The organism is Phaeobacter sp. SYSU ZJ3003, assembly GCF_041300735.1.
Classification (GTDB): Bacteria; Pseudomonadota; Alphaproteobacteria; order Rhodobacterales; family Rhodobacteraceae; genus Phycobacter; species Phycobacter gallaeciensis_A.
The window spans coordinates 224,780-282,098 of record NZ_PXNU01000001.1 but is presented as its reverse complement, the minus strand read 5'-3'; the positions used below and the strand labels follow the sequence as shown (position 1 = coordinate 282,098).

The 57,319-nt window shown below is 61.5% G+C and carries 53 protein-coding genes (2 of these 53 cut by a window edge); 40 read left to right on the top strand and 13 right to left on the bottom strand.

Going from position 1 to position 57,319, the window contains the following annotated elements; all coding sequences use genetic code 11:
- Together kynU and C6W91_RS01330 are read right to left on the bottom strand one after the other, a co-directional pair.
- Positions 1-149, bottom strand: the 5' portion of a protein-coding gene (gene kynU, locus C6W91_RS01335; protein ID WP_370570402.1) for a kynureninase. The gene continues 1,045 nt to the left of window position 1, outside the view; 149 of the gene's 1,194 nt are visible here — the first part of the coding sequence; the start codon lies at positions 147-149; its stop codon lies beyond the left edge, outside the window.
- Between the two features lie 175 nt (positions 150-324).
- A complete protein-coding gene (locus C6W91_RS01330; RefSeq protein WP_274831802.1) occupies positions 325-1,095 on the bottom strand; it encodes an SDR family NAD(P)-dependent oxidoreductase in 771 nt (256 codons plus the stop codon).
- Positions 1,096-1,268: 173 nt separating this feature from the next.
- Here C6W91_RS01330 and C6W91_RS01325 point away from each other — a divergent pair, with 173 nt between their 5' ends.
- The 5 genes from C6W91_RS01325 to C6W91_RS01305 all read left to right on the top strand — a co-directional run bounded on the left by C6W91_RS01325 (position 1,269) and on the right by C6W91_RS01305 (position 7,540).
- Entirely contained in the window at positions 1,269-2,222 is a 954-nt protein-coding gene (locus C6W91_RS01325; protein ID WP_274868105.1) for an MBL fold metallo-hydrolase, read from the top strand.
- Positions 2,223-2,447: 225 nt separating this feature from the next.
- A complete protein-coding gene (locus C6W91_RS01320; protein ID WP_274833516.1) occupies positions 2,448-2,897 on the top strand; it encodes an isoprenylcysteine carboxylmethyltransferase family protein in 450 nt (149 codons plus the stop codon).
- A 139-nt stretch (positions 2,898-3,036) separates the two neighbouring features.
- The gene (locus C6W91_RS01315; protein WP_065273088.1) at positions 3,037-4,611 is read left to right on the top strand and encodes a Re/Si-specific NAD(P)(+) transhydrogenase subunit alpha; all 1,575 of its coding nucleotides are present in this window, start codon (positions 3,037-3,039) and stop codon (positions 4,609-4,611) included.
- 16 nt (positions 4,612-4,627) lie between these two features.
- A complete protein-coding gene (locus C6W91_RS01310; protein WP_274868103.1) occupies positions 4,628-6,061 on the top strand; it encodes an NAD(P)(+) transhydrogenase (Re/Si-specific) subunit beta in 1,434 nt (477 codons plus the stop codon).
- Between the two features lie 198 nt (positions 6,062-6,259).
- Complete coding sequence (locus C6W91_RS01305) at positions 6,260-7,540, top strand: DUF3422 family protein (protein WP_370570401.1); 1,281 nt, start codon at positions 6,260-6,262, stop codon at positions 7,538-7,540.
- Here the strand turns inward: C6W91_RS01305 and C6W91_RS01300 are convergent.
- From C6W91_RS01300 to C6W91_RS01285, 4 genes are all read right to left on the bottom strand, one after another.
- A complete protein-coding gene (locus C6W91_RS01300; protein WP_370570400.1) occupies positions 7,476-8,549 on the bottom strand; it encodes a YeeE/YedE family protein in 1,074 nt (357 codons plus the stop codon). The two genes, C6W91_RS01305 and C6W91_RS01300, sit on opposite strands and share 65 nt — an antisense overlap.
- Positions 8,550-8,793: 244 nt before the next feature.
- Positions 8,794-9,705 (bottom strand): ABC transporter permease, encoded by a 912-nt coding sequence (locus C6W91_RS01295; RefSeq protein ID WP_274828842.1) that lies wholly within the window; start codon positions 9,703-9,705, stop codon positions 8,794-8,796.
- Entirely contained in the window at positions 9,698-10,705 is a 1,008-nt protein-coding gene (locus C6W91_RS01290) for an ABC transporter permease (RefSeq protein WP_274868099.1), read from the bottom strand. The genes C6W91_RS01295 and C6W91_RS01290 overlap by 8 nt, the downstream gene beginning before the upstream one ends.
- Positions 10,706-10,854: 149 nt before the next feature.
- Positions 10,855-12,555 carry a peptide ABC transporter substrate-binding protein gene (locus tag C6W91_RS01285; protein WP_065273094.1) on the bottom strand — a complete coding sequence of 567 codons (1,701 nt, stop codon included), beginning with the start codon at positions 12,553-12,555 and terminating at the stop codon, positions 10,855-10,857.
- A gap of 361 nt (positions 12,556-12,916) precedes the next feature.
- On the opposite strand from C6W91_RS01285, the gene C6W91_RS01280 reads away from it, so the two are divergent.
- The 5 genes from C6W91_RS01280 to C6W91_RS01260 all read left to right on the top strand — a co-directional run bounded on the left by C6W91_RS01280 (position 12,917) and on the right by C6W91_RS01260 (position 19,848).
- Entirely contained in the window at positions 12,917-14,737 is a 1,821-nt protein-coding gene (locus tag C6W91_RS01280; RefSeq protein ID WP_065273095.1) for an ABC transporter ATP-binding protein, read from the top strand.
- Between the two features lie 4 nt (positions 14,738-14,741).
- Positions 14,742-15,908, top strand: coding sequence for an acetylornithine deacetylase (argE, locus tag C6W91_RS01275; RefSeq protein ID WP_274868097.1), 1,167 nt, complete (start codon positions 14,742-14,744; stop codon positions 15,906-15,908).
- A gap of 341 nt (positions 15,909-16,249) precedes the next feature.
- Positions 16,250-17,416 carry a M20 aminoacylase family protein gene (locus tag C6W91_RS01270; RefSeq protein ID WP_274868096.1) on the top strand — a complete coding sequence of 389 codons (1,167 nt, stop codon included), beginning with the start codon at positions 16,250-16,252 and terminating at the stop codon, positions 17,414-17,416.
- 11 nt (positions 17,417-17,427) lie between these two features.
- Positions 17,428-18,588 (top strand): M20 aminoacylase family protein, encoded by a 1,161-nt coding sequence (locus tag C6W91_RS01265; RefSeq protein WP_274868094.1) that lies wholly within the window; start codon positions 17,428-17,430, stop codon positions 18,586-18,588.
- Positions 18,589-18,684: 96 nt separating this feature from the next.
- Positions 18,685-19,848: a M20 aminoacylase family protein gene (locus C6W91_RS01260; RefSeq protein WP_065273099.1), complete on the top strand. Its 1,164-nt coding sequence runs from the start codon at positions 18,685-18,687 to the stop codon at positions 19,846-19,848.
- A 58-nt stretch (positions 19,849-19,906) separates the two neighbouring features.
- Here C6W91_RS01260 and C6W91_RS01255 read toward each other — a convergent pair whose 3' ends face one another.
- From C6W91_RS01255 to moaA, 3 genes are read right to left on the bottom strand one after another with little or no spacing between them, the layout of a single operon-like run.
- Positions 19,907-20,950, bottom strand: coding sequence for a glycosyltransferase family 4 protein (locus tag C6W91_RS01255; RefSeq protein WP_274868093.1), 1,044 nt, complete (start codon positions 20,948-20,950; stop codon positions 19,907-19,909).
- The gene (locus C6W91_RS01250) at positions 20,943-22,283 is read right to left on the bottom strand and encodes a 3-deoxy-D-manno-octulosonic acid transferase (protein ID WP_274868091.1); all 1,341 of its coding nucleotides are present in this window, start codon (positions 22,281-22,283) and stop codon (positions 20,943-20,945) included. The genes C6W91_RS01255 and C6W91_RS01250 overlap by 8 nt, the downstream gene beginning before the upstream one ends.
- A 1-nt stretch (position 22,284) precedes the next feature.
- Positions 22,285-23,292: a GTP 3',8-cyclase MoaA gene (gene moaA / locus C6W91_RS01245; protein ID WP_274868089.1), complete on the bottom strand. Its 1,008-nt coding sequence runs from the start codon at positions 23,290-23,292 to the stop codon at positions 22,285-22,287.
- A 165-nt stretch (positions 23,293-23,457) separates the two neighbouring features.
- Between moaA and C6W91_RS01240 the strand changes: the two genes are divergently transcribed.
- The gene (locus C6W91_RS01240) at positions 23,458-23,871 is read left to right on the top strand and encodes a hypothetical protein (RefSeq protein WP_133245348.1); all 414 of its coding nucleotides are present in this window, start codon (positions 23,458-23,460) and stop codon (positions 23,869-23,871) included.
- Positions 23,872-23,904: 33 nt separating this feature from the next.
- Here the strand turns inward: C6W91_RS01240 and C6W91_RS01235 are convergent, their stop codons facing one another.
- Genes C6W91_RS01235 through glmU form a run of 3 tightly spaced genes read right to left on the bottom strand, consistent with a single transcriptional unit; the run spans position 23,905 to position 27,786 of the window.
- Positions 23,905-24,603, bottom strand: coding sequence for a DNA alkylation repair protein (locus tag C6W91_RS01235; protein ID WP_274868086.1), 699 nt, complete (start codon positions 24,601-24,603; stop codon positions 23,905-23,907).
- 4 nt (positions 24,604-24,607) lie between these two features.
- Positions 24,608-26,431, bottom strand: coding sequence for a glutamine--fructose-6-phosphate transaminase (isomerizing) (glmS, locus tag C6W91_RS01230; RefSeq protein ID WP_274868085.1), 1,824 nt, complete (start codon positions 26,429-26,431; stop codon positions 24,608-24,610).
- Positions 26,431-27,786 carry a bifunctional UDP-N-acetylglucosamine diphosphorylase/glucosamine-1-phosphate N-acetyltransferase GlmU gene (gene glmU / locus C6W91_RS01225; RefSeq protein ID WP_274868083.1) on the bottom strand — a complete coding sequence of 452 codons (1,356 nt, stop codon included), beginning with the start codon at positions 27,784-27,786 and terminating at the stop codon, positions 26,431-26,433. The genes glmS and glmU overlap by 1 nt, the downstream gene beginning before the upstream one ends.
- A 130-nt stretch (positions 27,787-27,916) precedes the next feature.
- On the opposite strand from glmU, the gene C6W91_RS01220 reads away from it, so the two are divergent.
- The 3 genes from C6W91_RS01220 to C6W91_RS01210 all read left to right on the top strand — a co-directional run bounded on the left by C6W91_RS01220 (position 27,917) and on the right by C6W91_RS01210 (position 31,189).
- Positions 27,917-28,579, top strand: a complete 663-nt coding sequence (locus tag C6W91_RS01220) for an HAD-IA family hydrolase (RefSeq protein ID WP_274868082.1) — start codon at positions 27,917-27,919, stop codon at positions 28,577-28,579.
- Positions 28,580-28,669: 90 nt separating this feature from the next.
- A complete protein-coding gene (locus C6W91_RS01215; protein ID WP_274868080.1) occupies positions 28,670-29,863 on the top strand; it encodes a DegT/DnrJ/EryC1/StrS aminotransferase family protein in 1,194 nt (397 codons plus the stop codon).
- 165 nt (positions 29,864-30,028) lie between these two features.
- The gene (locus C6W91_RS01210; RefSeq protein WP_274828819.1) at positions 30,029-31,189 is read left to right on the top strand and encodes an isovaleryl-CoA dehydrogenase; all 1,161 of its coding nucleotides are present in this window, start codon (positions 30,029-30,031) and stop codon (positions 31,187-31,189) included.
- A gap of 93 nt (positions 31,190-31,282) precedes the next feature.
- On the opposite strand, the gene C6W91_RS01205 is transcribed toward C6W91_RS01210, so the two are convergent.
- On the bottom strand, positions 31,283-31,888 hold the full coding sequence (locus tag C6W91_RS01205; protein ID WP_065273793.1) for an OmpW family protein: 606 nt from the start codon (positions 31,886-31,888) through the stop codon (positions 31,283-31,285).
- A 149-nt stretch (positions 31,889-32,037) separates the two neighbouring features.
- On the opposite strand from C6W91_RS01205, the gene C6W91_RS01200 reads away from it, so the two are divergent.
- From C6W91_RS01200 to C6W91_RS01075, 26 genes are all read left to right on the top strand, one after another.
- Positions 32,038-33,573 (top strand): AMP-binding protein, encoded by a 1,536-nt coding sequence (locus C6W91_RS01200; RefSeq protein ID WP_274868079.1) that lies wholly within the window; start codon positions 32,038-32,040, stop codon positions 33,571-33,573.
- Positions 33,570-35,174, top strand: a complete 1,605-nt coding sequence (locus C6W91_RS01195; RefSeq protein WP_274868077.1) for a carboxyl transferase domain-containing protein — start codon at positions 33,570-33,572, stop codon at positions 35,172-35,174. Before C6W91_RS01200 ends, C6W91_RS01195 begins: the two co-directional genes overlap by 4 nt.
- Before the next feature lie 12 nt (positions 35,175-35,186).
- The gene (locus tag C6W91_RS01190) at positions 35,187-35,615 is read left to right on the top strand and encodes an ASCH domain-containing protein (protein ID WP_274831819.1); all 429 of its coding nucleotides are present in this window, start codon (positions 35,187-35,189) and stop codon (positions 35,613-35,615) included.
- A complete protein-coding gene (locus C6W91_RS01185; RefSeq protein WP_274868075.1) occupies positions 35,608-37,548 on the top strand; it encodes an acetyl/propionyl/methylcrotonyl-CoA carboxylase subunit alpha in 1,941 nt (646 codons plus the stop codon). Before C6W91_RS01190 ends, C6W91_RS01185 begins: the two co-directional genes overlap by 8 nt.
- An 87-nt stretch (positions 37,549-37,635) precedes the next feature.
- Positions 37,636-38,493 (top strand): hydroxymethylglutaryl-CoA lyase, encoded by an 858-nt coding sequence (locus C6W91_RS01180; RefSeq protein ID WP_347508868.1) that lies wholly within the window; start codon positions 37,636-37,638, stop codon positions 38,491-38,493.
- A 30-nt stretch (positions 38,494-38,523) separates the two neighbouring features.
- The gene (locus C6W91_RS01175) at positions 38,524-39,306 is read left to right on the top strand and encodes a crotonase/enoyl-CoA hydratase family protein (protein WP_274868073.1); all 783 of its coding nucleotides are present in this window, start codon (positions 38,524-38,526) and stop codon (positions 39,304-39,306) included.
- 306 nt (positions 39,307-39,612) lie between these two features.
- Entirely contained in the window at positions 39,613-39,978 is a 366-nt protein-coding gene (locus C6W91_RS01170; RefSeq protein ID WP_065273116.1) for an NADH-quinone oxidoreductase subunit A, read from the top strand.
- On the top strand, positions 39,969-40,502 hold the full coding sequence (locus tag C6W91_RS01165; protein WP_082996117.1) for an NADH-quinone oxidoreductase subunit B family protein: 534 nt from the start codon (positions 39,969-39,971) through the stop codon (positions 40,500-40,502). The genes C6W91_RS01170 and C6W91_RS01165 overlap by 10 nt, the downstream gene beginning before the upstream one ends.
- Positions 40,503-40,526: 24 nt before the next feature.
- A complete protein-coding gene (locus C6W91_RS01160) occupies positions 40,527-41,132 on the top strand; it encodes an NADH-quinone oxidoreductase subunit C (RefSeq protein WP_065273118.1) in 606 nt (201 codons plus the stop codon).
- Positions 41,132-42,346: an NADH-quinone oxidoreductase subunit D gene (locus C6W91_RS01155; RefSeq protein ID WP_274834452.1), complete on the top strand. Its 1,215-nt coding sequence runs from the start codon at positions 41,132-41,134 to the stop codon at positions 42,344-42,346. Before C6W91_RS01160 ends, C6W91_RS01155 begins: the two co-directional genes overlap by 1 nt.
- Positions 42,346-43,515, top strand: a complete 1,170-nt coding sequence (locus C6W91_RS01150) for an NADH-quinone oxidoreductase subunit E (protein WP_274868072.1) — start codon at positions 42,346-42,348, stop codon at positions 43,513-43,515. Before C6W91_RS01155 ends, C6W91_RS01150 begins: the two co-directional genes overlap by 1 nt.
- 50 nt (positions 43,516-43,565) lie before the next feature.
- The gene (locus tag C6W91_RS01145; RefSeq protein WP_065273121.1) at positions 43,566-43,793 is read left to right on the top strand and encodes a DUF5337 domain-containing protein; all 228 of its coding nucleotides are present in this window, start codon (positions 43,566-43,568) and stop codon (positions 43,791-43,793) included.
- Between the two features lie 6 nt (positions 43,794-43,799).
- On the top strand, positions 43,800-45,098 hold the full coding sequence (gene nuoF / locus C6W91_RS01140; protein WP_065273122.1) for an NADH-quinone oxidoreductase subunit NuoF: 1,299 nt from the start codon (positions 43,800-43,802) through the stop codon (positions 45,096-45,098).
- A 145-nt stretch (positions 45,099-45,243) separates the two neighbouring features.
- Positions 45,244-45,597: a hypothetical protein gene (locus C6W91_RS01135; protein ID WP_065273123.1), complete on the top strand. Its 354-nt coding sequence runs from the start codon at positions 45,244-45,246 to the stop codon at positions 45,595-45,597.
- An 89-nt stretch (positions 45,598-45,686) separates the two neighbouring features.
- The gene (locus tag C6W91_RS01130; RefSeq protein WP_274868071.1) at positions 45,687-46,097 is read left to right on the top strand and encodes a DUF5333 domain-containing protein; all 411 of its coding nucleotides are present in this window, start codon (positions 45,687-45,689) and stop codon (positions 46,095-46,097) included.
- A 3-nt stretch (positions 46,098-46,100) separates the two neighbouring features.
- Positions 46,101-48,116 carry an NADH-quinone oxidoreductase subunit NuoG gene (nuoG, locus tag C6W91_RS01125; protein ID WP_274868069.1) on the top strand — a complete coding sequence of 672 codons (2,016 nt, stop codon included), beginning with the start codon at positions 46,101-46,103 and terminating at the stop codon, positions 48,114-48,116.
- Complete coding sequence (locus C6W91_RS01120; protein ID WP_370570399.1) at positions 48,113-48,502, top strand: hypothetical protein; 390 nt, start codon at positions 48,113-48,115, stop codon at positions 48,500-48,502. The genes nuoG and C6W91_RS01120 overlap by 4 nt, the downstream gene beginning before the upstream one ends.
- Positions 48,503-48,508: 6 nt before the next feature.
- Positions 48,509-49,546, top strand: coding sequence for an NADH-quinone oxidoreductase subunit NuoH (gene nuoH / locus C6W91_RS01115; RefSeq protein ID WP_065273127.1), 1,038 nt, complete (start codon positions 48,509-48,511; stop codon positions 49,544-49,546).
- 2 nt (positions 49,547-49,548) lie between these two features.
- On the top strand, positions 49,549-50,043 hold the full coding sequence (gene nuoI / locus C6W91_RS01110; RefSeq protein WP_065273128.1) for an NADH-quinone oxidoreductase subunit NuoI: 495 nt from the start codon (positions 49,549-49,551) through the stop codon (positions 50,041-50,043).
- Positions 50,044-50,050: 7 nt separating this feature from the next.
- Entirely contained in the window at positions 50,051-50,458 is a 408-nt protein-coding gene (locus C6W91_RS01105; RefSeq protein ID WP_065273129.1) for a carboxymuconolactone decarboxylase family protein, read from the top strand.
- Entirely contained in the window at positions 50,455-51,057 is a 603-nt protein-coding gene (locus C6W91_RS01100) for an NADH-quinone oxidoreductase subunit J (protein ID WP_065273130.1), read from the top strand. Before C6W91_RS01105 ends, C6W91_RS01100 begins: the two co-directional genes overlap by 4 nt.
- Positions 51,058-51,061: 4 nt before the next feature.
- Positions 51,062-51,367: an NADH-quinone oxidoreductase subunit NuoK gene (gene nuoK / locus C6W91_RS01095; protein WP_005624625.1), complete on the top strand. Its 306-nt coding sequence runs from the start codon at positions 51,062-51,064 to the stop codon at positions 51,365-51,367.
- 6 nt (positions 51,368-51,373) lie between these two features.
- Positions 51,374-53,503 (top strand): NADH-quinone oxidoreductase subunit L, encoded by a 2,130-nt coding sequence (gene nuoL, locus C6W91_RS01090; RefSeq protein ID WP_274868066.1) that lies wholly within the window; start codon positions 51,374-51,376, stop codon positions 53,501-53,503.
- Complete coding sequence (locus tag C6W91_RS01085) at positions 53,503-55,050, top strand: NADH-quinone oxidoreductase subunit M (protein WP_274831828.1); 1,548 nt, start codon at positions 53,503-53,505, stop codon at positions 55,048-55,050. Before nuoL ends, C6W91_RS01085 begins: the two co-directional genes overlap by 1 nt.
- Before the next feature lie 14 nt (positions 55,051-55,064).
- Positions 55,065-56,504, top strand: a complete 1,440-nt coding sequence (gene nuoN, locus C6W91_RS01080) for an NADH-quinone oxidoreductase subunit NuoN (RefSeq protein ID WP_065273133.1) — start codon at positions 55,065-55,067, stop codon at positions 56,502-56,504.
- Positions 56,505-56,574: 70 nt separating this feature from the next.
- On the top strand, positions 56,575-57,319 hold the 5' portion of the coding sequence (locus C6W91_RS01075) for a biotin--[acetyl-CoA-carboxylase] ligase (RefSeq protein WP_274836737.1). Its footprint extends 5 nt past the window's final position; only the first 745 of its 750 coding nucleotides appear in the window; it begins with the start codon at positions 56,575-56,577; its stop codon lies beyond the right edge, outside the window.

Sequence of the window (57,319 nt, the reverse complement as noted above, 5' to 3'; positions counted from 1 at the left end):
GTGATCAGCATCTTGCCCCATTCCTCGGTCATCATGTTGGCGACGCGGTCCTTGGCGGCGCTGGGCAGGGGGCCGAGTGAGTTGCCATCGAGGTAGATCACCCCTTCGGGCAGGTCGAACATGGCCTTGGTAGCGGCAAAATCGGTCATCGGAACCTCGTCTGGCGGGCTGAAAAGAAGGGCCTGAACTGTTTCAAGCTTGAAGGTTTCGGATTTTGTATCCGATATTCAAAAACCTGTCCAGTGCGTGTGGTATTTCTGTAGGACACGCAAAAACGCCGCCGGAAATCCGGCGGCGCAATCTGGTGCGAGGCTATTGCTGCGATCAGGTCTGGCCGCCGGAGATTTCGATGGTCTGCCCGTTGATGGATTGTGATCCGGGACCGCAAAGCCACATGGCCGCAGCCGAGACTTCTTCCGGCTCGATCAGACGCTGGTGGCGGTTGGCGTGTGTCATGATCTTCAGCGCTTCATCTTCGCTGACACCGGCGCGGGCCGAGATCGAGGTGATGTTTCGCTCCACGATGGGGGTATCTACGTAGCCGGGGCAGATCGCGTTGAAGGTGAAGGCCGTGCCGAGGTAATCTTCGCTCAGCGCGCGGGTGAGGCCGATCATGCCGTGTTTGCTGGCGGAATAGCAGGCACCGCCCTTGAGCCCGCGCAGACCCGCAATCGAGGAAACGGTGATTACCCGGCCCCAATCGGTTTCGCGCATGGATTTCAGACACTCGCGGATGGTCAGGAAGGCACCGTCCAGATTGGTCGCCATCATGTTGCGCCAGAAATCGAGCGTGGTCTTGTGTAGCGCTTTGCCTTCGGCAACGCCGGCATTTGCGACGCAGATCTGGATCGGGCCCCGCGCATCGACGGCGGCCTGGATCTTGGTTACGATGTCGTCTTCGTCGCGCACATCCATCGCCATGGGGTGCAGCCCCTTGGTGGCGACCTCCTCCAGCACTTCCTGGCGGCGCCCGGTGATGGTGACTTCGGCGCCTTGCGCGGCCAGTGCGCGGGCGATGGCCAGGCCGATCCCGGTGCCGCCGCCCGTGACCAGCGCATGTTTTCCTGCCAGCGATGTCGTGTCTTGTGATGTCATGTTGTTCGGTCCTCCCGTGTTTGCGTCCAGCCTAACGGCATGCCGGGGCAGGGCAAGAAAGCCGTCCCGTCACAATTCCGTGTCGGTACTCTTGGGCAAAGGTTTTCCACCGGGACCATTTACAATCATATTCATAAGTGTGAATTATTGCGCAGCTGTTTTGGGAGGACACCATGAAACCGATTTTTTCCGCTGCATTGATTGCGACATTTAGCGCAGGCGCCGCATGGGCCAGCGAGGACATTGCCGATCAGTACCCACAAGCCGAGCTGTACTCTAAGCCGGTCGAGGTGATCCCGCATGTGTTTTCCGCCATCGGAGCCACCGCGCCGCCGACCTACGAGAACTCAGGACACAACAACAATTTGTCATTTATCGTGACCGACGAGGGCGTCGTGGTCATCAACGGCGGCGCTTCGGTGCGTCTGGCGGCGGCGCTGCACGATGAAATCAAGGCGGTGACCGATCAGCCGGTGGTTCTGGTGATCAATGAAAACGGCCAGGGCCATGCGATGCTTGGCAATTCCTACTGGGTCGATCAGGGCGTCGATATTCTGGCGCATGTGGATGCGATCGAAGCCTTCACCGAAGAAGCCGATTTCATCCTGCAGGGCATGGAGCGCTACAACCGCGACAAGGCCGAAGGCACCCGGATCGTGACGCCAAACCTAAGTTTTAAAGACAATTACGACCTGACTCTTGGCGGGGTAGAGATCAAGGTGATGCACATGGGGCCCGCGCATGACCCGGGGGATACGCAGGTCTGGCTGCCGCAATGGAACATGCTGATCGCCGGTGACATGGCCTTTCACGAACGCATGCTGCCGATCTTTGAGGGGACCTGTACCTCCTGCTGGCTGGAAACCTGGGAGACCAAGATGGAGCCGCTGAACCCGACCTATGTGATCCCGGGGCACGGCCATCCGACCAACCTCGCGCAGGTGCGCCGCTACACCTACGACTACCTCACGGATCTGCGAGCGAAGATCGGCGCCCATATCGACGAGGGTGGTGATCTGGCTGGCGCTTACTATGTGGACCAGGAACGCTGGAAGGGGCTCGATACCTTCGAGGAACTCGCCACCAAGAACGCCGGGCGGGTCTTCGAGGAAATGGAGTGGGAATGACCCCGCACCCGGTCAGCATGCAAAAGTATACGTAGGAAAGCCCGTAGAATTGTGCAGGATCATGCCGCATCCCGGAACAGATTCGCCGTTTTGGGGCCATTTTGGACATTTTGTCCTTTTCTTTGCGCACAACGGCGCCGCGGGCTGGACCTGTCGGCCGGATAAGAGGACTTTGCGCTCGATGAACTTGTACTCTGCCCCGGATATCGCGATGGTGTGCGCCTGATGCGCTGGATTGATATGCCTCCCGTCTGGTTGTTTGCCTGCCTTATCCTGGCGTGGCTGCAGGCCAGCTATCTGCCCTATGGGCTGACCTTTGGCGGGGCGTGGGCGGATTTCCTTGGTGGAATATTGGTCGGGGGGGGCATCCTTCTGATGCTGCTTGCGGTGGTCGAGATGCGGCGCCAGCACACCACCATCATTCCCCACCAGACACCAAGCCGCTTGGTGCAATCGGGGATCTTCAGCCGCAGCCGCAATCCCATTTATCTGGGCGACATCCTGGTTCTGGCCGGGCTTATCCTTCGGTTTGACGCGGTGCTGTCCTTGCCGCTGGTGCCGATATTCGTCTGGATTCTGGAACGGCGATTCATCGAACCCGAAGAAAACAGAATGCGGCGGACATTCCGTCAGGACTGGGCGCGCTACGAAGGAAAGGTACGCCGCTGGGTCTAAAGTTCATGCGGCGTCGCGGCAAAATGATGCGGCGACGCGGCGAAACGCTTGCGCAAAAATGTTGCGCAGGATAATCAAAATATTTGCGATCCGTACCCGGTGCTTTGCTGGCACGGGCAAGACGAGGGGGACCGACAAGGTGAGAATAGGTACACCAAAGGAAGTAATGAAAGGCGAGGCGCGCGTCGCGATGACGCCGGACTCTGCCAAGCAACTGCAAAAGCTCGGCTATGACTGCGCCATCGAAACCGGTGCCGGTCAACTGGCTGGTTTCAGCGATGCCGCCTATGAAGAGGCTGGCGTCGAAATCGTGAAAACCGCAGCCGCGCTGTGGAAGACATCGGATATCGTCGCCAAGGTGCGCATTCCGACTGACACTGAATTGAAGCGGATGACAGCGGGTAAGACCCTTATCTCCTTCTTCAATCCCGGTGGCAACGAGGAAGGCCTGGAACTGGCGCGCTCCAAGGGCGCCAATGTCATCGCCATGGAAATGGTGCCGCGCATCAGCCGCGCGCAGAAGATGGACGCGCTGTCCTCGATGGCGAATATCGCCGGCTATCGCGCCGTGATCGAGGCGGGCAACAACTTTGGCCGCTTCTTCACCGGTCAGATCACCGCTGCGGGCAAGGTACCCCCGGCCAAGGTCCTGGTCGTTGGCGCAGGTGTGGCCGGTCTGGCAGCCATCGGCGCCTCCACCAGCCTGGGCGCTGTGACTTATGCGTTTGACGTGCGCCCCGAAGTGGCAGAGCAGGTCGAATCGATGGGCGCTGAGTTCGTCTACCTCGATTTCGAAGAGGAACAGCAGGACGGCGCGGCGACCGGTGGCTATGCGGCTGTCTCCAGCCCCGAGTTCCGCGAAGCACAGCTCGCGAAGTTCCGCGAACTGGCCCCCGAAGTGGACATCGTGATCACCACCGCGCTGATCCCCAACCGCGAAGCGCCCAAGCTCTGGCTTGAGGACATGGTTGCGGCGATGAAGCCGGGTTCGGTCATCGTCGACCTTGCAGCCGAAAAGGGCGGTAACGTCGAAGGCACCGTGATGGATGAGAAAGTTGTCACCGACAACGGCGTCACCATCATCGGCTACACCGACTTCCCGAGCCGTATGGCCGCGCAGTCCTCGACACTTTATGCGACCAACATCCGTCACATGATGACCGACCTGACCCCTGAAAAGGACGGTCAGATCGTGCATGACATGGAAGACGACGTGATCCGCGGCGCAACGGTGACTTTCGACAAGGAAATCACCTTCCCGCCGCCGCCGCCAAAGGTTCAGGCCATCGCGGCGCAGAAGAAGCCCGAGGCGCCGAAAGAACTGACCGCGGAAGAAAAGCGCGCGCAGGAAATCGCAGCCTTCAAACAGCAGACCAAGCAACAGGTCACCCTCTTGGTGATCGGCGCAGCGCTGCTCTTGGGCGTGGGGCTCGTGGCTCCGGCCAGCTTCATGCAGCACTTTATCGTCTTCGTTCTGGCGGTCTTTGTCGGCTTCCAGGTGATCTGGGGCGTGGCGCACAGCCTGCACACACCTCTGATGGCGGTGACCAACGCGATCTCCTCGATCATCATCCTGGGCGCGCTGATGCAGATCGGCTCCGGCTCCTTCCTGGTGATCCTGCTGGCAGCGCTCTCGGTCTTCATGGCCGGTATCAATATTTTCGGCGGCTTCCTTGTGACACGGCGCATGCTCGCCATGTTCCAGAAGTCTTAAGAGCGAGGGAAAACAGATGGAATACGGATTTACCACGGCGGCCTATGTGGTCGCGGCTGTTCTCTTCATCCTCTCGCTGGGTGGTCTGTCGGGACAGGAAAGCGCAAAACGTGCGGTCTGGTACGGGATCGCGGGCATGGCGCTGGCGGTTTTCGCCACGCTGATCGGCCCCGGTTCGGGCCTGTGGCTGCTGTCGCTGGTGCTGATCGCTGGTGGCGGCATCATCGGCTATTTCCTGGCCAAACGGGTGCAGATGACCCAGATGCCGGAACTGGTTGCGGCGATGCACTCGCTGGTCGGTCTGGCGGCGGTTTTCGTGGGCTTTATCGCCCATGTCGAACTGGGCCGCGTTATGGCCATGGACGACAGCGCCAAAGCCTCGCTTGATGGCTTTGCCAAGCTGCTGGCCAAGAAGGACGGCGTCGAGATCGCTATCCTGCGTGTCGAGCTGTTCCTCGGTATCTTCATCGGTGCTGTGACCTTTACCGGCTCTGTCATTGCCTATGGTAAACTGGCGGGCAAGGTTGGCTCGGCAGCGACGAAACTGCCCGGCGGTCACATGCTGAATGCAGGCGCGGCGGCGATCTCTTTGCTGGCTCTGATCTGGTACTTCAACACCGGCGCGCTGTTGCCGCTGTTCCTGATGACCCTGATGGCGCTGTTCATCGGCTACCACCTGATCATGGGCATCGGCGGCGCCGACATGCCGGTGGTTGTCTCGATGCTGAACAGCTACTCGGGCTGGGCTGCGGCTGCGATCGGTTTCTCCCTTGGCAACGACCTTCTGATCGTTGTGGGTGCTCTGGTTGGCTCCTCGGGTGCGATCCTCTCTTACATCATGTGTAAGGCGATGAACCGCTCCTTCATCTCGGTGATCCTGGGCGGCTTTGGCGGCACTTCGGGTCCTGCGATGGAAGTTGAGGGCGAACAGGTTGCGATCGACGCCGACGGTGTTGCGCAGGCTCTGGAAGAGGCCGACAACATCATCATCATCCCGGGCTACGGCATGGCCGTTGCACAGGCACAGCAGTCGGTTTCCGAACTGACCAAGCGTCTGCGCGCCAAGGGTAAGAACGTGCGCTTCGCGATTCACCCGGTTGCGGGTCGTCTGCCGGGCCACATGAACGTTCTCTTGGCCGAAGCGAAGGTGCCTTATGACATCGTTCTGGAAATGGACGAGATCAACGAGGACTTCCCGGAAACTGATGTGGCCATCGTTATTGGTTCCAATGACATCGTGAACCCTGCTGCGCAGGAAGACCCCAACAGCCCCATCGCCGGTATGCCGGTTCTGGAATGCTGGAAGGCGAAACAGGTCTTCGTGTCCAAGCGCGGCCAGGGCACCGGCTACTCCGGCATCGAGAACCCGCTGTTCTACAAAGAGAACACCCGGATGTTCTACGGCGATGCGAAAAAATCGCTGGACGATCTGCTGACCAAGATCAGCTGATCAGTTCCACAGGCCTGCGGGCTGTAACACTCGGGAAAGGCGTCTCTTGTGGGGCGCCTTTTCTGCATTCTGCGGCTAGCCTGTGCTGCATCCGGCCGCGTTGTATACTGTTGTATCCTGCTAAGGCATTGAATTACATACATTCTTTACAGGTCTTGTGGTTTTGGCTATGGTCGCCCTGTACCAGTGGAGACCGTGATGCCCCCGATCCAGGATCACCCGTTGCGCTATCAGCTTGCCAATGAGCTGCACGCGCGTCCTTTTCCGACCATGAAAAGCCCAAGCACCGTGATCTATCTGGCGGTGAAACAGCCTGAGGAAGCCGTGCACCGGGACCGCGGCTTGGATCTTGCGCATCTGATCGATCTGCTGGACCGCCACGGCGCGCCGCACCCGAAACCGGGCGCCACCCATCATGCGGCCCGGCTGGGGCGCCACACCCTGAAGTGGGAACAGCACACCGAATTCGTCAGCTACACGCTCTACAGTGACGGTGTCAGCGAACGGCCCTTTGACCCGGTTGATTTCGAGGTGTTGCCTGGCGATTGGCTGGAACAGGCGCCGGGGCAGCGGATCACCTCACTGATGCTCCGTGTCCTGCCACGTCCGGACACGGCGGAGATCAAATCAAAGCTGCAGGACTGGCTGGTGCCCGAAAGCATGGCGGTGTCGCAGGTGCTGGACGACAATGCGGTGGTGGCCGGGGATTTCCGGATCGATCCGGCGGGGCACATGCGGTTTGCTGCCTTCGTGAACCGCGAAACCGGCAGCCGCAGGATTGGCCGCATCGTGCAGCGCTTGTGCGAGATCGAGACCTATCGCGCCATGTCGATGCTGGGCTTTTCCCGCGCACGGGGCCTGTCGCCCACCATCGGCGGGCTGGACACCCATCTGAGCGAAATCATGGCGGAGATGACCGGCAGCAGCGTCCCGGCAGAACAGACGCTGTCGCATCTTCTGACCGTCTCGGCCGAGCTGGAGGCGATGGCCGCCCGCGCCGCCTTCCGATTTGGTGCCACCGGCGCTTATGAGGCGCTGGTGAACCAGCGGATCAGGCTATTGCGGGAGGAACGTCTGGAAGGTTTCCAGACCTTCGCGGAATTCATGCTGCGCCGCTATGAGCCGGCCATGCGTACGGTGAAGTCCACCGAAAAGCGGCTGGTGACGCTGGCTGATCGGGCACGCAGGGCGGGGGAGCTTTTGCGCACCCGGGTGGATGTGGAGCGCAGCGCGCAGAATCAGGCCTTGCTGGAAAGCATGGACCGCCGCGCCGATATGGCGCTGCGGCTTCAGCATACGGTCGAGGGGCTGTCTGTGGTGGCAATCAGCTACTATGCGGTGTCGCTGGCGTCCTATGCGCTTTATCCCCTTGCCGGGCCGCTGGGGCTCAGCAAGGGGATGATGACCGCGCTGATCACTCTGCCGGTTGTGGGGCTGGTGTGGCTCGCCGTCCGGCGGATCCGGAAGGGTCTGCACTGAGCAGCGCTTGGGTGAGGCTGCCGCCCAGCAGGATCGACAAGATCGCCAGCAGGGCAGCCACGCCAAGGGTGGGAACCCCGGCCAGACCGGCGCCAACGGTGCAGCCACCGGCCAGCACGCCGCCGATGCCCATTAGCACGGCACCTGCCAGATAGCGTCCTGTCTGGGCGGGGCTTTCAAAGCTCTGCCACTTGAACTGTCCAGTCAGCAGGGCCGCAACAAGTGCGCCGACCAGAACGCCACCCACCAGACCGGTGCCAAAGCTGCCGGAGACGGCGCTGGAGGCGACGACGTAGAACAGGGTGTCAGCAGACGGCGCGGTGAAGGACAGGCTTTCCATCGCGATGGGATCGAATTCGTCAAACAGCACAAAGCCAGTGCCGACCCAGGCCAGCGGGACCAGCAGGCCAATCACAGCCGCGCCAGCCAGCACAGGGATACGGTTGCCAGAGCGCAGGGCAATGGCAAGTGCGGCGAGCGCAATCAGCAGGCCCCAGACGAGCGCGCCGCCGGGCAGGGCCGCCAGCGTGGCGTAATCGCCAAGCGGAACAGTGACGGCGCCTAGGCTGGTGCGCAGTGGCGCCAGAACACCCTTCAGCGTGGCATGGGCGGTGATCGCAAAGACCGAGATGACCAGCAGGGCGCGCAGGTTGCCACTGCCGCTGAGAACCATCAGCCGGGACACGCAGCCCCGGGTCAGGATCATGCCGGCACCGAACATCAGACCACCGGCGATGACGGCCAGCACCGGCAGATCTGCGGCGAGTAGGCGGTGATCGTCAAAGCTGATCCAGCCCTGCAGGACAGCGGCCTGGGTGCCGAGCACAGCAATGGCCAGCGCCATGGCCCAGACGCCAGCGGCTTCGCGGCGGTCACTGCCGTCGATGGTGCGACGCAGGCAGAACCGGGTCAATTGCGCCAGCGCACCAAAGACAAGGCCCAGCCCCAAGGCGAACAGGACAGAAGCCTGGCGTGCGGTGGTCTCTTCAAAACCGAACGTTTCGAACATGATACTCTCCATACCGGAAATCGGAACTTTTTCCCGAAATGGCGCGAAATATCCAAGCGAGCAAGGCCAGTATCGCAGTTGTCGACGGGTATCTGCAGGACAAAGTTCCCGGTAGCGGAGGGCTGGCAGAAAATGAATCCAGATGGGGCGGGGTGCCCCAAAACAAACCGGCCGCCCTGTTGGGGCGGCCGGTGGTTATGTTCTTATTTGAATATGTGCGGGTGTGTCCCGTCTGGCTTGCGGCTCAGCGGCCCCGGATACGCGGATCCAGCGCATCACGCAGACCGTCACCCAGATAGTTGACGCTGAGAACGGTCAGCGAGATCGCCATACCGGGCCAGAACACGCGCTCAGGGTACTGCTGCAGATAGTCGGTGGCATCAAACAGCAGGCGGCCCCAGGTTGGGAAGTCCGGCGGGAAGCCAAGGCCAAGGAACGACAGCGAGCTTTCGGTGATGATCGCGGTGGCGATCCCCAGCGTCGCGGAGACCATGATCGGCGACAGCACGTTCGGCAGGATGTGTCGGGTGATAAGCTTGCCATCCGAGGTACCGATGGAGCGGGCCGCCAGAACGAATTCACGCTCCTTGATGGCCAGCACATCGCCACGCACGATCCGCGCCGTGGGCATCCAGCTGGTCACGCCGATCGAGGTCACAATCAGGATGAAGATCCCCTGTTCGGGGCCAAAGGCCGCGTTCAGCGGTTCGCGGAACAACAGCATCATCACCAGCAGAAGCGGCAGCAGGGGCAGCGCAAGGAACAGGTCGGTGAGACGCATCAGCGGCCCGTCCAGCTTCTTGAAAAAGCCCGCGACAACACCCACGAAGGAGCCCAGGAACAGCGCCAGCAGCATGGCCGTCAGACCCACCGAAACGGAGGTCGATCCACCGGCCATCATCCGGGCCAGCATATCGCGGCCCAATTGGTCGGTGCCGAAGGGATGCGCCCAGCTTGGACCCTGGTTCCGCGCGCGGATATCGATCCGGGTGGCTTCGATATCCCAGAACATGGGGCCAAGATACACGGCCAGAATGATGAACAGGAACAGCGCCCCACCCATCAGGGCGCCACGGTGAGATTTGAACTGATCCCACACGTCCAGCCATTGGCTGCGCGGCGGGTTGCTCGGGACAGGATTGCTCAGCTCAGTCATAGCGGATCCTTGGGTCAAGAATGCCGTACAGTACGTCGGCGATCAGATTGAACATCACGATCAGCACCGCGAAGATGAAGGTCAGGGTCTGCACCATCGGCAGGTCATTGGCCTGAATGGCGCCGATCAGAAGCTGACCGATTCCGTTCACCTTGAACACCTGCTCGGTGATGATGGCGCCGCCGAAGATCGCTGGGATCCCCAGTGCGATCACAGTGACAACCGGGATCATCGAGTTGCGCAGCACGTGCACCATGACCACGGTATATTCGCTCAGACCCTTGGCACGGGCGGTGCGCACGTAGTCCTGATTGAGGTTGTCCAGCATCGAGGCCCGCATGAAGCGGCTCAGCTGGGCGGTGATCTGCAGTGCCAGCACCATGACTGGCATGATCATCTGTTGCAGCTGTTTGACGAAGGCGTCCCAGCTGTCAACGACCAGGGTGGTGTCATAGATCGACGGGAACCATCCAAGCTGCACCGAGAAGATCACGATGACCAGCACGCCGGAGAAGAACGGCGGCACGGAGAAGCCGACCATGGACACGAAGGTGCCCATCTGGTCGAACCAGCTGTATTGGCGGTAGGCCGAGTAGATCCCGATGGGTAGGGCGATCAGGATTGCCACCACATAGGCGGTACCGACAACCCACAGGGTCTGCGGCATACGCTGGATCACGATGTCCATGACGGGCGAGCGGGTCTGCCAGGAGATCACGCGCAGATCGCCTTCGGAAAAACTGGAGCCGAAGTAGTGGTCAATCATGACCTGCGGCTCGATCCAGAAGAACTGCACAAGCCACTTCCAGAACCGGATATGGGCGGGTTGGCCAAGGCCAAGGGCCTCGCGCATCTTTTCTTTTACTTCGGGGGGGACGGTCAGCGGAACCTGCGCCATGGGATCGCCAGGGGCGAGCTCCAGCAGCAGGAAAATCACGAGGCTGATGAACAGCAGCGTCGGAACCGATAGGATCAGTCGCCTGATTGTAAAGGTCAGCATCAGGTGGGCGCCTTTGATGTTCGATTTCAGAATTAGGAAGCAGGGCCGGAGGCCTCGGGTCCATTATGCCCGCGCGCTAAAGCGGATCTGGGCGTAAATGGCAAGAGGCCCCGGTGGAACACCGGGGCCTCAGGAGAGGCTAGCCTGCCTTACTTGATGCGGTACCAGTCAGCCGCATCCCAGAGTTCGCTGTCCCAGACGTTCAGGACGTGGCCACCCAGGGTGTTGGATTGACCGGACAGACGACCACGGTGAACCAGCGGGATCATGCCACCTTTTTCGAAGATCATCGTGTTCAGCTGCTGGCCGATTTCGGCGCGCTTGCCTGCATCGGCAGTCTTGGTCAACTCAGCATGCAGAGCGTCGAACTCTTCGTCACAGAAGCGGGAGATGTTCTCACCCTGCCACTGGGATGCCGGAGTCGGCGCCTTGTCGCACAGGCCGTTGCCGAAGTAGGACTGCGGGTCGGTGCCGTTGAAGGTGTTGGCGTACATTTCCACGTCCGCGTAGAACTTCTGGAAGGTGTCCGGGGAACCCGGGTCGCCACCGAAGAAGACGGATGCGTTCACGTTACGCAGTTCGGTTTCGATACCGATCTCGCTCCACCACTGTTTGATCAGGGCCTGGAAGTCCTGACGCACGGCGTTGGTCGAAGTCTGGTACAGAACCTTCATTGGCTTGCCATCCGGAGTTTCGCGAACGCCGTCACCGTTGGTGTCTTTGTAGCCTGCTTCGTCCAGCATCTTGTTGGCGCCAGCGATGTCCTGAACGTCACAGCCAGCAATATCTGCTGCGTAGACGGCAGGTGCGGGAACCCAGTTACAGGTCACTTTACCGGCTTTGCCGTAACCGATTTCAACCAGCAGCGGGCGGTCGATCGCCATGGACATGGCTTTGTAAACCGCAGGATCGCTCAGGAAGGGGTGCGGGCGAACAACCGAACGCTCGTCCGGGCCAAGCGCCGGATCAGGGTTGGTGTTGTTCAGCATGATGCGCTCAACCAGCGGGCCAAAGCCTGCCACAGCAACGCCTTTGCCGCCTGCTTCCATCTGGGCAATCACATCGGGTGCCAGCTGCAGGTTCCAGGCGTAATCGAATTCGCCGGTTTCCATTACGGCACGACCGGCCGCAGTTGCGTCGCCGCCACCTTTGAACAGTACCTTGGCGAAGGCCGGTTTGGCCGGGTCACGGTAGTTCGGGTTGGCCGACAGGGTGATCACGTCGTTCGGTTTGAACTCGTCGACCACGAAGGGACCGGTGCCGATCGGGCTGAAGTTGGCCTCGGTGCACTCGGGGGCTTTGGCGCCCAGGCATTCGGCGAACTGAGCGGCCTGGATGATCGGGCTTTCACCGCCAACGAAGGGGCCGTAAGGGAAGGGGGTCGGGCCTTCGAAAGTGACCTTGACGGTCAGATCGTCGGGGGTTTCGACCGAGGTCACGCCTTCGAATTTGGTGACCTGCGCGCAGCCGCCTTCGGGATGGGTGCAGTAGTCGTAGGTGAACTTCACGTCTTTGGAGGTGAAGGGGGTGCCATCAGACCAGGTGAGACCCGCCTTGATCTTCCAGGTGATGGAAGTCAGGTCTTCGCTCACACCGCCATTGGCGACGGTCGGGATCTCTTCGGCCAGGAAGGGAACCATTGCACCGTTGGGGTCGTAGCGCGCCAGAGGTTCGATGACCAGCGAGGAGGCTTCAACGTCTTTGGTGCCGCCCGACAGGAACGGGTTCATGATCGAGGGCGCCTGCCAGTAGATGATGTTCACCTGACCGTCGGCGCCGCGCTCGGCAAACGCTGCCGGAGCAAGCGCTGCAGAAGCAATAGCCCCCATCAAAAGGGTCTTGAGTTTCATTTTCACACTCTCCTTGTCGAACACAGAAACGGTGTTCTTGTGTCTTTTTGCGGCCGGGCGATGCGTGGCCCAGCCTGTTGCCGCAAGATTGCGGATGGTTTGTCGTTCCGCCCCACGCGTTAAACGATTGAAATCTAATGCGCCAGCTTCGGCCATGGCCGGTCCTGCGCGCCAGATTGCCCGGGCAGACACTGGGAGGTATCGAAACAGAGTTTGCGGAAATTGCAAGCCTTCGGATCCAAAATTTCGCTTAACGCCGCCCATTGGTTTGACGAAGCTTCAATGATCAGCTTACATCTCGGCCTTGAAAGACTGCCAACGATGCAGCGGATAACGATTTACCGATAAGGGGACGACTGGGGTGCTGGACCAACCAATTGCACAAATTAAGGGCTTGCGGGTCGAATTTCAGACCAAGGACGGCCCGGTCGTCGGGGTTGAGGATGTCTCGTTTGACGTCAACCCGGGCGAAACCGTTTGTATCGTGGGCGAATCCGGTTCGGGGAAATCGGTTTCTTCCCTCTCCCTGATGCGTCTCGTCGAGTTCGGCGGCGGCGAAATCGCGGGTGGGGAACTGCTGTTCAATGGCCGTGGCGGTGAAACCACCGACCTGGCCAAGGCCGAACAGGAGATGATGAAGCAGATTCGCGGCAACGAGATCGGAATGATCTTCCAGGAGCCGATGACTGCGCTCAATCCGGTGTTCACTGTGGGGCGCCAACTGACCGAAGGTCTGCGCATCCACAAGAACATGACTAAAAAACAGGCAGAAGAGCGGGCGCTGGAACTTTTGCGTCAGGTGCGCATCCCCGAACCCGAACGGCGCCTGAAGCAATACCCGCATGAGCTGTCCGGCGGTATGCGTCAGCGTGTGGTGATCGCGATGGCGATGGCCTGTGAGCCGCGCCTTCTGATTGCGGATGAGCCGACCACCGCGCTTGATGTGACCATTCAGGCCGAAATTCTGGCCCTGATGGACCGGCTGAAGCGGGAAACCGGCACTGCAGTGATGTTCATCACCCACGATATGGCGGTTGTGGCGCAAATGGCGGACCGCGTGGTGGTTATGTTCCGCGGCAACAAGGTCGAAGAAGGCACCGTCACCGAGATCTTTGAAAACCCGCAGCACGACTATACCCGCGCCCTGCTGGCCGCCGTGCCAAAACTTGGCGAAATGATCGGTAAGGACTACCCCGAACCGATGAAACTGATGGGCGTCGAGGACCAGAAGATCGAACCGATCAAGGGCACCGATGAGGTGCTTCTTGAGGTTAAGAACCTGACCACCCGTTTCCCGGTCAAAGGCGGGGTGCTGCGCCGTACCGTTGCCAATGTGCACGCGGTCGAGGACGTCTCGTTCAAGGTGTTCAAGGGCCAGACCCTGTCGCTGGTCGGCGAATCCGGTTGTGGTAAATCCAGCGCCGGACGCTCGATTCTCCGTCTGGTCGAACCCATGTCGGGGCAGGTAAATTTCGAGGGGCGCGATATTCTGGGGCTCAGCAATTCGCAGATGCACAAGGCGCGTCTCGACATGCAGATGATCTTCCAGGATCCCTTTGCCTCGCTCAATCCGCAGATGCAGCTCTTGGATCAGGTGGCTGAACCGATGCGCAACTACGGGCTCGCCTCGGGCTCGGAACTGCAGGATCGCGTTGCCTCGCTGTTTGACCGTGTGCACCTGCCGCGCAGCTTCATGCGCCGCTATCCGCATGAAATGTCCGGTGGTCAGCGGCAACGAATCGCCATTGCCCGGGCGCTGGCGCTCAATCCCAAACTGATCGTCGCGGACGAGGCTGTCTCGGCGCTGGACGTGTCGGTGCAGGCGCAGGTTCTGAACCTGATGATGGAACTGCAGGCCGAATTGGGGCTGTCCTTCCTGTTTATCAGCCACGACATGGCCGTCGTCGAACGCGTCAGCCATCAGGTGGGCGTGATGTATCTGGGTCGGATCGTTGAAATCGGCCCGCGCGACCGTGTCTTTGCCAACCCGCTGCACGCCTATACCCAGGCGCTGATGAAGGCCGTGCCTATCGCCGATCCGCGCAAGCGTAAGAGCGAGAAAGATCTGAACTTCAAACCGATTCCCTCGCCCATTCACGGCACGGATTACAAGCCGGAGCCGTCAGAGTACCTTGAGCTTGAGCCGGGCCATTTCGTTCTGACCACCGACAGTGGGTATTGATCCTGTGGCTGATATTCTGACGCCGCTGGAGCTGATGGAGAAACTGGTTTCCTTTCCCACCGTCAGCCGGGACACGAATCTGCCGCTGGTCGAATGGGTCGAAGAGTACCTGAGCAGCCATGGCATCACGCCGCACCGCTGGGTCGATCCCGATCAGCCGCACAAGGCTGCGGTCTTTGCCCATGCCGGACCGATGGTCGAAGGGGCGGTGGTCCTGTCCGGCCATACCGATGTGGTGCCGGTCGACGGCCAGCCCTGGGACAGCGATCCTTTCACTGTGGTGGAGCGTGACGGCAAATACTACGGGCGCGGCTGCTGCGATATGAAAGGCTTCGACGCGCTGGCGATCTGGGCTCTGGTCGAGGCGCACCGGCGCGGCGTAAATCGTCCGCTGCAACTGGCGCTTTCCTTTGACGAGGAAATCGGCTGCACCGGCGCCCCGCCGATGATCGAAGCGATGCAGCCCGTGCTGCCCAAGGGCGGCGCGGTCATCGTCGGCGAGCCGTCGATGATGAAGGCGGTGACCGGCCACAAAGGCGGCATTGGCTATGACACCCATCTGATCGGCTTTGAGGTGCACAGCTCGCTGATGCACACCGGGGTCAGCGCGGTGATGCAGGGGGCGCGGTTGATCGACTGGGCTAACCACCGTAATGCGGAAAATGCGGCTGCCGAGCCGGAGGAGATCCCGGCGATGTTCACGCCGCCCTATACCACCTGCCACGTCGGCATGATCGAAGGTGGCACGGCTCATAACATCACCGCCAAGGATTGCCGGTTCGTGATGGATTTCCGCGTGGTGCCCGGCGAAAACGCTGCCGATTGGGAAGAAGCTTATCTGGCCGAAGTGCGCCGCATCGAAGCCGAGATGCAGGCGGTGCATCCGGAGGCGCGAATCGAGATCGAAAAGAAGTTCAACGTTCCGGGGCTCGTCCCCGAACAGGAGGGCGCAGCGGAAACACTGGTGCGGATGATCACCGGGGACAATGGCACCCACGTTGTCAGCTATGGCACCGAAGCGGGGCAATTCCAAGAAGCGGGCTATTCCGCTGTCATCTGTGGCCCCGGCGATATTGCCCAGGCGCATCAGCCGAATGAATTCATCACCGTCGCCCAGTTCAACGCCGGTCACGATTTCATGCGGCAGTTGGTGGACCGGCTGGCGGCCTGATCCAAGGGCGCGGTGCTTGTGCGCCTGATGCATATTCTGAACACGGACGGGCTGTATCGCAGGGCGATGCAGCCCGTTTTCATTAGCCCACTCCCTGGGCCGCTATTTTGTGCAAATACAAATATTTTTGCGGGGGCGAACCAATGCAGTAGTGCAAATCTGCAAATTGGTTCGGGTTAAGTTATTGATTTAATGGGGGCGAAATTTCGGAGGCCAAAATTGGTTCGCTTTGACGCGTTTTGCATGGCAGCTCGTCTGCTTGTGATACTTGCTAACGCAACTTAATTGACTGACAGTGCCCCGGAACCGCAGCCGTGCGGGCACAACGCAAGAGGAACAGGATGCCAGTCAAAAACCGTTTTGCCGATCTGCAGGATGAAATCACCAAATGGCGCCGCCACCTGCATGAGAATCCGGAACTGATGTACGAGGTTCACAAGACCGCCGGATTTGTGGAGGAACGGCTGAAGGAATTTGGTCTCACCGATATCACCACCGGCATCGGCCGCACCGGCGTCGTCGCGGTGATCGAAGGCAAGACCAACACCTCGGGCCGGGTCATCGGATTGCGCGCTGACATGGATGCGCTGCCCATTACCGAAGCCTCGGGTGTCGATTATGCCTCGAAAACGCCAGGCGTGATGCACGCCTGTGGCCACGATGGTCACACCTCGATCCTGCTGGGGGCGGCGAAATACCTGTCCGAGACGCGCAACTTTGATGGCAAGGTCGTGCTGATCTTCCAGCCTGCCGAAGAAGGTGGCGCTGGCGGTAAGGCGATGTGCGATGACGGGCTGATGGAGCGCTGGGGTATTCAGGAGGTCTATGGTCTCCACAATATGCCGGGCCTGCCCGTCGGGCAGTTTGCTATCCGCCCCGGGGCCCTGCTGGCGTCCTCGGATGAATTCGAAATCACCGTGACCGGCAAGGGCGGCCATGCGGCGGCGCCGCATGATGCCATCGACACGACTTTGGTGGCGTCGCAGATCGTGGTGTCGCTGCATTCCATCGTGTCGCGCAATGTGAACCCGGTGAAACGCGTGGTCCTGACCGTCGGCACCTTTGAAACCGACAGCACCGCGTCGAACGTGATTGCGCATTCCGCCCGTCTGCAGGGCACCGTGCGCACACTCGATACCGAGTACCGTCAGCTGGCCGAAGGCTGGGTTCGCCAGATCGCGGAAAACGTTGCTGCCGCCTATGGCGCCGAGGCAAAGGTCGAATGGTCGCCGGGCTATCCCGTCACCATCAACACCGAGGAAGAGACAGGTTACGCCGTCGAAGCTGCCCGTGCAGTCTCTGCCGATGTGGTCGACAACACCGACCCGATCATGCCGTCCGAGGATTTCGCCTATATGCTGGAGGAGCGCCCCGGCGCCTATATGTTCCTCGGCAATGGCGACACCGCCATGTGCCACCACCCGGCCTATGTGTTTGACGACAATGCCATCCCGCTGGGGTGCAGCTGGTTCGCCGAACTGGTCGAACGACGTATGCCCGCCGCCTGAGGAGATCGAGAATGCCAGTCAAGAACCGCGCCGCAGAGTTTCAGAAAGAGGTCGCAGCCTGGCGCCGCGACATCCACGAAAACCCCGAGATCCTTTACGATACCCACCGTACCTCTGCCCTGGTGGCGGAAAAGCTGAAAGAATTTGGCTGTGATGAGGTTGTGACGGGGATCGGCCGCACCGGCGTCGTTGCGGTAATCCGGGGCAAGAGCGACAGCAGGGGGCGCGCCATCGGTCTGCGCGCCGATATGGACGCGCTGCCAATGCAGGAACAGACCGGCCTGCCGCATGCCTCCAAGATCCCCAACGCGATGCACGCCTGCGGACATGACGGTCACACCGCAATGCTGCTGGGGGCAGCCAAATACCTCGCGGAGACCCGCAATTTTGACGGTACCGCTGTGATGATTTTCCAGCCTGCCGAAGAAGGCGGCAATGGCGGCGAGGCCATGGTCAAAGACGGGATGATGGAGCGTTTCGGCATCGACGAAGTCTATGCCATCCACAACAGCCCCGGCATCGAAGCAGGAACATTTGCCATCCGTCCCGGGCCGATCCTGGCTTCGGTCGACGAATTCACCCTGCATCTGAGCGGGCGTGGCGGCCACGGGGCTAAGCCGAACATGACCGTCGATACCACGGTGATGATGTGCCATATGATCACCGCGTTGCAGACCATCGTGTCGCGCAACATGGATCCGGTGGAGAAGGCGGTAATGTCGCTGACCAGCGCCGAGACCTCTTCCAAGGCGTTCAACGTGATCCCCGACAAGGCAGAGGTCCGCGGCACCATCCGCACCCACTCCGAAGACGTGCGCGCGATGATCCCAAAGCGGATCAAGGAAATCGCCGAAGGCGTGGCGCAGACCTTTGGCGGCTCGGTCGAGCTGGAAATGCGCATCGGCGTGCCGGTTACCATCAACGATGATGCGGCCACGGAATACGCCCGCGCTGCGGCGCAGGCGGTTGGTATCTGCGAGGATGTGCCGATCCTGATGGGCGGTGAGGACTTTTCCTTTATGCTGCAGGAGCGCCCCGGGGCGATGATCCGTCTGGGAAATGGCCCTAGCGCGGGCCTGCATCACCCAGAATACGATTTCAACGACGAGATCATCCCGACCGGCATCAGCTGGTTCGCGGAAATCGTCGAAGGCAGAATGCCCGCGGCCTGATCCGGCCGCGGACCCTCGCGGGTGCCTATGGCGCCTGCGACAGCAAACCCGGCGGCGCATGTGGCGCCGCACATGATAAAAACAAGGAGTGACACTATGCCGGTCAAGAACCGTTTTGCTGAACTTCAGGAGGAAATCACCGCCTGGCGCCGTGATCTTCACGAGAACCCCGAAATCCTGTTCGAAACCCACCGCACTTCGGCGCTGGTGGCAGACAAGCTGAAGGAATTCGGCTGCGACGAGATCGTCACCGGCATCGGCCGCACCGGCGTTGTCGGCGTGATCAAGGGCAAGTCCGACACCTCGGGCAAGGTCATCGGGTTGCGCGCCGATATGGACGCGCTGCCGATCCACGAGCAGACCGGGCTTGAGTATGCCTCCAAAACCGCCAATGCCATGCACGCCTGCGGCCATGACGGCCACACCGCGATGCTGCTGGGCGCTGCCAAATACCTGTCCGAGACCCGCAACTTTGATGGCACCGTTGTGGTGATCTTCCAGCCCGCCGAAGAAGGCGGCGGCGGCGGCAAGGAGATGTGCGACGACGGCATGATGGAGCGCTGGAACATCCAGGAAGTCTACGGCATGCACAACTGGCCGGGTAAACCGATCGGCAGCTTCTCGATCCGCCCCGGTGCCTTTTTTGCCGCGACCGACACCTTTGACATCACCTTTGAGGGACGCGGCGGCCATGCGGCGAAACCGCATGAGACCATCGACACCACCGTGATGACCGCTCAGGCGGTTCTGGCGCTGCAGACCATCGCATCGCGCAATGCCGACCCGGTGGATCGCGTGGTTGTCTCGGTGACCTCGTTCGAGACCTCTTCCAAGGCATTCAACGTGATCCCGCAGCGGGTTCAGATCAAAGGCACCGTGCGCACCATGTCGAAAGAGATGCGCGATCTGGCCGAAAAGCGGATCAAGGAAATCTGCGCAGGCGTTGCAGCGACCTTTGGCGGCACGGCCGACGTCACCTACAACCGCGGTTATCCGGTCATGGTGAACCACGAAGAGCAGACCGAATTCGCAGCCAAGGTTGCGTCCGATATCTCCGGCAACTGCGATGAAGCGCCGCTGGTCATGGGCGGCGAAGACTTCGCCTATATGCTGGAAGAGCGTCCCGGCGCCTATATCCTGGTTGGCAACGGCGACAGCGCCGATGTGCACCACCCAGAATACAACTTCAACGACGAGGCCATTCCGGCCGGTTGCAGCTGGTGGGCCGGTATCGTCGAGCAGCGCATGCCCGCCGCCTGATAGAGGCTGAGTTTTTTGAAAGAAGAAGGCCCGGCAGATCGTCGGGCCTTTTTCATGTTCAGCCTGCGGACCAGAGCGCCTGATAGACCGCCTCGATCCCATCTGCTTCAGCGCGGGCGCTGAAACTGTGCAGGGCGATGTCGCGGGCATCCCGTGCCATCTGGGCATGGCGCGCCGGATCGCTCAGGATCGCGCGGGCAGCTTCGGCTGCGGCTTGCGCGGCCTCAAGCGGTACGATCACGCCGCTTTTGCCCTGGGCCGAAAAGGCGCGGTAATACCCAGCCTCGGCCCCCACAAAGGGCACGCCGCTGGCCATACCTTCCAGCGGAGCCATGCCGTAGCCTTCGTAGCGGGGCAGTTGCATCACCAGTGACAACGCCCGCATCAGCGGCGGCAGATCTGCGGCGGGGATTTCGCCGGGAAACAGGATACGATCACCTAGACCCGCAGCAGCGATGCGGGATTTCAAATCCTTTAGAAATCCCTGATGTTCGCGCGCCGCGCGGCCAATCACCAGCGCGACCGCGCCGGGCAGGTTGGGCAAGAGGTCGATCATCGCATCGACAAAAACATCGGTGCCCTTTTCCGGGCGGATACGGCCAACCGTAGCGATGCCGCGGGTTCCGCCATATCCCAGCGCCGCCCAGGCGGTGTCGCGGTTGTCTGCTGGCTGGAACAGATCGGTGTCTACCCCATGCGGTACCACCGCGCGCACGTGCGGAACGAATTCAGCAGCCTTGTCCGTGGTGGCCACCACCGCATCCATCCGGCTGATCAGCCAGCGCGGCAGGGCCGAATGCCGCCGCTGCGCCGCCGAGGTAAAGACGATGCGGATCGGAAGGCGCAGCACATCCCGCGCCCAGATCGCCGCGCGCATTTCCGTATTGCGCCGCACGTGCCAGATGGCGAAAGGTTTGCCGTCCGGGGCGTTCCTGCATAGGCGCCGCGCCTCGGCCGTGGTAATCGGGGCCGGGCAGCCGGGCAGGGGGCGGCCCACTAGCCGCAGATCATGGGTGTTTGCCTGCTGGCGGATCACATTGGCGGCGGTGGCCGAAACCCCGGTGAAATTCCGGTTGAAATTGGTGACGAAGAGCTCAGGCATCGGGATGTGTCCCTTTGGCCCCAAGCCCCAGCCGGTCGATCAGAAGATCCGCCACGCCATCCAGCTCCTGCGCTTGTGATCTGGCAAAGCCGGAGGCAGCCGTGCAGGCGGTCTGCAGGGCTTTGGGGTCATCCAGCCAGTGCTGTACGGCATGCGCAAGTCCGGGTGCGTCCTGCACTTCAACCGCACCGCCAGCGGCGATCAGCGGCGGGAAGGTCTCGGTGAAATTACTGGTGCCGGGACCGGTGATCACGGCGGCGCCTGCCTGTGCCACTTCAAACGGATTATGCCCGCCAATGGGCCGTAGCGAGCCGCCTAGAAACACCAGCGGCGACAACGCGTAGAATGTGCCCAGCTCGCCCAGCGTGTCGGCCAGATAGACCTGCGTCCGCGGGGTGATCGCTTCTCCCTTGCTGCGCCGCGCGAAGGTCAACTCGGCGTCGCGGATGAGTTCGGCAACCTTGTCGCTGCGTTCCGGGTGGCGCGGGATCAGCACCAGGCACAACTCGGGAAAACGGTCCAGCAGGGTGCGATGCGCTGCAAGAATAGTCTCTTCCTCGCCGTCGTGGGTTGATGAGGCAATCCACACCGGCCGCGCGCCGACCTCGGATCGCAGCGCCTCCACCGCCGCCGCGTCAACCGGCAGGGCGGCAGCCCCGGCCTTGAGGTTGCCACCGGGCTGCACCCGCGCGGTATCGGCGCCAAGCGTGATTAGGTTCTGTGCCATGTGATCGTTCTGGCTCAGCAGCAGATCGAAACGCGACAGGATGAAACGGGCGGTAGCGGCGCGTTTCTGCCAGCTGCGGACCGAGCGGTCGGACAGGCGGGCATTGACCAGCGCCAGCCGGGTGCCGCGCTTATGAGCGGCGCTGAGGGTGACAGGCCAGAGTTCGCTTTCGACGAAGATCCCCGCATCGGGCCGCCAGTGATCGAGGAACCTGCGCACCGGTCCGGCCGCATCCAGTGGGGCGAACTGATGTATCGCGCCCTTTGGCAGCCGCTTTTCAGCCACCGCAGCCGAGGTGGCGGTGCCCGAGGTCAGAAGGAAGCGCGCGTCGCTGCGTTTTTCCGCGAGCCGGTTGATCAGGGTGATCGCGGCCAGGCTCTCCCCGACCGAGGCGCCGTGAAACCAGATCAGCGGCGCACCGGAGGGCAGGGTGGGGCGCGACACGCTGGCATGGCCCAGACGCTCGCGCTGGCGCTGCGGGGACACACCCTGCGCCGCCAGTTTTGCGGCAACCTTGCGGTAGGCAAAGGGCGCAATCAGCGCGGTGACGGCCCGGTAGGCGTGAAACAGAGCCGTCGCCTTGCCGCCAGAACCTTGGCTGGTCATCTCAGCCGCCGGTGTGGCTCATGTGGCGGGACATCTGGCCGCCGGGCGTCTGCCGGGAGTAATCGAAATCATGGCCCTTGGGTTTGAGGTTGATCGCGGCGCGGATCGCCTCTTCGAGCGGGGCCTCGCTGTCCGGGTGGTCGCGCAGGGGCGCGCGCAGATCGGCCATGTCTTCCTGACCCAGGCACATGTAAAGCTCACCGGTGCAGGTCAGGCGCACCCGGTTACAGCTTTCGCAGAAATTATGGCTAAGCGGGGTGATGAAACCGATCTTCTGACCGGTCTCTTCCAGCCGCACATAGCGGGCCGGGCCGCCGCTGCGTTCCGCCAGATCGGTCACGGTATAGTGATTTTCGTATTTGCGCCGCACGTCCTTGAGCGACCAGTATTGGTCCAAGCGGTCCTCATTGCCGATGTCGCCCATCGGCATGACCTCGATCCAGGTGAGGTCAATATCACGCGAGGCGCACCAGCGGGTGATCTCGGGCAGCTCCGGTTCGTTAAAACCTTTCAGCGCCACGGCGTTGATCTTGACCCTTAGGCCCGCTTTTTGCGCCGCATCGATGCCACGCATGACCTGCGGCAGGCGGCCCCAGCGGGTGACTGCCGCGAATTTCTGCTCGTCCAGCGTATCGAGCGAGATATTGACCCGGCGTACCCCAGCATCAAACAGATCCTGGGCGTATTTCTCCAGCTGCGAGCCGTTGGTGGTCAGCGTCAGTTCCTTGAGGGCGCCGCTGTCCAGATGCCGGGTCATGCCGCGGAAGAAGGTCATGATATCGCGCCGCACCAGAGGCTCACCGCCGGTGATGCGTAGCTTTTCCACGCCCATGCCGACAAAGGTCGAACACAGCCTGTCCAGTTCCTCCAGCGTCAGCAGTTCTTTCTTGGGCAGAAAGGTCATGTTTTCCGACATGCAGTAGACGCAGCGGAAGTCACAACGGTCAGTAACCGAGACGCGCAGGTAGGTGATGGCGCGGGCGAAGGGATCGATCAGCGGAGCAGTCATGACTGCATAGGTAAAGCGGCGCCTTGCCTGCGACAAGAGGGGAGTGCATTTTCCTGCTGGTAAAGATCTGTGTGCGCCAATAGATTTACGGCCATGCGTATCACAGTCTCATGCTCCGCCGCCCTGCCATTGTCCCTGTCCCTGCTGCTTGCCGGTTGCGGGAATTTGGACTTTCCCGACCTGCGTGGACAGGCCGCAAGCAGCACCCCGGCGCCGACCGCAGCGCCCGTGACTGGCGCGCCGCTGGATGCAACCGGTGGCGCCCTGACGGTGCCGGATGCTGTGGAGGAGGATATGGTGTCCGAGGCTGAGGCGCCTGCGGCGTCCTCAATCTTCACCGGCACCGAGCAGGTGGTCGCCTCGCTGGGGGATCCGGCGGTTCCGGGACTGTGGATGGAGACATCTTTGGTCGGCACCGAGCAACAGGCGGTATTGCGCAGCGCCAGCGGTGCAGAGGTGCAGGTGACGCTGAAACCGGCGGCAAACGGGGGCAGCGCCCGGGTGTCCATCGCTGCAATGCGGGCGCTTGGTCTGCCTTTGACCGAGCTGGTTGAGCTACAGGTGCGCCCGGCCAACTGACGGGCCAACTGACCGGCCAACTAAACCATCGGATTAGCCTGCGTCTGGCGCGTTGTCCCGCAGGTATTTCCCGGCTTCCTTGCGGGCAAAGGGTTTCATCGCATCGCCATGGGTCGCCAGAAAGATGCGGGTGGCCTCTGCATCGTGTTTGCTTAGATCGCGCAGCCACCAGGCGATGGCTTTCTGAATGAACCAGTCGCGGTCTGGCACATAGCCTGCCGCCCATGTGATGATCCGCGCCCGCCGGGCCTGATCGGCGGGTTTGAGATTGTTCATTTTGGCCCAGGGCAGGGTGGCGACCAATGCGGCCCGGCGGGTCCACATATGTTCGGACTGCGTCCAGGTCTCAACATCGTCCAGCCGGGCCGGATCCGCCACCAGCCGTTTCTGCGCCGCCATGCAGGCATGGTCGGCGATGGCCCAGCTATCGAACTGCGGCACCCAGGAACAGATCAACGCCCAGGCGGCGTCGTCGCCCTTGATCCGGGCCTGGGTTAGGAGTTTGGCGGCAGCGAGGCGCCCCTCGAAGATGTTCGTATTCCACAGGGCATCGGCAAGGGCTACGCGCTCTTCCACCGTGAGGGTCTGCCGCCAGCCCTTGGTCAGCTCGTTGAGCGCCGGGTTCGGGATACCCAGAACCTCCCGGTTCTGCTTGTGATAGGCCGCCATCTGCTCGGCGCGGCCCGGTTCGATCAGGGCGCGCAGCTGCGCCAGCGCCTCGTCCAGCGTCATCGGATCATTCCACCGTCACGGACTTGGCGAGGTTGCGCGGCTGGTCCACATCGGTGCCCTTGGCCACGGCGGTGTGATAGGCCAGCATCTGCGCGGGCAGGGCGTAAAGGATCGGCGACAGGCTGTCGTGGACCTGCGGCATGCGGATTGCCTGCCAGACCTCGTCCCCCGCCTCGGCAAGCCCTTCGGCATCCGAGACCAGCATCACCTTGCCCTTGCGCGCCATGACTTCCTGCATGTTGGAGACCGATTTGTCGAAAAGATCGTCCCGCGGGGCGAGAACCACGACCGGCATGTTGTTGTCGATGAGCGCGATGGGGCCGTGTTTCAATTCCCCCGAGGCATAGGCTTCGGCGTGGATGTAGCTGATTTCCTTCAGTTTCAATGCGCCTTCGAGCGCCAGCGGGAACATCAGCCCCCGGCCCAGGAACAGCACATCCCGCGCTTCGCTGAGCTTCAGGGAGGCCTGACGGATCGCCTCGTTCTGCTCCAGTGCAGCAGACATGACGTTCGGAAGCCCACGCAGAGCGGAGACATGCGCCTGCAGTTCCTCTTCGCCGATTTCGCCCCGGTCGGTTGCGGCCTTGAGGGCCAGCATCAACAGCACGCTCAGCTGGCAGGTAAAGGCTTTGGTCGAGGCGACCCCGATTTCGACGCCAGCATGGATCGGCAGGGCCAGATCGCTCTCGCGGGCGATGGAGCTTTCGGGGACATTGACCACCGACAAGATCTGATCGGCCTTGTCCTTGCAATAGCGCAGGGCGGCGAGGGTATCTGCGGTCTCGCCCGATTGGGAAACAAACAGTGCGGCAGTGCGACCGGGGATCGGTGGTTCGCGATAGCGGAACTCGGAAGCGATATCGACCTCGACCGGAATGCGGGCGAGTTTTTCGAACCAGTATTTCGCAGTGAGGCAGGCGTAAAATGCGGTACCGCAGGCGACCAGCGTCAGCCGGTCAATCTTGGTAAAATCGATCCCGTCTCCTGGCAGGTGCACCGCGTCTTCGCCGACTGGCAGGTAGTGGCGGATAGCTTCGGCAATGACCGTGGGCTGTTCGGCGATTTCCTTGGCCATGAAATGCTTGTGTCCGGCCTTGTCGACCTGTGCTGCGTCTATCTGAATGGTGCGCATTTCGCGGTTCGCCAGATCCCCGTTTGCGTCGCGGATCTCCAGGCTGCTGCGGGTCAGGACGGCGCAGTCGCCTTCCTCAAGATAGGTGATCTTATCCGTAAGCGGCGCCAGGGCGATGGCATCGCTGCCGACGAACATTTCGCCGGTGCCATGTCCGATGGCCAAGGGCGAGCCCTTGCGGGCGGCCACCATCAGATCCTCTTCGCCGTCGAACAGGAAGGCGAGGGCGAAGGCGCCCTCCAGCCGTGACAGGGTTTTCTGTGCGGCCTCGGCAGGGGACAGGCCACCGCGCATATAGCGTTCCGCCATCAGCGCAACGGTTTCGGTATCGGTTTCGGTCTGAAACTCGATCCCTTCCTTGGCCAGTTCCGCGCGCAGGTCGCGGTAGTTTTCGATGATGCCATTGTGCACGACGGCCACGGCGCCGGCACGATGCGGGTGCGCGTTGTTGACCGAAGGTTCGCCGTGGGTGGCCCAGCGGGTGTGGCCGATGCCGGATTTTCCCGCCAGCGGCTCATGCACCAGCAGGTCGCTGAGGTTGACCAGCTTGCCGACAGCGCGGCGGCGTTCCAGCTTGCCGTCGTTGACGGTGGCAATACCCGCACTGTCATAGCCGCGGTATTCCAGCCGCTTCAGCGCCTCCACCAGCAGGGGCGCGGCTTCATGATTGCCAAGAACTCCGACGATTCCGCACATTACGCGCCTCCTTTTGCCTTGCGGGCCTTCTTGGCGCGCAGCATGTCCATCAGTTTTCGCGCGCGGCCGGGTTTGTTTTCCTGGGCGCTGCGCGAGATTGCCAGATCACCATCGTCGACGTTCTTTGTCACCACGGTGCCGCTGGCGGTCATCGCCTCATCGCCGATGCGCACCGGTGCCACCAGAAGGGTGTTGGAGCCGATAAAGCTGCGGGCGCCGATTTCGGTCCGGTGCTTCATTACGCCATCATAGTTGCAGGTGATTGTGCCGGCCCCGATATTGGTGGCTTCGCCGACCGAGGCATCGCCCACGTAAGAGAGATGATTGACCTTGGCGCCAGCAGCGATTTCGGCGTTCTTGATCTCGACGAAGTTGCCGATATGGGTGTCTTCTGCCAGTTCGGCGCCGGGGCGCAGGCGGGCATAGGGGCCGACCTTGGCGCCGCGGCTGACGTGGCAGCCTTCGAGATGCGAAAAGGCGCGGATCAACGCGCCGCTTTCCACCGTAACGCCAGGGCCGAACACCACGTTGGGTTCGATGACCGCATCGCGGCCGACCACGGTGTCAAAGGCGAAATAGACGGTTTCCGGCGCCATCAGGGTGACGCCATTTTCCAGCGCCTCGGCCCGGGCGCGGCTCTGGAACTGCGCATCGGCCTGGGCCAGTTCGGCGCGGCTGTTGATACCCAGCGTTTCGGCTTCGTCACAGGCTACGGCGGTGACGCGCAGGCCCTTGGCGCGGGCCAGTTCCACCAAATCGGTGAGGTAGTATTCGCCCGCGGCATTGTCGTTGCCGATCTCGGCGATCAGGTCGAACATCAGCTGCGATGCGCAGGCCATCAGGCCGGAATTGCAGAAGGTGATTGCGCGTTCGGTCTCGCTCGCGTCCTTGAACTCGACGATCCGCTCCAGGCTGTCGCCGTCCATCACAAGCCGCCCATAGCGGCCAGGGTCATCAGCCTCGAAACCCAGAACCACCAGATCGGCCTGTGCGCGCGCTTCGATCATGCGGGTGATGGTCTCGGCGCTGACAAAAGGCGTGTCGCCATAAAGAACCACCGCATCGCCATCAAACCCGGCCAGCGCCTCCCTTGCCTGATCCACTGCGTGACCTGTGCCCAGCTGTTCATCTTGCAGCACAACCTCGGCGCTCACGTCGATGTCGGCCACGGCGGCGCGCACTGCTTCGGCGCCATGACCGGCAACCACGACGATCCGCTCCGGCTCCAAAGCGCGCCCGGCGGACATGGCGTGTTCCAGCATGGGGGCCTGGGCGATGGGATGCAGGACCTTCGGTAGATCCGAATTCATCCGCGTGCCTTTGCCTGCGGCCAGGATGACGAGGGCTGTGCTCATGTTATGTTTCTCTTTGTCTTTTCAGCGCCCCCGTTTTATCCGCTAACAGTGGGTGCGCAAGCCATTGCGCCATCAAACTAGGTTGCGGCTTGCAACATCATGCGGCGGAAATGCGCCGAAAGGGGACGATATGCGGACAGTGATCTTTGATCTGGATGGTACTCTGGCGGACACGTCGGGGGATTTGCTGGCAGCGGCCAATGCCTGCTTCCGCCAGATGGGCCATGGCGATCTGCTGACCCGCCCGGGCGACGCGGCAATTGCCCTGCGCGGTGGCAAGCGGATGCTGACCGAGGGGCTGAAGCGGGTCAATGAGTACGATGACGCTACTGTCGAAACCTTTTATCCCGTGCTGCTGGAGGCGTACAAAGGCGCAATCGATCACCACACCGTTCTGTATCCCGGCGCGATGGATGCCGTCGAGGCGTTAAAACTGGCTGGCTATGGCGTTGGCATCTGCACCAATAAGCCCGAGGCGCTGGCCGAGCAGCTGATGCGATCCCTTGGCGTGCGCGATGCCTTTGCCTCGCTTGTGGGCGCCGATACGCTGCCGGTGCGAAAACCCGATCCCGCGCCCTTGTTCGAAGCGGCCCGCCGCGCGGGCGGTGATCCCGCGCGCACCGTTCTGATTGGCGACAGCGATACCGACCGCAACACATCCGCCGCGGCGGGCGTGCCCTCGGTCCTCGTCACCTTCGGTCCTGCAGGCGATGACATGGCGGCGCTGAATCCCGAGGCGCTGCTGCACCGGTATGAAGATCTGCCCGGGGTGGTGGCGGAATTGCTGCCCTGATGATCTGATGTCCTTCCGCACGCGTCTGAAACCGGGCGCGACAGCGGCTTCCCCCTTGACCCCGCAGCTGGCCGCGCTCACAAACAGGCCATGAGCGAGATTTTCACTGGCAGTTTCACCCAGCAGGAACCCATTCCCGAAGAGGCGATTTCCGCCGCGATGGAGGTACTGCGCCATGGCCGTCTGCACCGCTACAATGTTGCGGGCGACGAGGCCGGAGAGACCGCGCTGCTGGAGCGCGAATTCGCCGATCAGATGGGAGCGAAATACTGTCTGGCCGTTGCTTCGGGCGGCTACGCACTGGCCACCGCGCTGAGAGCGGTTGGCGTGAAACATGGCGACCGGGTGCTGACCAATGCCTTTACACTTGCGCCGGTGCCGGGCTCCATCGCAGCTGTCGGCGCCACGCCGGTCTATGTGGATGTGAGCGAGGATCTGACCATCGATCTGGAGGATCTGGCCGCCAAGGCGGATCAGGCGGACGTGCTGATGCTGAGCCATATGCGCGGGCATCTGTGTGACATGGACCGGCTGATGGAGATCTGCAACGACGCCGGGATCACCGTGATCGAGGATTGCGCCCACACCATGGGGGCGGCCTGGAATGGCACGCTTTCGGGACGGCATGGCACGGTGGGTTGCTATTCCTGCCAGACCTACAAGCACGTGAACTCGGGCGAGGGCGGATTGCTGATCACCGATGACGAGGAGATCGCCGCGCGGGCTATCATCCTGTCCGGATCCTACATGCTCTACGGCCGTCATCTGGCCGCGCCGGGTCCAGAGGTGTTCGAACGGGTGAAATACGAAACCCCGAATATCTCCGGGCGGATGGACAATCTGCGGGCGGCGATCCTGCGGCCCCAGCTGCGCGATCTGGAGGTGCAGGTCGCCCGCTGGAATGAACGCTACAGGGAGGTCGAAACCGGGGTGCGCGGCACGCCGGGTCTGACTGTGGTGGAGCGCCCGGCTGCGGAAACCTATGTGGGTTCCTCTATCCAGTTTCTGTTGCTGGATTGGGCTGCGGACCGGGTGCAGGAAGTCCTGCGCCGCTGCGCCGCCCGAGGGGTTGAGCTGAAGTGGTTTGGTGAACCGCAACCCGTTGCCTTTACCTCCCGCTATGACAGCTGGCGCTACGCCGAGACGCCGTCGCTACCCAAAAGTGATCGCATTCTGGCGGGGATCGTCGATATGCGGGTTCCGCTGACCTTCAGCCTTGAGGACTGCGCCCAGATCGCCCGCATCATCCGCGCCGAGGTCGGTGCAGTGTTTCAGGGCGCCTGAACCACAGCAGAGGCTGTTTTCAGAACCAATCAACTCCGACTGGCCGGGCCCCGACAGGGTCCGGCCTTTTCGTGTCCCCACGTGACCTCTTGACCTGTGATGGCTTGCCGGCAATAAATGAACACATGTTCAAATAATTCGCGATGACTCGGGAGGAGACGCGAGATGTTCAACGCAAGCATGACTTTTGATCTGGGCGAAGATGTAAACGCCCTGCGCGACATGGTGCACCGCTGGGCGCAAGAGCGCGTCAAGCCGATGGCGCAGGAAATCGATCAGAAGAACGAATTCCCCGCCGAGCTGTGGCAGGAGATGGGTGAGCTCGGTCTTCTGGGTATCACCGTCCCCGAGGAATTCGGCGGAGCCGGGATGTCCTATCTGGCCCATACCATCGCGGTCGAGGAAATTGCCCGCGCCAGCGCCTCGGTGTCCTTGTCTTATGGTGCGCACTCCAACCTTTGCGTCAACCAGATCAAGCTGAACGGCAATGCCGAGCAGAAGAAGAAATACCTGCCCCGGCTGATTTCGGGTGAACACGTCGGCGCGCTGGCGATGTCCGAAGCGGGCGCTGGCTCTGACGTTGTGTCGATGTCCCTGCGTGCCGAAAAGCGCAACGATCACTATCGCCTCAACGGCAACAAATACTGGATCACCAACGGCCCCGATGCCGACACGCTGGTGGTCTACGCCAAGACCGATCCCGAAGCAGGCTCCAAGGGCATCACCGCCTTCCTGATCGAGAAAGAGTTCAAAGGTTTCTCGACCTCGGTGCATTTCGACAAGCTGGGCATGCGCGGCTCCAACACCGGCGAGCTGATCTTTGAGGACTGCGAAGTGCCGTTTGAGAACGTGCTGGGTGAAGAGGGCAAGGGCGTTCAGGTTCTGATGTCCGGCCTTGATTACGAACGCGTGGTTCTGGCGGGCATCGGCAGCGGTATCATCGCCGCCTGCATGGACGAGATGATGCCATACATGAAAGAGCGCAAACAGTTCGGCAAGCCGATCGGAAGCTTCCAGCTGATGCAGGGCAAAATCGCCGATATGTACACGGCGATGAATTCCTCGCGCGCCTACATCTACGAAGTGGCCAAGGCCTGCGACAATGGCACGGTGACGCGCCAGGACGCGGCGGCGTGCTGCCTTTATGCCTCTGAGCAGGCAATGGTGCAGGCGCACCAGGCGGTGCAGGCCTTTGGCGGTGCCGGTTATCTGTCTGACAATCCGGTGGGCCGGATCTTCCGCGATGCCAAGCTGATGGAAATCGGCGCAGGCACCTCGGAAATCCGCCGCATGCTGATCGGCCGCGAGCTGATGGCAACCATGTAAAAGCAGTAAGCCCGCGTGACCGAGGGAAGGCACGCGGGCTTGTCTGTGGTCCGGGCAGGCGGCAGCGCCCGCCCGGGAAACCGGATCAGAGGGTCAGAAGCGGTGGACGTAGGCAACACCCACAACAACCGGATCAATCTCGGCGGTACCGATCGCGGCACCGTTCAGGAAGGCGTCGGTCTCGATATCCATGTAGCGCACGTTCAGACGCAGCGCACCGTTGTCCGACACTTGCCAGTCCGCACCAGCGTTGAGCGCAAGACCCCAGCTGTCATCAAGGTTCAGCACGCCAAGCGGCGAGCTTTCTTCAAAGAAGGTGGTGTAGTTCACACCAATGCCAACGAAGGGCGTGATCTTGCTGTTGGTCGGGAAGTGGTAGTTCAGCGACAGGGTCGGCGGCAACTGCTTGGTCGAACCGGCATAGCCGACACCGGCGATGGTGACGTCATGCTCGAACGGGGTCGCGGCCAAGAGTTCGATGCCAAGGTTGTCGCGGATGAAATATTCAACTGTCAGCGACAGTTGCGTTTCATCGCTGACCGTTGCGGCACCCCCGGCCAACGTGCCGTTGTTCGATTTGGGGTTCACGTTGGCGATCCCTGCACCGAAGGTCCAGTCGCCTTGCGACTGGGCAAGGGCCGGGGCCGCAAAGGCGGCGCATGCAGCAGAGAGGGCGAGGGCGGAAACGATGCGTTTCATGGGGAAGATCCCTTTTCTTTCGAGTACGCCGGGATCATGCGCGATGGAGGCGAAAACGTCTCTGATCTGGATCAAGCAGGTTTGTGCCGAGCCTTTGAAATGCACCACAAAACGCGCATGCCTGCCATGCATTTTAGGAAGATCTGACTATGCAGGACTACAGTAGCATACCGGGGCTGACGCCCGATGGTCGCTGGGATCTGCCAGAGCGGCTCAATATGGCGGCACAGGCCATGGATCATCCGGCAGATGCGCTGGCGCTGATCGATCTGACTGGCGCCGCGCGGCGCGACATTTCCCATGGGGAACTGGCGGCGATGGTCGATGGTCTGGCGCGCTATCTTCTGTCGCGGATCCAGCCGGGCGACCGGGTGGGTGTGCTGCTCAGCCAGTCGCCCTGGTGTGCTGCCGCGCATCTGGCGATTTGGAAGGTCGGCGCCATTTCGGTGCCCTTGTTCAAGCTGTTCCAGCACGATGCGCTGGCCTCGCGCGCCGGGGATGCGGGGGTGCGTTTCGTGCTGACCGATCCCGAGGGTGCGCTGCTGCTAGGTGATCTGGCCGAGGCGGTGATGGTGCAGGACGCGGGCATTGACGGCGCCCCGGTGCCCTTTGCCGCGACCGGCCCGGAAACCCCGGCTGTCCTTATATATACCTCCGGCACCACCGGCAGCCCCAAGGGCGCGCTGCACGCCCACCGGGTGCTGACCGGCCACCTGCCGGGCGTCGCCATCAGCCACGATCACCTGGGCCAGCCGGGCGATTGCATCTGGACCCCTGCGGACTGGGCCTGGATTGGCGGGCTGTTCGATGTGCTGATGCCAGGGCTAGCGCTGGGCGTGCCGGTCGTCGCGGCGCGGCTCGACAAATTCACGCCTGAGGCCTGCGTCGATCTGATCACGCGCGGAGATGTACGCAACATCTTCTTCCCGCCAACCGCGCTGCGCATGCTGAAGGCCGCCGGGAAGGCGGTGCCGGGCCTGCGCTCGGTCGCATCGGGTGGCGAACCCTTGGGGGCCGAGATGCTGGCCTGGGGGCAGGAGGCTTTTGGCCTCACCATCAACGAATTCTACGGGCAGACCGAATGCAATATGGTCGCCTCCTCTTGCGGCGTGGATTACCCGCCCCGTCCGGGCTGCATCGGCAAGGCGGTGCCGGGGCATGAGGTCGCCGTGATCGACGCCGATGGCAATCCCACTGATCAGGAGGGCGATGTTGCGGTGCGGCGTGGCTCTGCCTCGATGATGCTGGAATACTGGAACCGCCCCAAGGAGACGGCCGAGAAATTCCACGGTGAATGGCTGATCACAGGTGATCGCGGTATCTGGGAAGGCGACTACCTGCGCTTTGTGGGCCGCGAGGATGATGTGATCACCTCCTCCGGCTATCGCATCGGCCCGGCCGAGATCGAGGATTGCCTGCTGACCCATCCCAGCGTCGCCACCGTCGGCGTCGTTGGCAAGCCCGACCCGATGCGCACCGAGATCGTGAAGGCCTATGTGGTGCTGAAAGAGGGCGCTGCGGCCACCGAGAAAGAGTTGCAGGATTACGTCAAGGGCGGTCTGGCCCACTATTCCTACCCCCGTGAAATTACCTTTCTGGACGCCTTGCCGATGACCGTGACCGGCAAAGTGATCCGCAAGGAACTGAAGGCCCGTGCGGCCGCTGAACAGGAGTCTTCCGTATGAAACTTCAATCCAAGGCAATGCCTTCCTCCGAAGGCTTCAAGCAGAACCGCGAGGCGCATCTGGAGGCGCTGGCGCAGATCAACGAGGCGGCGGAGGCCGCGCGCATGGGCGGAGGTGAGAAATCCCGCGCCCGCCACGAAAGCCGGGGCAAGATGCTGCCGCGCCGCAGGGTGGCGAACCTCTTGGATCCGGGCTCTCCGTTCCTTGAGGTCGGCGCGACGGCGGCCCATGGCATGTATGACGGCGCGGCCCCGGCGGCTGGCGTCATCGCGGGCATTGGCCGGGTGCATGGGCAAGAAGTCATGGTGGTTTGCAACGATGCCACCGTGAAGGGCGGCACCTATTATCCGATGACGGTGAAGAAACACCTGCGCGCGCAGGAGATCGCCGAGGAAAACCGCCTGCCGTGCATCTATCTGGTGGACAGTGGCGGGGCCAACCTGCCCAACCAGGACGAGGTCTTCCCGGATCGCGACCACTTTGGCCGCATCTTCTACAATCAGGCGCGTATGTCCGCAAAAGGCATCCCGCAGATCGCCGTGGTCATGGGATCGTGCACCGCAGGCGGCGCCTATGTGCCCGCGATGTCGGATGTGACCATCATCGTCAAGGAACAGGGCACCATCTTCCTTGCTGGCCCGCCGCTGGTGAAGGCCGCAACGGGTGAGGTGGTCAGCGCAGAGGATCTGGGCGGCGGTGATGTGCACACGCGTCTTTCCGGTGTCGCGGACTATCTGGCCGAGGATGATACCCACGCGCTGGCACTGGCGCGCCGTGCAGTGCAGTCGCTCAACATCACCAAACCGCTGGGCGTCAACTGGGCCAGCCCGGAAGAGCCCGCCTATGATCCCGAGGAAATCCTTGGCGTGGTGCCGGGCGATCTGCGCACGCCTTATGACATCCGCGAGGTGATTGCGCGTCTGGTGGATGGCTCGCGCTTTGACGAGTTCAAGCCGCGCTTTGGTGAGACGCTGGTCACCGGCTTTGCCCATGTGAAGGGCTGCCCGGTGGGCATCATCGCCAACAACGGGGTTCTCTTCTCCGAGGCCGCACAGAAAGGCGCGCATTTCGTTGAACTGTGCAGCCAGCGCAAGATCCCGTTGGTCTTCCTGCAGAACATCACCGGCTTCATGGTGGGCCGCAAGTACGAGAACGAAGGCATCGCCCGCCACGGCGCCAAGATGGTGACGGCGGTGGCGACGACAAATGTGCCCAAGGTGACGATGCTGGTGGGCGGCTCATTCGGGGCCGGTAACTACGGCATGTCGGGGCGCGCCTATCAGCCGCGCTTCCTGTGGACCTGGCCGAATTCGCGCATTTCCGTGATGGGCGGCGAACAGGCGGCTGGCGTTCTTGCGACCGTGAAACGCGACGCCATCGAACGCCAGGGCGGCTCTTGGAGCGCCGAGGAAGAGGCCGAGTTCAAGCGCCCCACCATCGAGATGTTCGAGGAGCAGAGCCATCCGCTCTATGCCTCGGCGCGGCTTTGGGACGATGGCATCATCGACCCGCGCAAATCCCGCGAGGTGCTGGCCCTGTCGCTGAGCGCCGCTTTGAATGCACCGATTGAAGACACGCGCTTTGGCGTGTTCCGGATGTGAGGTAAGGCAACGATGATCCCCCTCGAAGAGGCCCTCGCAGCATTTCCCGTTGCGCAAAGCTATCGCCCCGGCGATTCATCTGCCTTGAATGCCGAAATCATCGGCCTGATCCGCTCGGGCGCAAAGACCGTCAGCTGCGAGGCTTGGTCGGTCTTCGACGATGGCCTGGAAAGCTTTCCCGAGGCGGGGCGCGTGGATATCGTGTTGAACTGGGATGGAACGGCCGCCTGTGCCACCGAAACCGTGAAGGTGGACAAGGTCCGCTTTTGCGACGTAACGGCAGAGATGGTTCCGCCTCAGGGAGAATTCAAAGACTTGGAGCACTGGCGGGCGGGGTACGAAAGCTACCTGACCCGTACGGGCCGCTTTCACCAAAACGCACCGATGATGGTTGAGACCTTTCGTCTGGTCCGTGATTTCGGAGACCACAAAGATGTTTGACAAGATTCTGATCGCAAACCGGGGCGAGATCGCCTGCCGTGTCATGGAAACCGCCCGCGCCATGGGCGTGAAAACCGTCGCTATCTACTCAGACGCCGACCGGGCCGCGAAACATGTGGCCATGGCGGATGAGGCAGTCCACATCGGCACCGGCTCTGCGCCCGCCGACAGCTACCTTCTGGGGGATGAGATCATCGCCATCGCCAAGGCCACCGGCGCTCAGGCGATCCATCCGGGCTATGGCTTCCTGTCGGAAAACCCCGAGTTCGTGGACGCGGTAGAGGCGGCTGGCCTTGTGTTCATCGGCCCGTCGGCCGATGCGATCCGCAAGATGGGCCTGAAAGATGCGGCCAAGGCCCTGATGGAAGAGGCTGGCGTGCCCGTCGTGCCCGGCTATCACGGCAAGAACCAGGACCCCGAGCATCTGTCGGGCGCGGCTGATACTATCGGCTATCCCGTCCTGATCAAGGCGGTCGCGGGCGGCGGCGGCAAGGGTATGCGTCTGGTCGAGGATCCAAAGGATTTCGACGAGGCGTTGAAAAGCGCGCAGGGCGAAGCCACCACGGCCTTTGGCAACCCGGATGTCTTGATCGAGAAATACATCCAGCAACCCCGCCATATCGAGGTGCAGGTCTTTGGCGATGGCACCACAGCGGTGCACCTGTTCGAGCGGGACTGTTCTCTCCAGCGTCGTCACCAGAAGGTCATCGAAGAGGCACCTGCGCCCGGTATGACCGAGGAAATGCGCGAGGCCATGGGTCGCGCCGGTGTGCGCGCGGCCGAGGCGATCGGCTATAAAGGCGCCGGTACGGTGGAATTCATCGTCGATGGCTCCAACGGGCTGCGCCCCGACGGGTTCTGGTTCATGGAGATGAACACCCGCCTGCAGGTGGAACATCCGGTGACGGAACTGATCACCGGCGTCGATCTGGTGGAATGGCAGCTGCGCGTGGCATCGGGTGAAAGCCTGCCGAAACAGCAGGACGAGTTGACCATCACCGGTCACGCCTTTGAAGCGCGGCTTTATGCCGAAGACGTGCCAAAGGGCTTCCTGCCTGCAACCGGTACGCTAACGCATCTGCAATTCCCCGAAAGCTGCCGCGCCGACAGTGGCGTGAGGGCCGGGGACACCATCAGCCCCTGGTATGATCCGATGATCTCCAAGGTGATCGTGCATGGCCCCACCCGCGCTGTCGCCCTGTCGCGCCTGTCGCAGGCTTTGGCGGAAACTGAGGTCGGCGGTACGGTGACCAACCTTGCCTTCCTGGGGGCCTTGGCCGCACACGAAGGCTTCTCTGCCGGCGATGTGGACACTGGCCTGATCGCGCGGGATCTGGATCAACTGGTGCAGGCACCCGAGATCAAGCCCGAGCACAAGGCCGCCGCGGGGATGCAGGCACTGGGCCTGATCGAAACGGGTTGGGACACCGGTTTTACCCTCTGGTCCGACATGCACCGTTCGGTCCATCTCAGCCATCAGGGCGAAGAGTTCGAAGCCATGGTCGAGGTGGACGGGCCGGATCGCCAGATCTGGGCCATCGGCGAGGATCAGGTCGTGGCAAACCGTATCGGAGGTGCCTGGGTTCTGGGCGGCGACCGGCTGCCGCCAATGGCGCAGGCCGGGAATACGATCACCGTTTTCGACGGCTACGGGATCCAGTTCGAGGTGATCGATCCGCTCGACCGGGCCTCTGCCGCCGGGGGTGACATGAACCTGATCGAGGCGCCGATGCCGGGGCTGGTCAAGGCGGTCTTTGCCGAGGCGGGGCAGGCGGTGAAAGAGGGCGACCGGCTCGCCATTCTGGAAGCCATGAAGATGGAGCATTCGCTGCTGGCGGCCCGCGATGGCACCGTGGCCGAGGTTCTCGCCGCTGCAGGCGATCAGGTCGAGGCTGGCGCCGCGCTGGTGCGGCTGGAGGATGCCGACGACTGATCGGTTCTCGTGAAGAAACTGCGTTGGCGGCAGAGTGCTGCCAACGCGACTGGGTATCGAAGGCAGGATTGCCGGGGAGGGCGCGCCATGACGCAAAGCGTTGAAATCTTCGAAATGGGCCCGCGCGATGGGCTGCAGAATGAAAAACGGGCCATTCCGGTGGCGGAAAAGATCGCGCTGGTGGATTGCCTGTCCCGCGCAGGCTTCCGGCGGATCGAGGTCGCCAGCTTCGTCTCCCCCAAATGGGTGCCGCAGATGGCGGGCAGCGCCGAGGTTCTGGCGGGCATCAAACGCGCGCCCGGGGTCTCTTATGCAGCACTGACTCCCAACATGCGGGGATACGAGGACGCGGTGGCGGCCAAGGCGGATGAAATCGCCGTCTTTGCCTCGGCCTCGGAAGGGTTTTCCAAAGCCAATATCAACGCCAGCATTGCCGAGAGCATCGAGCGCTTCGTGCCCATCCTTGAGGCGGCAAAGAAGATCGACCTGCCGGTGCGGGGCTATGTCTCCTGCGTGACCGATTGCCCCTATGATGGCGCAACCCCGCCGGAAAAGGTGGCAGAAGTGGCTGAGCGGTTGTTTGAACTCGGCTGCTATGAGGTCTCTTTGGGCGACACGATCGGACAGGGGACGCCGGAAACGATCACGAAGATGCTGGAGGCCGTGAAGGCCCGTGTGCCGGTCGAGAAACTGGCCGGACATTATCATGACACCGCCGGGCGGGCGATTGCCAATATCGACGCCTCGCTTGCGCAGGGCGTGCGGGTGTTTGATGCCGCCGTCGGCGGGCTGGGCGGCTGCCCCTATGCGCCGGGCGCCGCGGGAAATGTGGCGACGGAAACAGTGCATGCGCATCTGACGGCGCTGGGATATGACACCGGGCTCGATGCGCGGGTGCTGGATGAGGCTGCCGAGGTGGCTCGCGCCATGCGCGGCGTGGTCTGATAGCGCGAATTTTGAAAAGAGAGCGATACGATGTTCAACACGATTACCCTTGAGACCGATGCGCGCGGCGTGGCGACTCTGACCCTGAACCGGCCCGAGAAGCACAACGCCATGTCCGGCGAGATGCTGCTGGAGCTGAAACAGGCCGCACAGGACCTTGCCGCCGATGACAAGGTCCGCGTCGTGGTACTGACCGGCGCGGGAAAAAGCTTTTGCGCCGGCGGCGATCTTGGCTGGATGCAGGCGCAGATGACAGCGGACGCGGAAACCCGCGCGAAAGAGGCACGGGTGCTGGCGGAAATGCTGATGCTGCTCAACACCCTGCCCAAGCCCCTGATCGGAGCGATTCAGGGCAATGCCTTTGGCGGAGGTGTCGGGATGGCCTCGGTCTGCGATGTGGCGATTGGTGTCGATCATCTGAAGATGGGGCTGACGGAAACCAAACTGGGCCTGATCCCGGCCACCATCGGCCCCTATGTGATTGCCCGCATGGGCGAAGCGTGCGCGCGTCGTGTCTTCATGTCGGCCCGTCTGTTTGGCGCAGCCGAGGCCGTCGATCTGGGGCTGCTCGCCAGAATCGTTCCGGCCGATCAACTGGCCGAAGCGGTCGAGGCAGAGGTCGCCCCCTACATGGCTTGCGCCCCGGGCGCGGTCGCCGCAGCGAAAAAACTGACCCGCGATCTGGGCCCGCGTCTGGACGACGCCACCATCGACCACACCATCAAGGCGCTGGTTGACCGCTGGGAAGGCGGCGAAGCCTCCGAGGGCATCGCGGCGTTCTTCGACAAACGCAAACCCAGCTGGCAGGTCTAAAACGGGTCTGAGAGGGGCCTCAAAGACGGGTTTTAAGGCGGTTTCGCGGCCTTGCCAAAGACCGAGTATTTCCCTCAGGCGCGCCCAAATTTTGGGCGCGCTGTTCTTTTCTTATACATAGAAAAATATGCATATTTATATGCGTTTGCGGGCCATGTGATGTGCCCACGCCGCGCTGTTAAGGGAAGCTTTAGCCAAACGAAATGCCTGTGTTGACGGTCGGGGGGCAGGGGAGTAGACACGGCCCCAAGTCAACACGCCAATTGACGGCGCGCGAGAATCCGCGCGCGCGGAAAGGAGCCACTCGTGGAAGAGATGTTGCGGGAATACCTCCCGATCCTGGTGTTTCTGGCCGTCGCTATCGGCCTTGGAATTGTTCTTATTCTGGCAGCAGTTGTGCTCGCCGTACGCAATCCCGACCCGGAAAAAGTAAGTGCTTACGAATGTGGTTTCAACGCCTTCGATGACGCCCGTATGAAATTCGATGTGCGCTTTTACTTGGTGTCGATTCTGTTCATCATTTTCGATCTGGAAATCGCCTTCCTGTTTCCCTGGGCCGTCGGCTTCAAGGACATGAGCGACGCAGGCTTCTGGTCGATGATGGTGTTCCTGGGCGTGCTGACAGCCGGCTTTGCCTATGAATGGAAGAAGGGGGCCCTGGAATGGGAGTGATGACCGGAGCCAATACGGCGGGCGTCGACAAGGAAGTCGTCACCCAGGCCCTGAACGCCGAACTGCAGGACAAAGGCTTCCTGCTGACCTCGGCCGAGGACATCATCAACTGGGCCCGCACAGGGTCGCTGCACTGGATGACCTTTGGTCTGGCCTGCTGCGCCGTTGAGATGATGCATACCTCGATGCCGCGCTACGACGCCGAACGCTTCGGTATCGCGCCGCGCGCCTCTCCGCGTCAGTCGGACGTGATGATCGTCGCGGGCACCCTGACCAACAAGATGGCCCCGGCACTGCGCAAGGTCTACGACCAGATGCCCGAGCCGCGTTACGTGATCTCGATGGGCTCCTGTGCCAACGGCGGTGGGTACTATCACTACAGCTACTCGGTTGTGCGCGGTTGCGACCGCATCGTTCCGGTCGACGTCTATGTGCCCGGCTGCCCGCCGACCGCAGAGGCTCTGCTCTATGGTCTGATGCAGCTGCAGCGCAAAATCCGCCGTACCGGCACACTGGTCCGCTGATCGGCTTTGGTTGGAGAATTGATGATGACTGAAGCACTGAACGAACTCGGGACCCAGATCGCGGCCAAGCGCCCCGAATGCGTGCTGTCCTGGGATGTATCCCATGGTGAGCTGAACGTGGACGTGGCGCCTGCGAATATTGCGGCGCTGGTCGACTTTCTGAAAGCGGATGCGACCTGCAAGTTTTCCACCCTGGTTGATATTACGGCAGTCGATTACCCCGAGCGGACCAAGCGGTTCGACGTGGTCTATCACTTCCTGTCGATGTATCAGAACCAGCGTATCCGCCTGCGGGTTTCCGTACGCGAAGATGAAATGGTCCCCTCTATTGTCGATCTGCACCCCTCGGCCAACTGGTTCGAGCGCGAGGTCTTCGACATGTTCGGGATCCTGTTCACCGGTCACCCCGACCTGCGCCGGATCCTGACGGACTATGGCTTCCGCGGCCATCCGCTGCGCAAGGATTTCCCGACCACCGGCTATACCGAGGTTCGCTATGACGAGGCGCAAAAGCGTGTTGTCTACGAACCCGTCAGCCTGGTTCAGGAATACCGCCAGTTTGACTTCATGTCCCCGTGGGAGGGTGCCGAATACATCCTGCCCGGCGATGAAAAAGAGGGGGCGAAATGATGGACGGCTCCAAAGGTTTCGAAGACGCCCTGACGGGCGAACAGAAGATCCGCAACTTCAACATCAACTTCGGTCCGCAGCACCCGGCGGCGCACGGCGTGCTGCGTCTGGTGCTGGAGCTGGACGGCGAGATCGTTGAACGCTGCGACCCGCACATCGGCCTGTTGCACCGTGGCACCGAAAAGCTGATGGAAAGCCGCACCTACCTGCAGAACCTGCCGTATTTCGACCGCCTCGACTATGTGGCGCCGATGAACCAGGAACACGCATGGTGTCTGGCCATAGAAAAGCTCTGCGGTGTCGAAGTTCCCCGCCGCGCCTCTCTGATCCGGGTGCTCTACTCGGAAATCGGCCGCATCCTGAACCACCTCTTGAACGTCACCACACAGGCGATGGACGTTGGTGCGCTTACCCCGCCGCTTTGGGGCTTTGAAGAGCGCGAGAAGCTGATGATCTTCTACGAGCGCGCATGTGGTGCCCGCCTTCACGCGGCGTATTTCCGTCCCGGCGGTGTGCATCAGGATCTGCCGGATGAACTGATCGACGATATCGAAGAATGGGCGATCGAATTCCCCAAAGTTCTGGCTGATATCGACGGGCTTCTGACCGAAAACCGCATTTTCAAGCAGCGTAACTGCGACATTGGCGTGGTGAACGAGCAGGAGATCCAGGACTACGGTTTCTCTGGCGTCATGGTGCGCGGCTCCGGCCTTGCATGGGACCTGCGCCGTGCGCAGCCCTATGAATGCTATGACGAGTTCGAGTTCCAGATCCCGGTCGGTAAGAATGGCGACTGCTATGATCGCTACCTCGTCCGCATGGAGGAGATGCGCCAGTCGCTGTCGATCATTCGCCAGGCGATCCACAAGCTGCGCGAAGCCACTGGCGATGTGCTGGCCCGTGGCAAGCTGACCCCGCCGAAGCGCGGCGACATGAAAACCTCGATGGAAAGCCTGATCCACCACTTCAAGCTTTACACCGAAGGGTTCCACGTGCCCGAGGGCGAAGTCTACGCCGCTGTCGAAGCGCCGAAGGGCGAATTCGGCGTCTATCTTGTGGCGGACGGGAGCAACAAACCCTACCGCGCCAAGCTGCGCGCGCCGGGCTTCCTGCACCTGCAAGCCATGGACCATGTGGCCAAGGGTCACCAACTTGCCGACGTGGCTGCCATCATTGGCACCATGGACGTCGTATTTGGAGAGATTGACCGCTAATGCTTCGTCGTCTGCATTCCGAACAACCCGAAAGCTTTGCCTTCACGCCCGACAACCAGAAGTGGGCCGAAGCGCAACTCACCAAATACCCCGAGGGGCGTCAGGCCTCTGCGGTTATTCCGCTGCTGTGGCGTGCCCAGGAGCAGGAAGGCTGGGTCACCAAGCCCGCGATTGAATATATCGCGGATATGCTGGGCATGGCCTATATCCGCGTTCTTGAAGTTGCCTCCTTTTACTTCATGTTCCAGCTGGTCCCGACCGGATCCGTTGCCCACGTGCAGGTCTGTGGCACCACTTCCTGCATGATCTGCGGCGCCGAGGATCTGATCGCAGTCTGCAAGGAAAAGATCGCGCCGAAGCCGCACACCGTGTCTGCCGATGGCAAGTTCTCCTGGGAAGAGGTGGAATGCCTCGGGTCCTGCACCAACGCGCCGATGGCGCAGATCGGCAAGGATTACTTCGAGGATCTGACCACCGAAAGCTTCACCAAGATCCTCGATGATCTGGCAGCAGGCAATCCGGTTGTTCCGGGGCCGCAGAACGGGCGTTACGCGGCCGAGCCGAAATCGGGCCTGACGTCGCTCACCGAATACGACAGTGGCAAGACGCAGTATAACGCGTCTGTGCAGCTGGCAGTGGATCTGGGCGACAGCGTCAAGCGCATTCAGGGCGATGAAGTTCCGATCTTGACGCCTTGGGTTGGCAAGGACGGCGTCGTCGCTGGCCGCGCTGCCGAAGGTCAGCCTCCGAAGGCGCCCGAAGCGGCTAAACCGGCTGCCAAACAGGCTGCCGAGGCTAAGCCCGCACCGAAGAAAGCTCCGGCCAAGAAAGCCGCTGAGCCTGCGTCGCCCGAAGGGGCAGCCGCCAAATCGGTTGAAGAAAGCGCGCCTGAGACGCTGAGCGAAGCCCGCGGTGGCAAGGCCGACGATCTGAAGATGCTGAAAGGCGTTGGTCCTAAGCTGGAAGAGACGCTGAATGAACTCGGCTTCTTCCACTTTGACCAGATCGCGAAATGGACCGATGCCGAAATCGCATGGGTCGACAGCCGCCTCAAGTTCAAGGGCCGCATCGAACGCGATGGCTGGATTGAGCAATCCAAACAGCTCGCCGCTGGTGAAGAGACCGAGTTCGCCAAGAAGGCCAAGGACGACGGCCGCTACGAAGATTAACCCGTCTTCCGCCTCTGAACCGGGGGCGGGGGAGCAGACATTGGGACCCAATGAGCGCTGAACAGGACAAAGCCATCGCAGCCAAGGGGCGCCACATCGCCCTGGTGATTGCCGGAACCATGCTCGCATGGCTCGCTTTGTCCCTGATCATTGGTCCGGCGATGGGATTGCCGGGCCGTTACGCGCTTCTGTTCGATTTTCTCGCGCTGGCGGGGATGATCTATGCAGGGGTCAACATCGTTCAACTCTGGCGCATGCGTCAGGACAACCAAAGGTAGGCAGACATGCTGAAGGACCAGGACCGGATCTTTACCAACCTGTACGGTATGCATGAGCGGACGCTCAAAGGCGCTCAGGCGCGCGGCCACTGGGATGGCACCGCCGGTCTGATCGAAAAGGGGCGTGACTGGATCATCCAGACCATGAAGGACTCCGGCCTGCGTGGTCGCGGCGGTGCGGGCTTCCCCACTGGCCTCAAATGGTCCTTCATGCCCAAGGAAAGCGATGGTCGCCCGGCCTATCTGGTGATCAACGCGGATGAATCCGAGCCTGGCACCTGCAAAGACCGCGAAATCATGCGCCACGATCCGCATACGCTGATCGAAGGTGCGCTGATTGCCTCTTTCGCGATGAACGCCCACACCTGCTATATCTATCTTCGCGGCGAATACATCCGCGAGCGCGAGGCCCTGCAGGCGGCCATCGACGAATGCTACGACAAGGGCCTTCTGGGTAAGAACGCTGCTGGTTCCGGTTGGGATTTCGACGTCTTCCTGCACCACGGGGCGGGGGCCTATATCTGCGGGGAGGAAACCGCCCTGATCGAGAGCCTCGAAGGCAAGAAGGGCATGCCCCGCATGAAGCCGCCGTTCCCGGCGGGCGCGGGTCTTTATGGCTGCCCGACCACGGTGAACAACGTCGAATCCATCGCGGTTGTTCCGACCATCCTGCGCCGTGGCGCCGAGTGGTTCGCAGGCTTTGGCCGCCCCAACAACGCGGGCACCAAGCTGTTTGCGATCTCGGGCCATGTGAACAACCCCTGCGTCGTCGAAGAGGCGATGTCGATCTCTTTTGAAGAGCTGATCGAAAAGCATTGCGGCGGCATTCGCGGCGGCTGGGACAACCTCCTTGCGGTGATCCCCGGTGGCTCGTCCGTGCCTTGTGTACGCGGTGAGAACATGCGCGATGCGATCATGGATTTCGATTACCTGCGCGGTGAGCTGGGCTCCGGCCTTGGCACTGCGGCGGTGATCGTGATGGACAAGCAGACCGACATCATCAAGGCGATCTGGCGCCTGTCCAAATTCTACAAGCACGAAAGCTGCGGCCAGTGTACACCCTGCCGCGAAGGCACCGGCTGGATGATGCGCGTGATGGATCGTTTGGTCAAAGGCCAGGCGGAACCGGAAGAAATCGACATGCTGTGGGATGTGACCAAGCAGGTCGAAGGCCACACCATCTGCGCCCTTGGCGACGCGGCGGCCTGGCCGATCCAGGGTCTGATCCGCAATTTCCGCGAAGAGATCGAAGACCGCATCAAGGCGCAAAAGTCGGGCCGCATGGGCGCGATGGCGGCTGAATAATAATAAAAGACAGGCAGATAGCAGAACCCATGATGAGCAATTTTCCCCTCACAATGACATCCAGCCAGGCAGGCGTTTCTGCCCGGGCGGCTGTGCTTTGTCTGGGGGCATGGGGTCTGTGCAGCTACGACGGGGAGGGGGCACGATGAACCGGAAACTGAAATCCGCAGGTGTCCTGTTGCTGTCGGCGGCAGTTCTGGCTGGCTGTGGCAGTTCCTTCAGCGACCGCACACTCTATGATGGTGTGGCGTTCAAGGCGAAGGCAAAACCGGTGGACAAGAAGGTCACGCGGGCCGATTTTCGCGTTGAGGTCTCCAAGGCGTCGCAATCCTTCAAGGGCGCGCGTATGGCTGCGCATCACGCTGGCGTCACCTATTGCCTGAGTGAAGCCGGTTACGGCACTTCCGACATCATCTGGGACGTGGATCCCTACGACCCCGAGGCCGAGCTGCGCCTTGATGGCGACACCGCGATTTTCCACGGGACCTGCGACACGTGAACGGTATGGCCTCATATCCTGGCCCGGCGTTATTGCATAACGACGCAAGCTCCCCGTTCCATTGGCGCTCCGCAAAGAAGGAGAGTCATGTGAAACGGGTTGTTCTGTCATTTGTGTCCGCTGTCGCGCTGGCGCTGGTGCCATCGTCGCTGCTGGCGAAGCCGCCGCTGCGCTCGGTCGCGGAAATCGAAGAACCGCTGTTTGCCGTCGCTGTCGCCAAAGAGATCGCCGATCACTGCGACAGCCTCAGTGCGCGGTTCTGGAAGGGCGTCGGCGAGTTGCGGCGCCTGCGCGCGCGGGCCAATGACCTTGGCTATTCGGACACTGAAATCCGCGCCTACATCGGCTCGGACAGGGAAAAGGCCCGGATGCGGGCAAAGGGAGAGACGCTGTTTGCAAGCCGTGGCGTCTCATACGGAAAACCGGAATCCTTCTGTGCGTTCGGACGCATGGAAATCAAGAACAACAGCGCGATCGGCGTTTTACTGAGGGCGAAATAGACCATGTCTGACCTCCGCAAGATCAACATTGACGGAACCGAGATTGAGGTGGACGGGGCCATGACCCTGATCCAGGCGTGCGAGGAGGCCGGGGTAGAGATCCCGCGTTTCTGCTATCACGAACGCCTGTCCATCGCCGGCAACTGCCGTATGTGCCTGGTCGAAGTCGTTGGCGGCCCGCCCAAGCCCGCAGCCTCCTGCGCCATGCAGGTCCGCGATCTGCGCCCCGGCCCCGAGGGTCAGGCACCGGTGGTAAAAACCAATTCACCGATGGTGAAGAAGGCACGCGAAGGCGTGATGGAGTTCCTCCTGATCAACCACCCGCTCGATTGCCCGATCTGTGACCAGGGCGGCGAATGCGATCTGCAGGATCAGGCGATGGCCTATGGCGTCGACTTCTCCCGATTCCGTGAAGCCAAGCGTGCCGTGGATGATCTGGATCTGGGACCGCTGGTCGGCACCGCCATGACCCGTTGCATTTCCTGCACCCGCTGCGTGCGTTTCACCACTGAAGTCGCCGGCATCACTCAGATGGGTCAGACCGGTCGCGGCGAAGATGCGGAGATCACCTCCTACCTGAACGAGACGCTGGATTCGAACCTGCAGGGCAATATCATCGATCTTTGCCCGGTTGGTGCGCTGACCTCGAAACCCTATGCGTTTACCGCCCGCCCCTGGGAGCTGACCAAGACCGAAACCATCGACGTGATGGACGCGCTTGGCTCGAACATCCGCGTGGACACCAAGGGTCGCGAAGTGATGCGGATCCTGCCGCGCAACCACGACGGCGTGAACGAAGAGTGGATTTCGGACAAGACCCGGTTCGTCTGGGACGGTCTGCGTCGCCAGCGTCTGGACAAGCCCTATGTGCGTGTCGATGGCAAACTGCGCCCCGCCACATGGCCCGAGGCGCTGGACGCCGTGGCAACGGCCATGAAGGGCAAGAAAGTTGCCGGCCTGATCGGCGATCTGGTCCCGGTCGAGGCGGCCTTTGCTCTGAAACAACTCGTCGAAGGTCTGGGTGGTTCGGTGGAATGCCGCACCGACAATGCCCGCCTCGCCATCGGCAACCGCTCGGCCTATGTGGGCACTGCCGCGATTGAGGATATCGACGCGGCACAGGCGATCCTGCTGGTCGGCACCAACCCGCGCGACGAAGCGCCGGTTCTGAATGCCCGTATCCGCAAGGCCTGGCTGAAGGGTGCCAATGTGGGGCTGATCGGCGCCGCTGCGGATCTGACCTATGATTACGAACACATCGGCACCGACCGCGCTGCGCTGGACGCTGCGGTGGCAAACGCCCATGACATTGCCGACAAGGCGCCGGTCATCATCGTGGGGCAGGGCGCCCTGCGCGAGGCGGACGGTCTGGCCGTGATGGCCAAGGTTCAGGAACTGGCCGCCAAATCCGGCGCCAAGGTTCTGGTACTGCACACCGCCGCAGCCCGTGTTGGCGCGATGGACATCGGCGCCGTGACCCAAGGCGGCATGGCCGCAGCAATCGATGGCGCCGAGGTGATCTACAACCTGGGCGCGGATGAAGTCGAAATCGATCCGGGTGCCTTCGTGATCTATCAGGGCAGCCACGGTGACCGCGGCGCACACCGCGCCGACGTGATCCTGCCGGGCGCCGCCTATACCGAAGAAAACGGTCTTTTCGTCAATACCGAAGGTCGGCCGCAGCTGACCTTCCGCGCGGGGTTCGCACCGGGCGAGGCGAAGGAAAACTGGGCCATCCTGCGCGCGCTGAGCGCTGAGCTGGACGCGAAACTGCCTTACGACTCGCTGGCGCAGCTGCGTCAGGCGATGGTCGGCGAAGTTCCGCATCTGGCGAAAGTGGGTGAAGTTATCGAAAACGAGGTTGTCGCGCTCGACGGCGAACCGCTGGGCAAGGCTGACTTCCTGCCTGCGGTGAAGGACTTCTACCTGACCAACCCGATTGCACGTGCATCGCAGCTGATGGCCGAACTCTCGGCCGCAGCAAAAGCCCGCAAGACAGACAAGATCGCGGCCGAGTGATCCGCGCGGCGCTCATATCGTCCTTGCTGCTGGGGGCCTGCGTGCAGGTGCCCGGTTCCGGCGCGGCAGACCGGTCCACCCCTGAATACAAAGGGGTCGAGACCAGCCTGCTGAACGGCGATCTGGTGCGTTTCAACGTTGCTATGTCCGGTGCCCGCTCCGAGGCGGACCTGGATGACTATGCCGAATGTGCGGCCGCGCAATATGCGCTGATCCGGGGCTACGGCTTCGCGCGTCACGTGCGCACAAAAATGAAACAAGAGGGTGGCGTTCAGACTGCAGATGCTGTCTACACCATCTCGCCCTCCCTCCCGCGCGGTCTGCGCACCATCGACGCTGAAGTCGTGGTCGCCGACTGTGAGGCAAACGGAATACCCACGGTGTGAGGACCTATGGCTGAATTCTTTAACACCCCAGGCGGCATCGCCATTCTGATACTGGCGCAAGTGCTTGCAGTTGTTGCCTTTGTCATGATTTCGCTTTTGTTCCTCGTCTACGGGGACCGCAAGATCTGGGCGGCGGTGCAGATGCGCCGGGGCCCCAACGTGGTGGGCGTCTACGGCCTGCTGCAATCGGTGGCCGACGCGCTGAAGTACGTCGTCAAAGAGGTCGTCATTCCGGCGGGTGCGGACCGCAGCGTCTTCATTCTGGCGCCGCTGACATCCTTCGTGCTGGCGATGATCGCCTGGGCGGTGATCCCGTTCAACGATGGCTGGGTCCTTTCGGATATCAACGTGGCTATCCTGTATGTCTTCGCGGTGTCCAGCCTTGAGGTTTACGGCGTCATCATGGGCGGCTGGGCCTCGAACTCGAAATATCCGTTCCTTGGCTCCCTGCGCTCTGCCGCGCAGATGATCTCTTACGAGGTGTCGATTGGCCTGATTATCGTTGGTGTGATCATCTCGACCGGTTCGATGAACTTCAGCGAGATCGTGCGTGCACAGGATGGCAACGCTGGCCTGTTCAACTGGTACTGGCTGCCGCACTTCCCGATGGTCTTCCTGTTCTTCATCTCGGCCCTGGCTGAAACCAACCGCCCGCCGTTCGACCTTCCCGAAGCGGAATCCGAACTGGTTGCGGGTTATCAGGTTGAATATTCGGCCACGCCGTTCCTCTTGTTCATGGCCGGTGAATACATTGCCATCTTTCTGATGTGCGCGCTGACCACGCTGCTGTTCTTTGGCGGCTGGCTGTCCCCGATCCCGGGTCTGCCTGATGGCGTCCTTTGGATGGTTGGCAAGATGGCCTTCTTCTTCTTCCTTTTTGCGATGGTAAAGGCGATCACCCCGCGCTACCGCTATGACCAGCTGATGCGCCTTGGCTGGAAGGTCTTCCTTCCCTTCTCGCTGGTCTGGGTGGTCTTTGTCTCCTTCGCTGCAAAATTCGACTGGTTCTGGGGTGCCTTCGCACGCTGGACAACTGGGGGCTGATCATGACGCAGATCGATTACACCCGCGCCGCCAAATACTTCCTGCTGCAGGATTTTTGGCAAGGCATGAAACTGGGCCTGAAGTACTTCTTCGCGCCCAAGGCCACCCTCAATTACCCGCACGAAAAGGGGCCGCTGTCGCCCCGTTTCCGCGGTGAACACGCGCTGCGCCGTTATCCCAACGGCGAAGAACGCTGCATCGCGTGCAAACTCTGCGAGGCGGTGTGCCCCGCGCAGGCGATCACCATCGATGCTGAACCGCGTGAAGACGGCAGCCGCCGCACCACGCGCTATGACATCGACATGACGAAATGCATTTACTGCGGTTTCTGTCAGGAAGCCTGCCCGGTGGATGCGATCGTGGAAGGGCCGAATTTCGAATTCGCCACCGAAACCCGCGAAGAGCTGTTCTATGACAAGGAAAAGCTGCTTTCGAACGGGGAACGCTGGGAAGCCGAGATCGCCCGCAACCTGGAAATCGACGCCCCGTACCGGTGAATGAGAGATGAGCGAAACCAAGAACCCCTTTGAGGCCATGATGGCCCAGGCCCACGAGATGGCCCGGGCTCTCAATCCCGGCCTTGAGCATTTCTCGCCCAAGGGGTTCGAGGCGCTTTGGCCGACCATGCCCAAAGAGGCGATGGAACTGATGTTCGGCAGGACCGTCAACAAGGACGGTCTGGACGCCAAGACCCGGCTGCTTCTGACGCTGGCCGGGCTGACCATGCAGGGCGCGCAGGCGGATACCGCCGTGCGCCAGACCGTGCGCCACGCTTTGGAGGCGGGCGCGAAGAAACAAGAGATCGTTGAAACGATCGGACAGATGTCGGTCTTTGCCGGCATTCCGGCCATGACCCGCGCGCTCGAGCTGGCGCAGGAGGTCCTGGACGACAAAAGGGACGATGAGACATGAGCGTTTTTGCCTTCTACCTCTTCGCCATCAGCGCCATCACCGGCGGGCTGTTCACTGTGATCAGTCGCCAGCCGGTACACTCGGTGCTGTGGCTGATCCTGGCCTTTATTTCCTCGGCCGGGTTGTTCGTGCTGCTGGGGGCGGAGTTCGTCGCCATGCTGCTGGTCATCGTCTACGTGGGGGCGGTCGCTGTTCTGTTCCTCTTCGTGGTGATGATGCTGGATGTGGATTTCGCCGAGCTGAAAGCGGAAATGGCGAGGTACATGCCTGTCGCGCTGCTGATCGGCCTTGTCATCCTGATGCAGTTCGTCATGGCCTATGGCGCCTGGGAAAGCGCGCCGCTGGCATCCGAGCTGCTGGCGCAGCCGACACCGACGGATACCCACAACACCGAGGCGCTTGGCCTCATCATTTATGACCAATATTTCCTTCTGTTCCAGCTGGCGGGCCTGATCCTGCTGGTGGCCATGATCGGCGCCATCGTGCTGACCCTGCGCCATCGCAAGGACGTGAAGCGTCAGGACATCGTCGCACAGATGATGCGTGACCCGGCCAAGGCGATGGAACTCAAGGACATCAAACCGGGGCAGGGGCTGTAAGGCAATGATCGGACTTGAACATTATCTCACCGTCGCGGCGACACTGTTCGTCATCGGCATCTTCGGACTGTTCCTGAACCGCAAGAACGTGATCATCCTGCTGATGAGCATCGAATTGATGCTCCTCGCGGTGAACATCAACCTTGTGGCCTTCTCCAGCTTCCTTGGGGATCTGGTGGGGCAGGTCTTTACCCTGTTCGTGCTGACCGTGGCCGCCGCTGAGGCCGCCATTGGTCTGGCGATCCTGGTTTGCTTCTTCCGCAACCGCGGCACCATCGCCGTGGAAGACATCAACGTGATGAAGGGCTAAAGCGTCATGGAAACCATCCTTCTCTTTGCCCCGCTGGTCGGGGCGGTGATCTGCGGCTTTGGCTGGAAGTTCATCGGCGAAAAGGCCGCCACCATCACGGCGACGGGCCTGCTGTTCTTCTCGGCGATCCTGTCCTGGATCACCTTCCTGTCCTTTGACGGGACCACGCAGCACATCGAAATCATGCGCTGGATCGAAAGCGGCTCGCTTTCTACCTCCTGGGGCATCCGGCTGGACCGGTTGACCGCGATCATGCTGATCGTGGTGACCACGGTCTCCAGCCTCGTGCACCTCTACTCCTTTGGCTACATGGCCCATGACCCGCAGTGGAAAGACGGTGAAAGCTACAAGCCGCGCTTCTTTGCCTACCTGTCCTTCTTCACCTTCGCGATGCTGATGCTGGTGACCTCGGACAACCTGGTTCAGATGTTCTTTGGCTGGGAAGGCGTCGGCGTTGCCTCTTACCTTCTGATCGGTTTCTACTACCGCAAGCCTTCGGCCAATGCGGCTGCGATGAAAGCCTTCATCGTCAACCGTGTCGGTGACTTCGGCTTTGCGCTGGGTATCTTTGGTCTGTTCTTCCTGACCGACAGCATCAGCTTTAACGACATCTTCGCGGCGACGCCCGAGATTGCCGAAACACAGCTCAGCTTTCTCTGGGGCGAGTGGAACGCGGCAAACCTGATCGCGATCCTGCTGTTCATCGGTGCCATGGGTAAATCGGCGCAGCTGATCCTGCACACCTGGCTGCCGGACGCGATGGAAGGCCCGACGCCTGTGTCGGCGCTGATCCACGCCGCGACCATGGTGACCGCTGGTGTCTTCCTGGTCTGCCGCATGTCGCCGCTGATGGAAGTGGCGCCGCAGGCGACCATGTTCATCACCGTGCTGGGTGCCACGACGGCCTTCTTTGCCGCCACCGTGGGTCTGGTTCAGACCGATATCAAACGCGTCATCGCCTATTCCACCTGCTCGCAGCTCGGCTACATGTTCGTGGCCGCAGGCGTGGGCATGTATTCGGCAGCGATGTTCCACCTGTTCACCCACGCCTTCTTCAAGGCGATGCTGTTCCTTGGCGCGGGCTCCGTGATCCACGCAATGCACCATGAACAAGACATGACGAACTACGGTGGTCTGCGCAAAAAGATCCCCTATACCTTTGCTGCGATGATGATCGGCACGCTGGCCATCACCGGTGTTGGTATTCCGCTCACGCATTTTGGTTTCGCTGGCTTCCTATCCAAGGATGCGATCATCGAAAGCGCCTATGCAGGTGGGTCCATGTATGGCTTCTGGCTGCTGGTAATCGCAGCTGCGATGACCTCCTTTTACAGCTGGCGCCTGATCTTCCTGACCTTCTATGGCAAGCCCCGCGGCGACAAGCACACCCATGATCACGCGCATGAAAGCCCGATGGTCATGCTGATCCCGCTGGGTGTTCTGGCGCTGGGTGCGGTCTTCTCAGGCATGGTCTGGTACAACAGCTTCTTTGGTCACGCCGATCAGGTGGGCAAGTTCTACGGGATCCCGGTTGCTGAAGCTGGCGCGCATGGCGAAGCTGCTGAAGGTCACGGTGAAGCAACCGATGGCCACGGCGAAACCGCCACCGACGGACACGGCGCTGCGGATGAAGGTCATGGTGAAGCCGCTGGTGGACATCACTACGTCTTTGCTGGTGAGCCGGGTGAGGGTGCTCTGTACATCGCGCCGGATAACCATGTTCTGGACGATGCCCACGCGGCTCCATGGCAAGTCAAGACCGCGCCCTTCTTTGCGATGCTGGGCGGTCTGATCCTGGCGCTGTGGTTCTACATCTGGAACCCCTCGCTGCCCGCACGTCTGGCCGAGCAGCAGCGTCCGCTGTACCTGTTCCTCCTGAACAAGTGGTACTTTGACGAGCTGTACGATGCGATCTTTGTCAAACCCGCCCTGGCGATCGGCCGCTTCTTCTGGAAGAAGGGCGACGGCAAGACGGTTGACGGTTTCCTGAACGGTGTGGCCTTGGGCATCGTGCCCTTCTTCACCCGTCTCGCTGGCCGGGCCCAGTCCGGCTTCATCTTTACCTATGCCTTTTGGATGGTGCTGGGCATTGCCGCCCTTGTCACCTGGATGTCGATCGGCGGAGGAGCGCACTGATGGACAACATCCTTTCTATTATCACCTTTATCCCGGCATTTGCGGCGGGCCTGATGGCCCTGTTGCTCCGGGGAGAGGATGAAGCGGGTCAGCGGAACGCCAAATGGATCGCGCTTCTGGCGACAACGATCACCTTCCTGGCGTCGCTCTATATTTATGTGAACTTTGATGCCGCCAACACGGGCTTCCAGTTCGTGGAAGAGGCCGACTGGATCTTTGGCCTGAAGTACAAGATGGGTGTCGATGGTATCTCGGTGCTCTTCGTGCTGCTGACCACATTCGTGATGCCGCTGACCATTCTGGCCAGCTGGAATGTCACGGTCCGCGTCAAGGAATACATGGTGGCCTTCCTGCTGCTTGAAACCCTGATGCTGGGCGTCTTCATGGCGCTGGATCTGGTGCTGTTCTACCTGTTCTTCGAAGCGGGCCTGATCCCGATGTTCCTGATCATCGGGATCTGGGGCGGCAAGGAGCGGATCTACGCCTCCTTCAAGTTCTTCCTCTACACCTTCTTCGGTTCGGTCCTGATGCTGGTGGCCATGGTGGCGATGTACGCTGACGCGGGCACCACCGACATCGAGACCCTGCTGACCCACAGCTTCTCGGCCGCGAGCTTTGACGTGCTGGGTATCCATGTGGTGGGCGGCATGCAGACGCTGATGTTCCTGGCCTTCTTCGCCTCCTTCGCGGTGAAGATGCCGATGTGGCCGGTGCATACATGGCTCCCCGATGCGCACGTTCAGGCGCCGACCGCAGGCTCGGTCGTGCTGGCAGCGATCATGCTGAAGATGGGGGGCTACGGCTTCCTGCGCTTCTCCCTGCCGATGTTCCCGGTCGGATCGGACGTGATGACTGATCTGGTGCTCTGGATGTCCGCCATCGCGGTTGTCTACACCTCGCTGGTGGCGATGGTGCAGGAGGATATGAAGAAGCTGATCGCCTACTCGTCGGTTGCGCACATGGGTTTTGTGACCATGGGTATCTTTGCGGCCAACCAACAGGGCGTAGACGGTGCGATCTTCCAGATGCTGAGCCACGGTTTCATCTCGGCTGCGCTGTTCCTTTGCGTTGGCGTGATCTACGACCGCATGCATACCCGTGACATCGACGCCTACGGCGGCCTTGTGATCCGGATGCCTGCCTATGCGCTGGTGTTCATGTTCTTCACCATGGGCAACGTCGGCCTGCCGGGCACTTCGGGCTTCATTGGTGAATTCCTGACCCTGATGGGCACCTTCCAGAAGAACACCTGGGTTGCAGCTGTTGCTGCCACCGGCGTGATCTTCTCGGCTGGCTATGCACTGTGGCTCTATCGCCGGGTGGTCTTTGGCGATCTGATCAAGGAGAGCCTCAAGACCATCAAGGACATGGATGCCCGCGAGCGGTTCATCTTTGCGCCGCTGGTGGTGATGACGATCCTGCTGGGCGTCTACCCGTCGCTTGTCACCGATATCATCGGCCCGTCGACCGAGGCTCTGATCTCGAATTTCAACCATTCTCTGGCCGCCGCTGACACCTCGTCGGCGACCCAGATTGCTTCGCACTAAGGGAGCCAAGGCAGATGATCCAAGCTGATCTCTCCGTCGTCCTGCCAGAGATTATTCTGGCTGTTTACGCAATGCTGGCACTGCTGGCGGCGGTTTACACGGGCAAGGACAAGCTGGCCGCGACGCTGGTCTGGTCCACCGCAGCCCTGATGGTCGCCCTGGCGGTCTGGATCGCAACCGGCGGCAATGGCACGCACGAGGCCTTCGGCGGTATGTTCGTCGATGATGGCTTTGCCCGCTTTGCCAAGGTTCTGGTTCTGATCGGTGCCGCAGCGGTGCTGGTGATGGGACAAGAGTACATGTCGCGCCGCGGCATGCTGCCCTTTGAGTATCCGATCCTGGTTGCGCTCAGCACCGTGGGGATGATGGTCATGGTGTCGGCAGGCGACCTGATGGCGCTTTACATGGGGCTGGAGCTGCAATCTCTGGCGCTTTACGTGGTTGCCGCCCTGCGCCGCGACAGCGTGAAATCGACCGAAGCGGGCCTCAAGTACTTCGTGCTGGGCGCACTGTCTTCCGGTCTGCTGCTCTATGGCGCCTCGCTGGTCTACGGTTTTGCCGGTACCACGAAATTCGCCGGTATCATTCAGGTGGCAGAGCATAACCACATGTCGCTGGGCATGCTGTTCGGCCTCGTCTTCCTGATCTCGGGCATGGCGTTCAAGGTCTCGGCTGTTCCGTTCCACATGTGGACCCCGGACGTTTACGAAGGTTCGCCGACGCCGGTTACCGCCTTCTTCGCCACCGCGCCCAAGGTTGCTGCGATGGGTCTGTTCGCCCGTGTTCTGCATGATGCATTCGGCGGTGCGGTTACCGACTGGCAGCAGGTCATCGTGGTTTTGTCGGTTCTGTCGATGTTCCTCGGCGCCATTGCCGCCATTGGACAGACCAACATCAAACGCCTGATGGCCTTCTCCTCGGTTGCACACATGGGGTATGCGATGATCGGTCTCGCAGCGGGCACCGAACAGGGCGTGACCGCGATGCTGGTTTACCTGGCCATCTACGTCACCATGAACATCGGCACCTTCTCCTTCATCCTGATGTTGGAAAAAGACGGCACGCCGGTCACCGATATCAACGCTCTGAACCAGTTCGCATCGCGCGAGCCGGGCAAGGCGCTGGCGGTGCTGATCCTGATGTTCTCGCTGGCCGGTGTTCCGCCGATGCTGGGCTTCTTTGCCAAGCTGGGCGTGTGGCAGGCGGGTGTTGATGCGGGCCTGATGGGGCTGGTTGTGGCCTCGGCTGTCGCGTCGGTCATCGGTGCCTTCTACTACCTGCGTATCGTGTTCTACATGTACTTCGGCTCCGGCGAAGGTGAGGTCGAGATCAAAGGATCTCCGGTGCTGACGCTGGCGCTGATGGGATCGGCTGCACTGATGCTGATCGGGGTGGTCTACCAGTTCGGTATCGACGGGGCAGCGGCTGCTGCCGCCGCAACGCTTGTAAATTGATCTGTCGTTCAGACAGTCTCGGAAGGCCCGGTCACATGACCGGGCCTTTTGTGCGTAAAGGTGGAGGCGTTTGATGACCTGGCCGACGGGATATGGGAAACGGGTTCTGCCCGAGGTGGACAGCACCCTGGACGAGGCAGCGCGGATCGTCGGTGAGCTTCAGGGCCCCGAGTGGATCCTGGCCCTGCGCCAGACCAAGGGTCGCGCCCGCCGTGGCCGCGACTGGAAAGATCCCAAGGGCAATTTCGCAGCCACGCTGGTGATCCGTCCCGAAGGTCCGGCGTCGCAGGTGGCGTTGCGCAGCTTCGTAGCCTCTCTGGCGGTCTATGACGCCTGCGAGTCCCTGACGGGGCGCAGCGAAGGACTGGCGCTGAAATGGCCCAATGATGTGCTCCTGAACGGCGGCAAGCTGGCCGGTATCCTGTTGGAAAGCGTTGGACAAGGCACAGGTGTTAGCCACCTGTCCATCGGTATCGGGGTGAACCTGATGGAAACCCCGATGAAGGAATGGCTGGAACCCGGCGCCGTGTGGCCGGTTTCGCTCCTGTCGGAGACCGGTATTCAGGTCGCGCCAGAGGATTTCCTTGAGGCGCTGGCTGCGGCCTTTGCCCGATACGAGGAGCAATTCGTAACCTACGGGTTTGAACCGATCCGGACCGCCTGGCTGGCCCGCGCCGCCAAGCTGGGTGAGGTCATCACGGCACGCACCGCAACGTCGGAAACCGAAGGCACGTTCGAAACGGTGGACGCCAGTGGCAACCTTGTCCTAAACACCGCCAAAGGCCGCATTTCGATCCCGGCCGCGGATGTCTATT

Coding starts and splice junctions, on each gene's coding strand:
- nuoN (WP_065273133.1), top strand. CDS start 55,065: ATGATCCAAGCTGATCTCTCCGTCGTCCTGCCAGAGATTATTCTGGCT.
- nuoI (WP_065273128.1), top strand. CDS start 49,549: ATGACGCAGATCGATTACACCCGCGCCGCCAAATACTTCCTGCTGCAG.
- nuoK (WP_005624625.1), top strand. CDS start 51,062: ATGATCGGACTTGAACATTATCTCACCGTCGCGGCGACACTGTTCGTC.
- C6W91_RS01185 (WP_274868075.1), top strand. CDS start 35,608: ATGTTTGACAAGATTCTGATCGCAAACCGGGGCGAGATCGCCTGCCGT.
- C6W91_RS01310 (WP_274868103.1), top strand. CDS start 4,628: ATGGAATACGGATTTACCACGGCGGCCTATGTGGTCGCGGCTGTTCTC.
- nuoL (WP_274868066.1), top strand. CDS start 51,374: ATGGAAACCATCCTTCTCTTTGCCCCGCTGGTCGGGGCGGTGATCTGC.
- C6W91_RS01320 (WP_274833516.1), top strand. CDS start 2,448: ATGCGCTGGATTGATATGCCTCCCGTCTGGTTGTTTGCCTGCCTTATC.
- C6W91_RS01145 (WP_065273121.1), top strand. CDS start 43,566: ATGAGCGCTGAACAGGACAAAGCCATCGCAGCCAAGGGGCGCCACATC.
- C6W91_RS01260 (WP_065273099.1), top strand. CDS start 18,685: ATGCCGGTCAAGAACCGTTTTGCTGAACTTCAGGAGGAAATCACCGCC.
- glmU (WP_274868083.1), bottom strand. CDS start 27,786: ATGAGCACAGCCCTCGTCATCCTGGCCGCAGGCAAAGGCACGCGGATG.
- nuoH (WP_065273127.1), top strand. CDS start 48,509: ATGGCTGAATTCTTTAACACCCCAGGCGGCATCGCCATTCTGATACTG.
- C6W91_RS01200 (WP_274868079.1), top strand. CDS start 32,038: ATGCAGGACTACAGTAGCATACCGGGGCTGACGCCCGATGGTCGCTGG.
- C6W91_RS01265 (WP_274868094.1), top strand. CDS start 17,428: ATGCCAGTCAAGAACCGCGCCGCAGAGTTTCAGAAAGAGGTCGCAGCC.
- C6W91_RS01210 (WP_274828819.1), top strand. CDS start 30,029: ATGTTCAACGCAAGCATGACTTTTGATCTGGGCGAAGATGTAAACGCC.
- C6W91_RS01100 (WP_065273130.1), top strand. CDS start 50,455: ATGAGCGTTTTTGCCTTCTACCTCTTCGCCATCAGCGCCATCACCGGC.
- C6W91_RS01205 (WP_065273793.1), bottom strand. CDS start 31,888: ATGAAACGCATCGTTTCCGCCCTCGCCCTCTCTGCTGCATGCGCCGCC.
- C6W91_RS01290 (WP_274868099.1), bottom strand. CDS start 10,705: ATGCTGACCTTTACAATCAGGCGACTGATCCTATCGGTTCCGACGCTG.
- C6W91_RS01325 (WP_274868105.1), top strand. CDS start 1,269: ATGAAACCGATTTTTTCCGCTGCATTGATTGCGACATTTAGCGCAGGC.
- C6W91_RS01270 (WP_274868096.1), top strand. CDS start 16,250: ATGCCAGTCAAAAACCGTTTTGCCGATCTGCAGGATGAAATCACCAAA.
- C6W91_RS01250 (WP_274868091.1), bottom strand. CDS start 22,283: ATGACCAGCCAAGGTTCTGGCGGCAAGGCGACGGCTCTGTTTCACGCC.
- C6W91_RS01135 (WP_065273123.1), top strand. CDS start 45,244: ATGAACCGGAAACTGAAATCCGCAGGTGTCCTGTTGCTGTCGGCGGCA.
- nuoG (WP_274868069.1), top strand. CDS start 46,101: ATGTCTGACCTCCGCAAGATCAACATTGACGGAACCGAGATTGAGGTG.
- C6W91_RS01085 (WP_274831828.1), top strand. CDS start 53,503: ATGGACAACATCCTTTCTATTATCACCTTTATCCCGGCATTTGCGGCG.
- C6W91_RS01195 (WP_274868077.1), top strand. CDS start 33,570: ATGAAACTTCAATCCAAGGCAATGCCTTCCTCCGAAGGCTTCAAGCAG.
- C6W91_RS01150 (WP_274868072.1), top strand. CDS start 42,346: ATGCTTCGTCGTCTGCATTCCGAACAACCCGAAAGCTTTGCCTTCACG.
- C6W91_RS01330 (WP_274831802.1), bottom strand. CDS start 1,095: ATGACATCACAAGACACGACATCGCTGGCAGGAAAACATGCGCTGGTC.
- C6W91_RS01175 (WP_274868073.1), top strand. CDS start 38,524: ATGTTCAACACGATTACCCTTGAGACCGATGCGCGCGGCGTGGCGACT.
- C6W91_RS01295 (WP_274828842.1), bottom strand. CDS start 9,705: ATGACTGAGCTGAGCAATCCTGTCCCGAGCAACCCGCCGCGCAGCCAA.
- glmS (WP_274868085.1), bottom strand. CDS start 26,431: ATGTGCGGAATCGTCGGAGTTCTTGGCAATCATGAAGCCGCGCCCCTG.
- C6W91_RS01285 (WP_065273094.1), bottom strand. CDS start 12,555: ATGAAACTCAAGACCCTTTTGATGGGGGCTATTGCTTCTGCAGCGCTT.
- C6W91_RS01165 (WP_082996117.1), top strand. CDS start 39,969: ATGGGAGTGATGACCGGAGCCAATACGGCGGGCGTCGACAAGGAAGTC.
- C6W91_RS01190 (WP_274831819.1), top strand. CDS start 35,187: ATGATCCCCCTCGAAGAGGCCCTCGCAGCATTTCCCGTTGCGCAAAGC.
- C6W91_RS01155 (WP_274834452.1), top strand. CDS start 41,132: ATGGACGGCTCCAAAGGTTTCGAAGACGCCCTGACGGGCGAACAGAAG.
- C6W91_RS01255 (WP_274868093.1), bottom strand. CDS start 20,950: ATGCCTGAGCTCTTCGTCACCAATTTCAACCGGAATTTCACCGGGGTT.
- moaA (WP_274868089.1), bottom strand. CDS start 23,292: ATGACTGCTCCGCTGATCGATCCCTTCGCCCGCGCCATCACCTACCTG.
- nuoF (WP_065273122.1), top strand. CDS start 43,800: ATGCTGAAGGACCAGGACCGGATCTTTACCAACCTGTACGGTATGCAT.
- C6W91_RS01180 (WP_347508868.1), top strand. CDS start 37,636: ATGACGCAAAGCGTTGAAATCTTCGAAATGGGCCCGCGCGATGGGCTG.
- C6W91_RS01305 (WP_370570401.1), top strand. CDS start 6,260: ATGCCCCCGATCCAGGATCACCCGTTGCGCTATCAGCTTGCCAATGAG.
- C6W91_RS01300 (WP_370570400.1), bottom strand. CDS start 8,549: ATGTTCGAAACGTTCGGTTTTGAAGAGACCACCGCACGCCAGGCTTCT.
- C6W91_RS01160 (WP_065273118.1), top strand. CDS start 40,527: ATGACTGAAGCACTGAACGAACTCGGGACCCAGATCGCGGCCAAGCGC.
- C6W91_RS01215 (WP_274868080.1), top strand. CDS start 28,670: ATGAGCGAGATTTTCACTGGCAGTTTCACCCAGCAGGAACCCATTCCC.
- C6W91_RS01220 (WP_274868082.1), top strand. CDS start 27,917: ATGCGGACAGTGATCTTTGATCTGGATGGTACTCTGGCGGACACGTCG.
- C6W91_RS01235 (WP_274868086.1), bottom strand. CDS start 24,603: ATGACGCTGGACGAGGCGCTGGCGCAGCTGCGCGCCCTGATCGAACCG.
- C6W91_RS01105 (WP_065273129.1), top strand. CDS start 50,051: ATGAGCGAAACCAAGAACCCCTTTGAGGCCATGATGGCCCAGGCCCAC.